This is a genomic window from Flammeovirga agarivorans, from assembly GCF_012641475.1.
Lineage (GTDB): Bacteria > Bacteroidota > Bacteroidia > Cytophagales > Flammeovirgaceae > Flammeovirga > Flammeovirga agarivorans.
Genome location: NZ_JABAIL010000004.1, coordinates 1 through 57,671, shown reverse-complemented (window position 1 = coordinate 57,671; position 57,671 = coordinate 1). Strand labels below are relative to the sequence as shown.

The window sequence follows — 57,671 nt, the reverse complement described above, 5'->3', positions numbered from 1 at the left end:
AAAATTGATTCATGACAAGTATAAAAAACAATGGATTTTTGGGAAAATTAATGAGCTTGCGATTATTATTAAAAGCATTTTTTACTCCGCTGAAGATTCATTTATTAATTCCATTTTTCAGGACAACGAAATTGAAAGTGCTTATTTGATTAAAGATAATATTGAGAAAAACCTTAAGGAGAAACCTAAATTAGAAGAGTTAGCCAAAAAATATGGTATCAATAAAAATCGACTGACTACTATCTTTAAGGACCTTTTTAATATTACCATCTATAAGTACTACAAAGAACAAAGAATACTTAAAGCCAAAGAAGAAATTCTACATACAAATAAGACATTAGGACAAATCGCTAATGAATATGGTTTCAGTGACATAGGACATTTATCAAAAAGTATTCTTGAAAAATTTGGGATCACTGCAACAGAATTGAGGAAGAAATGATTATTATCGTAAACTATTATTCATTCTCCAGTACTTATTATCAAAACATAAAATGAACAAAGATTTCAAAACAAGATTAAAAAACCATTGTAAGGAAATTGTAGTACAGAAAATTAAATCTGCCGAAGAAGCAATGAATTCTGCTCAGAATTCTGCGAATGCAGAAACAAGAAGTACAGCTGGAGACAAACATGATACTGCTAGAGCGATGGCCCATTTAGAAAAGGAAAAAATGGGTGAACAACTATCTCAAAACCTTCAACTATTACGCGTTATTGAAGAATTAAAAGAGAATGATGAAACGACTATTGGACCAGGAAGTTTAGTGATGACTAATGTAGGAATGTATTACCTTTCGATAAGTTTAGGGCAAGTCACATTCGATAACCAATTGGTATTTGTCATCTCTACTCAATCCCCTATTGGAAAATTATTTGTGGGTAAATCTCAGAATGATGAAGTGACCTTTAATGGTAGAAAATTTACTGTTAAAGAAGTGTTGTAGTTAACGTTTATTTTTTTCTTTTTTGAAAAACTGATATTCCCCTCATTCAGACATCAAACAAAAGGTAAATATTTATATCTTTGCTTGATTTTTTATAGGAAATCCTGTGAAATCAAACAATAAAGCATTTACATTTTTAGAATACAATATAAAGTATGTCTGAATTTAACCATAATTCATTTGAGCCTAAGTGGCAAAAGTATTGGCAAGATAACAACATCTACAAAACAGATGTTGATACAAATAAGCCTAAGTTTTATGCATTGGATATGTTCCCTTATCCTTCGGGAGCTGGCCTTCATGTAGGTCACCCTATGGGATATATTGCATCAGATATCGTTTCTCGTTTCAAACGATTAAAAGGATTCAATGTACTTCACCCAATGGGCTTTGACTCTTTTGGTCTTCCTGCTGAGCAATATGCCATTGAAACAGGGCAACACCCTGCAATTACTACAGAGGCAAATATCAGTACTTTCAAAGGTCAGATGAATAAAATCGGATTCAGCTTTGACTGGAACCGTGAAGTTCAGACATCATCTCCTGAATATTACCGTTGGACACAATGGATTTTCCAACAATTATTCAATGCGTGGTATGATAAAGATGCTGACAAAGCAAAAGATATTTCTGAATTAGTTGCTCATTTTAAAGCCAATGGTTCTGCAGGAATCAATGCTGAATGTGATGATGATGCAACACAATTCACTGCTGAAGAATGGAAAGGTTTCTCTGAATTAGAGCAATCTCAAATCTTATTACAATACCGTTTAACTTTCTTGTCTGAAGCAATGGTAAACTGGTGTCCAGCTTTGGGTACTGTACTTGCAAATGACGAAGTTAAAGATGGTGTTTCTGAGCGTGGTGGACACCCAGTTGAGCGTAAAAAAATGAAACAATGGATGATGCGTATTACTGCATATGCAGATCGTCTATTGAACAATTTAGAAGGCTTAAACTGGTCAGATGCTTTAAAAGAAATGCAACGTAACTGGATTGGTAAATCTATTGGTTGTGAAATCGATTTTAAAGTAGCAGATAGTGATATTACATTAACTGCATTTACTACTAGAGTTGACACTACTTTCGGTGTTACTTATGTTGTTCTTGCTCCTGAGCATGAATTAATCCCAGAATTAACTACAGCTGAACAAAAAGCTGCTGTTGATGAATATGTAGAGACTGCAAAAAATAGATCTGAAAGAGAGCGTCAATCTGATGTTAAAACTGTTTCTGGTGTATTTACAGGGTCTTACGTTATCAATCCACTTTCAGGTGAGAAAGTACCTTTATGGATTGCTGACTATGTATTAGCAGGTTATGGTACTGGTGTCGTTATGGCTGTACCATCTTCTGATGATAGAGACTTCCGTTTTGCAAACAACTTCGACTTACCTATCGTAAGAGTGATCGAAGGCACTGAAGACATGGAAGATCCTACTGAAGTGAAAAAAGGCAAAATGATCAACTCAGGTTTCCTTAACGGTTTAGAATCTGATGAAGCGATCAAAGTAGCTATCGATAAATTAGTTACTGAAGGAAAAGGTAAAGCGAAAGTGAATTTTAGAATTCGTGATGCTGTTTTCTCTCGTCAACGTTATTGGGGTGAGCCAGTTCCTGTTTATTTCGACAACGACGGTACACCTCACTTAGTTCCTGACAACCAACTTCCATTGGATTTACCAGAAGTAGAAAACTACTTACCTACTCCAGAAGGTGATCCTCCATTAGGTAATGCTAAAGATTGGAAGTTCGATAATCAATACAATTACGAATTAACTACAATGCCAGGTTGGGCAGGTTCTTCTTGGTACTTCTTACGCTATATGGATCCTCAAAATAAAGAGGCTTTCGTAAGCAAAGAAGCTGCTGAATACTGGAACCAAGTAGATTTATATGTAGGTGGTACAGAGCATGCTACTGGCCACTTATTGTACTCTAGATTCTGGAATATGTTCTTATACGATATGGGCTTCATCGGTCATGAAGAGCCATTCCAAAGAATCGTAAACCAAGGTATGATCCAAGGTCGTTCGAACTTTGTTTACAGAGTTAAAGGTACCAACCAGTTTGTATCACACGGTCTTAAGAAAGACTATGAAGTACAACCTTTATACGTTGATGTTAACATCGTTGAGAATGACGTATTAGATACAGAAAAATTCAAGCAATGGCGTAAAGATTACGAGAATGCTGAATTCATTCTAGAAGATGGAAAATACATTTGTGGACACGTTGTAGAAAAGATGTCAAAATCTAAATACAATGTAGTTAACCCAGATGTTGTGATTGAGAAATATGGTGCGGATACTCTTCGTTTATACGAAATGTTCTTAGGACCAATTGAGCAATCAAAGCCATGGTCAATGCAAGGTATTGATGGTGTTTGGAAGTTCTTACGTAAACTTTGGAGATTGTTCTACAACGATGCGGGTCAATTGGTAGTTGTTGATGAGAAAGCAACTCCTGAAGAATTGAAGATCTTGCACAAAACAATCAAAAAAGCAGGTGAAGATATGGAAAGCTTAAGCTTAAACACTACAGTTCCTGCATTTATGGTTTGTGTTAATGAATTAGCCTCTGCTAAATGCCATAAAAAAGAAGTATTAGAGAAACTATTAGTGATCTTATCTCCTTTTGCCCCACACATTGCTGAAGAGCTATGGCATGAGGCTTTAGGAAACCAAGACAGTATTATCAATGCTGAATTCCCATCATTTGATGCCTCACTATTAGTTGAAGCTTCTCATACTTACCCTGTTTCAATTAACGGTAAAATGAGAGTAAAACTTGATTTACCTGTTGACATCTCTCAAGAAGAAGCAAAAGAAGCGGTATTCGCCAATGAGATTGTACAAAAATGGGTGGATGGTAAGCCTGTGAAGAAGTTTATCTTCGTTCCAAAGAGAATTGTAAACGTTGTAGTTTAATTTACAACGACAACCAATATATAACGGATACATCTTTCGGTGTATCCGTTTTTTTATCTCTTATCTATAGCCCAAGAAAAATACTTATCGATAATTTCCTCTCTGTGCTCATTTATATGCTGAATTAAGGCTGCTGATGCAGGAAGTAAGTTCTTATTTTTATTGTAGACAAAGTTCCAATTGGTTACTATTGGTAGTCCTCTCATAGGAATCACTTTTAAAGAGCCGTTGGCCAACTCATTTTTTAATCCAATCAAAGGCATTACTGAAACACCAATCCCCGCATTTACCGTCTGTTTTACCGCCTCATTAGAAACTAATTCAATAGACTTTTCATATTTCAACTTCCTTTTTTCTAAGAACTCTTCCATTGCCAATCGAGTAGCGGACCCCTGCTCTCTAAAAATCATATTCATCTTAGAAAGTTTCTTCGTTGTAATTTTATCAGAGAGATCTGCTGAGCCTATCAAATAGAGTTTATTTTCCATTAATTGAAGTATTTCTAGTTCCAAATTATCTGGTATTACAGAAACCAAAGCAAAATCAGTAGCATTGCGTTCCAAACTTTCTACAACTTTTAATTTATTGGACACATCGATCTTCAACTCAACCTGAGGATATTTTTTCATAAAGGATTGTATGAAATAAGGAATGACATACTTTCCTGTTGACACCACCGAGATATTAATTTTACCCGTAAGCAATCCATTGTATTGGTCTGTGAGTGATTGAAATTTATCTGCCTCACCTAAAATATTTTTACAAATTTCTACGACCTCTTTTCCAAATTCTGTAAAAAACAACTGCCTACCTATGGTTTCTGTAAGTGGTATTTTAAACTGTTCTTGAAATTTTTTCAACTGTATCGACACTGCTGGCTGTGTTAGAAAAAGCTCTTCCGAAGCCTTAGTAATACTCTGTAATTCAAATACTTTCAAGAACACTCTTAACTGATGTAAAGTATAATTCATAAACTATTATTTATGTATATTATAAATTTTATAAATAAAAACTTATGATTAATTATACACATATTTGCAGCAACAAACAATTAAAATTCAATTCTAATGACTATAACATTTAACCGTAATTTTATGGAAACAGCAGCTCAAACAAGTGTACACTCACACATTAAACAAGGGATTTCTATTTCAGAAATCATTCAAAAAGTCCTATCTGAAAAAGGTGAAAAAGATGAATTTACTATTGATTGGATTTCCCCCAACGAGTTTGAGATAAAAAACATCTCTTCGCTCTCATTGCATTCTGCTCTCCTAGAACTTGAGAAGTTTGGTAAAAAGATTTCATATTCAAAAAAGACAATTATTAAAATCGATTAGTAATTGTCTTTTTTTTAGAATTCACTCTGCAAAAAACCGATGGGTAAACAAACTCATCGGTCGCAACAAATTAATTTTCATAAAGTCTAAAACTTTATCATGAACCTCTTAGAGAACATAACAAATCCTGCATTATTATTCTTCTTATTAGGCGTATTGGCTGTACAGCTAAAAAGTGACCTAAAAGTTCCAGAGAACTCTTCTAAGTTTATGTCTATTTACCTTTTAATATCAATTGGTTTTAAGGGAGGACAGGAATTGTCTCACAACGGTATCACAACTGAAATTATCTGGAGTTTACTTTCAGGAATATTATTAGCGACCATTGTCCCTATTATTTCTTTTCTGATACTTAGAAGAAAAATGAGTGCGGCCAATGCCTGTGCTATTGCAGCTTCTTATGGATCTGTTAGTGCTGTAACTTTTGTAACTGCAGCCTCTTTCTTAGATTTTGAACAAATACATTTTGGAGGACATATGATAGCTGTTATGGCAATTATGGAGGCTCCAGCTATTGTGATTGGTGTGTTACTGTATAACTACTTCAAGGAAAACAATACAACTGACAAACAAGAAAACTCTATTAAAAGTATTTTTAAACATGCTGTAACAAATGCAAGTGTGTTTTTAATTCTAGGTAGTTTATTGATTGGATTTTTTGCTACCAAAGAACAAGCTGATGGAATTAAACCTTTCACCACAGATATATTCAAAGGCTTCTTAGTTATTTTCTTACTTGATATGGGGATTACCAGTGGAAAACAACTTTCAGCCATGATCAGTAAAGGCATCTACCCTTTCTTATTTTCTACAATAATGCCTTTTATTTATGGTTTAATCGCTTTACTTATAAGTATAGAAATCACTGATAATATTGGTAATCAACTTCTTTTCTCCATTCTTGGAGCAAGTGCGTCTTACATCGCTGTACCAGCTGCAATGAAGAATGCTCTACCAGAAGCTAATCCGGGGTTATATTTACCTATGGCCTTGGGGATTACTTTTCCTGTCAATGTGTTGATAGGAATACCATTCTACTATTCGATTCTTATGGTAATTCACTAATAATAAAATAGTTGAAGTAGAGATATTTGATACACTCTCTACTTCAACTTAAAATACATATCTATAGTAAACACAAAAAGTTGGCATAAAAATTCTAGTATTCTTTACTAATCAAACTTCACTAAACTAAATCAAACATGCGACTTGTGTATACTACTCTCTCACTGATCTTATTATTGGTCAGTTGTACTCCTAAAAAAGGGAGTATTTATTACAAAAGTAATTCTGGCAAAAGCATTACGGCGGTAAAGTACAGCCCATTAAATGCAACTGAGGAAAAAGTCTCTTTAAATAAAGTTAGCGAAGCAGAATATAACTATTCCATTGATGCCACCTCGTATTTAACCATTCATGATGACAACTTTGATTTAGAGTTCTTAGTATCTCCTGGGCAAAGTATCGAAATCACAAAAGAAGATGGAGACGTAGTTTTTAAAGGAGACAATGCAGCATACAATCAATCCCTATATGAGATTCAGCGTACTTTTGATGGAGTATATGAAAATATCAATTATAAAGACCTTTCTATTCTTGATTTTAATAAAACCATCAAGGATTTAGAAAATGAAATGACATCCAAAATCAGTGAAAACCTGAAAAAACATCAGAAAGAGGTATTATTACAAATCATACAGATAGAAACTTCATTTATCCGCATCAATTATGATCTTCAAACAAGAAGAGCAAGAGAAGAGGAATATGTATTAGACGATAAAGCAGATATTAAAAACTTTGACCTTTCGATTATCGATGAATTATACCAACAAAATTTCAATTATTTATCGTATTACATTCCACATTATAGTGATGTGAAATATTTCAACAATGTTATTTACCAGAAGAGTGGTGAATTTTATTACGCTTTAAGAGCTGATGAATACAAACGCTCTAACCTACCCAATAATATTAAAGAAAAACTTATCGCTTCTGATGTGAGTAGATCTATTACTAATTATGGGTTTAATCATAATTCAGAAACTTTATTGTATCAATTTTTGCAGGACTTCCCAGAGTTTTCTCATAAGAATGACCTGATTGCATTGATTAAAAAACATTCAACGATAAAGAATGGAAACCCTGCCCCCGAAATCAAAGATACATTCACGAGTAATGGAAAGTTTTTCGACATCAACCAATATAAAGGGAAATTGGTCTATATCAACGTTTGGGCGACTTGGTGTACTAAGTGTGAAAATCAACTGATAGATATGAACTCATTACGAAACAAGTATGATCATAACAAAATCAATTTTATCACATTAAGTGTAGATAGAGACCAACAAATGTGGAAAAATTATATGGAAAACAACAATCTTGAAATTAATGATAATGTATGGACTTCAAATGTAGACAGGTTCTATTCTGGATATAAAATTTTTGGACTACCAAGGTTTATATTGATTAATCAAGAAGGTAATATTATTGATGCTTTTGCTCCTGCACCTGCTTCTACTCAATTAGAAGAACTTATTGCAGAGGCTATATAAATCAGAATAAAAAGGGCAAAAAAGGCGAGCTTATTATGTAATGAGCTCGCCTTTTTTATAGATCACTCAAAAACTTGCATTGTTTTCATTTATTAAAAAGTAATAACAAGCACAAACAAGCATAAACAAGAAAATATTAGTACTTTCAGCTCATCAAAAGATTATCAATCTTACTATATGAAAATGAAATACTTTTTTTTAAACATCTCAGTACTACTACTTTTAATGGGATGTTCAGCTAAATACCAAGGAATCGATCAACAATACCACTCGCTGCTTGATCGTGCATTAACAAAAGCAGGAGACAATAGACAAGACATTGAAGCAGCTTTAGAAGATATACCTACTGAAATGAAAAACGGTATGGCGTTTCTTATTGCCTATATGCCTGAAAGAGATCTCAGAACACTTTCGTCCGCTTATTTATTAGAAAATGTTCAATTGGCATATCAAGCTAAAAATGAATTCTTATGGGGAAAATCTATTCCCGATTCTATCTTTTACAATGATGTATTACCCTATGCATTAATGAATGAAAGAAGAGATGACTGGAGAAAAGACTTCTACCAAAGATTTGCACCGATTGTTAAAGATTGCAAATCATTAGAAGAAGCTATTCAAGTTATTAATGATACCATTATTGATATTGTAGAAGTAAAATATTCTACAGAAAGAGAAAAACCCGATCAGTCGCCTTATGAATCTATAGATCAAGGTTTGGCTTCATGTTCTGGATTATCAGTATTATTAGCAGATGCTTTTAGGGCTGTGGGAATCCCAGCAAGATTGGCTGGCACTCCTAATTGGACACTAAAAGAGGGCAACCATAACTGGAACGAAGTATGGGTAAATGGCAAGTGGTATTTTACAGAGTACTACCCTTCTGGATTAGACAAAGGGTGGTTTTTAGCTGATGCAGGTGCTGCAAATACGGAAGATCCTAAAAACTGGATCTATGCTTCTTCTTGGAAACCTGCCGAACATGCCTTCCCTCTAGTCTGGGATTATTCGATTAAATATGTTCATGCTCATAACGTCACAGATCGTTACATTAAATTATGGAAGAAGGAACAAGCTAGTCATGCTGATCAAGAAGGAAAAGTAGCAGTTCGAATTAAAATGTTTAAAGATAAAACATGTTCGCTGATAAGTAATAATAGAGTCGAATCTGAAATTACCGTTTCACTAGATAGAAAAATTATTGAAAATGGTAAAACTGCTGGACCACTGAAAGATATGAATGACATTCTTCAATTCTACCTTGAAGAAGAAAAAGATTATCAGATTACATTTATGAACGACAAAGGTATTCCGGTAACACACACCTTAGAGGTAGAAAAGGAACCTATGGAAGTTACGTTGTATCACTCAGAAAAACCTGGAAAAACTCATTTCCCTTCTAAATAGGTAAACCGAAAAATATAAAAAGCCCTTCCTCAGATCACAAAGAACTGGGAAGGGCTTTATCATTTAATTAATTATATTTTACTGTTCGTGTAGATTACTCGTATTTCTATTTCCTTCTTGCATTGTATACCAATTACGGTTACTTCCACCACCAGTAGTAGCAAAAGTTGAGAAATTGACATAGGCATTAGTAATATCTACATTCTCTTTTGGAGGATCAAAACGAATTGGAACATGTACTGCCCATGGATAATTTTCAACTGTTTTAAAACCACCTACATCTTCACCTGCTTGAATAAATGATGTATTGAATTTAGAAGTATAAGATTTACCTGGTAAATGCACCTCTCTATCCCTTTCACTATTTACGAAGATAAATGGATTATATGGTACATCTCCTAGTGATGATAATGCTACTGGACTACTTAGGCTCACTACTACATTGATAGTACTACTTGATTTCACAGGTCCTGTACCACTTAAAACATCGGATGATTTATCAAAAATGATTACTACAGGTTTTTCTGCTGGGATTCCACTTTCTAGACCTTTACTGTCTAATGAAACTACACCTCCTGTTAAAATTGAACCTGCGACACTACTGATAGAGTCAGCATGGAACGGTAACTCTATAGCAAAACCGGAATGTAAATGTGCCTGAACAGATTTTGCTTTGAATTCCATATCCATTTCCACCACATCATTATCGGCATTAGTAATCAAATTGAAATTGTATTCAATGATCAAATCGTTGAAATCAAAGTCACCTCTGTGAGGGTATAAATCTTCATATGCTACTGATGACCATGCACCTGCGGTTGGATAATTATTGTTGAATGCCTTGTTTGGATTATTCGGATAATCATCATTTGCATCAACTACACCATCATCGTCAGAATCTGCTTCTTGAGCTGTACAACGATAACCCGAGATATCTCTAACAGGGTGATCTAAAGTATCAAGTATAGTGTATGAACCATCTGAAGGATCCATTTGTAATAAAACTGCATTACCACTTGAGTTGACTGTAGCATACATATTGTTGTTTCTATCAAACGCAAGACCTGTTATGTAATAAGGGAAACTACCTGGTGTAATTTGTGTACAGGTAGCTACTGTAGTATCACTATTAAAGGTCATTGAATATAGACCAACAGTACCTGTAGCCATATACATATTACCATTATTATCAATAGCGATATCTCCACCTCCATTCGGGTTTCCACCACCAGGAACTAAACCATTTACAGTAGGATTATGAACGATGCTATTGTCTGATGCATCCATAATTAGTATTCTATGTGCATCACCAATGATCAAATAATCTGTAGCGTGATCATATTCCATACGAGCATAACTGTTATCAAATACTGAAATACCTGTATTGTTTTGACCAATTAAATTGGCTGTACCAGTAGCTAAATCAGTACTGTAAAGATTAGCTGTGTTACTTCCTGTTCTTACATCATAATACATGATATTTCTTGAACGGTCAATTGCATTGGCTTGTGATCCACCTGCAATTGCAATAGGTGTAGATTGTGCATAACTATTCTCTAGGTCGATAGTAAACTGTTCACCATCAGAATTTACCGCATATAACAAATCGTTACAATCTTGTACCCTTGAATTATTACTTCTAACCCTTTCAGATTCTTCATTGAAATTTACACTTATGTTACTTGTTGTTAGTTGAATTTTTTCAAAATGATCTCGGCCATTACTACTTCTCATTATATATAGTGCTTCTATATGATTAGAGAAGTTTGTCGAATATTCCAATCGACCTTCTGCGTCTGATAATGCTTTACCTCTTAACAATAAGTTATCACCATCTTCAATCGCATATATACTATATACTACTGGTTGCGATACATTCTCTGAAGTTATTCTCAAGTTTATTTCTTGAGTAGTTTCGTAGTTGAATCCATCAGGAACAGTGTAATCTGTTAGAGCTGTTTGGCCATCTTGTGCTCCGCTTTGTGGATCGGTAGGATCGTTTTCCTTTTGAGAACATCCGATCAAGGTTGTGATGATGAAAAGAGCAACTGGTAAGTGTCTCTTAAAAAAATGAGTCATAATTAATTAAATTAGGTGTTATTCAAGGAATATTATTAAAGGAGTATTACACTCTTCTATTAGGTTTCATTTGTAATTACACCCGTTAACAGAAAGTAGTTTTAGTATGTAAGTTTTTTTTTAATTGTTGACTATTTTATTTTTCTACTATCCAATTTTGCTATGAAATTATACTAAGACATCCTCAAATAGTTCAATTTTTTAGAAATCCACTAATATTTAATTTTTAAGGAAAAAAATCTACACATGTAGCATTCTTACAATTTTGAAATAAAAAATGGTTTCCAATCTAAGATCAGAAACCACTTATTTATATTTAATTCCATGTTTTAATAAAATCCAAATACATCAGATATTGATTATTATTCAGACTCAAATGAATATTATTATCTCTTTCTTGCTGTAGCTCTTTACATTTCTTTCTTCGTTCACTGACACCTAACTCAGAAAATTTATTTATTGAAAGGTAAAACTCTGTAAATGCATCAATAATCTTCGTTTTCTGATTTTTTGAGATGTTTTCCACCTTCGTTGATATAATTTCAGCATCTTTCTTTCCTTGTTGATAAGGATCATCTATCACAACAAAAGTATAATCCAGATGATGGTGTTCGCATTTTAAGTCGTGATAATGCTTTTTTAATTTCTTCTTGTGATGGTGGTCGTAATGTGCTTTAGTTTTTACCGGTTGATCCTGAGCGTTGCATATAAACGTCACACCGGTAACTAAAACTGTGAACAAAAATAGATACCTCATGTATAGCAGTAAGTTAAATGAATTCGTTCCGTACAAAAAAATCTAAGTATAGTAATATCAATTTATATAAATCGAGAAAAAAATCAAAATAATGGATACTTTAGGTCAATGTACCTTTTAAAAATAAAAGCTCTCCAAAAAGGAAAGCTTTTAAATTTGATTGATAATGCAGAGGTTATACTATATGTTCTTTTATGAACTGATGAAGAAGAAGATATTTTAAAGCAAAAAACTTAATCCACAACTATACACTTTAAAACTCTTCTCTTCGTTCAGCTCATACTATCTTTTACAAAAAAACTCATGAAACTTTTTCAGCTTCATGAGTTAGTCGTATGAGAAAATAAATCCTTACACTCTTTATCTTATTTTTTTAAAGAATTTATTATTTTTTCTTTCTTTTCATCTGACAATGTGATTTTTACATCTTCATTTTTTTTATAAAATAAGGACATAGAAGCATCAAAACGTAAAGTCATCTTCTCATAAAGCTTACATGTTTTACACAAGGCAGTATGTATACTTAATTTTAGATTATCCATAAAGGACAATTTCACTTCTGCCTTTTTATCTATAAGAGCTGCTGCTTTTTTACAAGTAATCATGATAATAGGTTATTTATTAAACCAGTTCAGTTGAATACAATTCCTTAGATTTAATTTGGCTCTATGGATAAGCTGCCAATAGTTAGACGTTGAAATTTCAAGATCCTTACAAATCTCATCTGCTTTTTTGTCTTCAAGGTATTTTGAAGTTATTGCGATATGAGATCTTTCCGACAGTTTCCCTAAGCATTCTTGCAAAACCTTTACAAAATCTAAGTTGTTCATCAACTGCTCATCAGTATCTCCCCATAAGGTGGGGTTGTTATCTTTTTTCCAAGTTTCATTTTCATTAAAGAAAATATCACTCTGTGGTTGTTCCCGTTTGCTCTTCTGTTTTCTAAAATGATCCAACATTTTATGTTTCAAAATAGAAATCAGCCAAGTTTTAGGAGAACTTTTCCCTTCAAATTTGTCTATTGATTGTTGAGCAGCAATAAATGTCTCTTGAATTAAATCTTCTGATACTTGAACATCTGCAGTTCTCTTAAGAACCCACCTATATAATTCGTCAGCATATTCATGTACCCATTCTTGGATATTGTGTTGATCGATCAAAATAATTCTTTTTGAGTTGAATTTATAAGACCAATATAAGCATAGAGAAGTGGATCTTACAAAAAAGCTCGCCTATTATAAAATAAGCGAGCTTTATTTTTAATGGTGGTGATGTCCACCTTCCGATTTTTTCATTTCAGCCATTAGATAATAGGCATTATTTAAAGCTACTTTTTGTCCCTGTTTCATTGGGTACAATAACTTCACTTCAATATTTCCATGATCACTATTTCCTACCTGAACCTTTTGAGGTTTAAAAGACCATTCGTCTCCCTCTCTGTCCACAGTAAAGAAGAAATAGTCTTCACCCTCTTGAACTACAGCCGCTTCGGGTAAGGCATCTACATATTTATTATTGATCAGTATCTTTCCTCTTACATAAGTACCCGGAATCAAGTCATCTTTCTGATCTACAATATCAGCATGAAGATGTATGGCTTTCGGTCCTTTTTCAAAAGATTTACCGATATTAAAAATCTTTGCTTTTCTCTTTTTTCCAGATTCTATTTCGGTAGTGAAAATCACATCTTGTCCTACCTCTACTTTAGAGATATCTTTTTCATATACCATTAAATCCACATGTATATCATCAAGAGATATTACTTCGAATAATTCTTTCTGAGGTAAAACGTATTGTCCAGTTTTAACAAGGACCTTCTGAATATATCCATTTAAAGGACTAACAACTGGAATATTTTCGTAGATATGTCCTTCTTGGATCTTTGGTAAATTGAGAAGCAACATTTTCAATTGAGCTTCTAATCCTTTCACCTCACCATTTAAACTAAAGTAGGATGCAGATGCTTTCTGATATTCTCTCCCAGAACCTACCTTCTCATCATACAGTTTTTTCTGACGATTGTATTCTTCTTTTGCAAAAGATAATTGATGAAACTTTTGTTGATACTCGGTCTGCAGACTAATCAGATCAGGGTGACTGATATAAGCTAATACTTGCCCTTTTTTCACCTTCTCTCCCTCAATCACTTTTATCTTAATGACATTCGCTCCAATAATTGTGGTCACAGCTGCATCATGTTGAGGAGGTACTTCGAGATCTCCATTGGTCATCACATATTCACCGATATTCATCTTTTGAAGTTCTCCAATTTCCATATCTATACTTTTAAACTGTAAAGCATTGATATGAACTTCTTCACCATGTTCACCTTCTTCATGCCCTTCTTTGTGTTCATGTTTCTCTTCTTCGCTATGCTCATGGTTTTCACCAATAGAAGAAGAACAAGAGTAAGTCCCTACTATTAGGAACAGGGTCAGTATATATATATTTAATTTTTTCATCTTATTATCGTAATTCAGTTTGTCAGTTATTCATTAATAAGGTATTCCAATTGAATAGTAATCATATTGTAATTATTCAATGTATTCAGATATGCATATTTTATCTCCAAACTCTGGTTTACATTCTGGAAATATTCAACATAATTGATGGCTCCATTTTCAAAGCTTTTCTGTGCATTGTCAATAATTCTATCCACTTGGGGTAATGCCTTATTTTCATAATACTCCAAGCTACCATTCAACTGATTTAGTTGCTGGATAAGACGTTTGTACTGTCCTTCCAATCTAATTTGTTGCTGATCTGCTGAAATCTGAGCGATTTGTCTTTGCAATTTTGCTGCATTCACTTTTGCTTTTTGTGAGCCAAAAAACAAAGGAACACCTAATCCCACACTAAATCCTTGAAAACGGTCTGATGAGGAAGCAAAACTACCATCACTTAGTACTGATCCATCCATTGAGTTATTGAAATACCCTAATTGAATATCAGGCAACATCTCTGCAGAAGCTACTTTTTGTTCTGCATTGGCAATTTCTATTTGTTGTTGAGCAAACTGTAATAATGGATTACTATTTACTTTCTCTTGATCAAGCACCGTTTCAGCTCCTCTCTTATTTAAAGGTGCAGGCTTAAATACATAACCTAAAGTATCTTGAAGTAAAACTCTTAAGGTATTTTCTTGAATTAAGATATCTGCTTCTAGAAGATAAATCTCATTTTCAATTTGCATCACTTGAGTTTCTGCTGATGCCTTTTCCAAATAATTGGCCGCTTCGGTCTCGTATCTAATTGTTGACGCTCTTAAAAACTCTTGATAAAGACTATCTTGAAAATACATTAGTTTCTGCCTTTCAACCAGATAAGATAATTGATACCAAGCACTTCTAATTTCACTGACCACTTGATTTTGGGTCATCTGTAACTTTATGTTACTACCCGAAATATTTTCCTCAGCTAACTTTTTTTGTTTAGAATATACCGTCGGAAAGTCGAAATTCTGCGATATACTTATTCCTAAATCATTACGATAACTGTTGTACTGTCCATATTCTGCAGTAACTTTTGTCTTATTGATATCTATCGCCTGACGTTTCTGTTCCTCAGTTAGTTGTACATCTGTCTCTGCAATTTTTACGCTACCATTTTGTTGTAAACCAATTGCTATGGCCTGATCTAAAGTTTCAATGACTCCTGTTTGAGCTTTTACATGTTTAGGAAGTAGAAGCATACAAAAGCCAATAAAAGCTACGGAAACTAACTTTGCATTGGGTTTGACAATCACTCTTCTTGATTCTATCATTTTATACATGATAGGAAGTACAATTAACGTCAGAAGTGTAGAAGTGATCATCCCTCCAATAACAACAGTTGCTAGAGGACGTTGCACCTCTGCCCCTGCCGATGCTGAAATAGCCATTGGTAAGAATCCTAAAATATCCGTTAAAGCAGTTAACAATATTGGTCGGATACGTCTTTTTGTTCCTAAACGAATACGCTCATCTAAATCATCCACACCATTCTCTTTAAGTTCATTCCAACCTTCAATCAATACCAAACCGTTCAATACAGCTACACCAAATAGCACTACAAATCCTACTCCTGCTGAAATACTAAATGGTAATCCTCTAAAGTATAAGGCTAAAATTCCACCGATAGTAGCAAATGGTATCGCCATATTGATCATAATAGTTTGCCTCCAAGAACGCAGTGCTAAAAACAACAAGAAAAATATGGATAATAAGGCTACTGGAACAACAATCTGTAATTTTCTATTGGCTCTTTCTAGATTTTCAAATTGACCTCCATAACGGATAAAATACCCTGGAGGCAGTTCTAATTCTTCATCCAATATTTGTTTGATATCTTCAACCACAGACTGAATATCTCTACCTCTTACATTGATACCAACATACGTTCTTCTCTGTGTGTTATCTCTACTGATTTGCATTGGTCCCAATTCGTAATCAATATCAGCCACCAAATATAAAGGCACTTGTGATCCATCCCGAAGAGGTACTAAAATCTCTCTTAATTGATCTATGTTATCTCTTTCAGTTTTGTCAAAACGTACTACCAAATCGAATCGCTTTTCGCCTTCGAAGATCAATCCTGCAGATTTCCCTGCAAATGCGGTCTGTACTAAGGTATTTAAGTCTGAAATATTTAAGCCATATTGTGCTACTTTCTCTCTATTGTACTGGATGGAAATTTGTGGCAAACCTGCCGTAGCTTCTACACGCATATCCCCAATTCCCTCTACCTTGCTCACTAATTTTGAAATTTCCTGAGCTTTGTTTGCAAGAATATCCAAATCTTCCCCAAAGAGTTTCACTGCTATATCTTCTCTTACCCCTGAAATCAATTCATTGAATCGCATCTCAATAGGTTGAGTAAATTCATAGTTCACCCCAGGTAATATTGATAATTTTTCTTTAAACTTCTCGATCAATTCTTCTTTTGAAGATGCTGAAGTCCACTCACTTTTAGGTTTTAGGATCACTAGACAATCTGCCAAATCGAAAGGCATGGGATCTGTAGGAACATCTGCTACACCTATTCTACTCATTACCTGCTCCACCTCAGGGAAATTATCTTTCATGATCTTTTCCACCTTAGTCGTTGCTTCGATTGTCTCTTCTAAAGAAGAACCCGGTTTCATCATAACATGGTAGGCAATATCTCCTTCATCAAGTTGAGTCATAAATTCTCCACCCATTGTTGTGAAAATGTAGATACTACCCACTAATACTACAAATGATGAAAGTAGAATCACCTTTCCCCTTTTTAATGAGACTAATAAAATGGGTTCATAGAAGTTCTCAATACCTCTTATAAGTTTATCACCAAAACCAACTGAAGAACCTTGGTGTACATTAATAAATAAAGAAGAAACCATCGGTACGTAGGTTAAGCAAAGAATCATTACTCCGATCATGGCAAACATAAAGGTCAACGCCATAGGAATAAACATTTTTCCTTCTACACCTTCTAATGTCAAGATGGGAGCAAATACAATAAGTATAATAAGTTGTCCAAAGAAAGCAGAGTTCATCATCTTACTAGATGATTGATATGTTGCCTGATCCTTTTCGTCTTGCGTAAGCTGAATAGCTCCCTTTATTTTACTGTGCATTGCAAACACTGTAGCTTCAACAATGATCACCGCACCATCGACAATTATACCAAAATCAATAGCTCCAAGACTCATTAAATTGGCCCATACATCGAATTGATACATCATCATAAAGGCAAATAATAATGATAATGGAATTGTAGATGCTACTACTAAACCACCTCTCCAGTTTCCTAATAATAGAACAAGTACAAAAATTACAATCAATGCCCCTTCTACTAAGTTTTGAGATACCGTTGAAGTTGTCTTATCAATTAACTTATTTCTTGCCAGAAACTCTTTGATGCTTATCCCTTCGGGTAAAGACTTTTGAATTAGCTCTACTCTTTCTTGAACAGCATGAATCACTTCCTTAGAATTGGCTCCTTTCAACATTAATATCATTCCCCCAACGGCTTCGCCTTCACCTTCTTTAGTAAGTGCTCCATACCTTACAGCATGACCATATTGTACCTTACCAATATCTCTAATTTTAATTGGGAGTCCTCCCTGATGTGCAACTACAATATTTTCAATATCAGAAAGACTTCTTGCCAAACCTTCTCCTCTAATAAAATTGGCTTTATGGTTTTTGACAATATAAGCAGCTCCAGAGTTCTGATTATTTTTTTCCAATGCTTCAAATACCTCCGACAAAGTAATGTCCATTGATCTCAACACATCGGGTTTTACGGCTACTTCATATTGTTTGATATAACCTCCAAAAGCATTGACCTCAACCACACCGGGAACCATGGCCATTTGTCTTTTGATGATCCAATCTTGTACAGACCTTAGTTCAGATAAAGAGTATTTGTCTTTAAATGCTTCATCAACTTCTAAGGTATATTGATAAATTTCACCAAGACCAGTAGTAATTGGTCCAATAAATGGCTCTGCAAAGCCTGCAGGTATATTTTCTTTAATTTCAGGAAGCTTTTCAGCAACTAATTGTCTAGGTAAAAATGTACCCATTTGATCTTTGAAGACAATAGTTACCAATGATAGTCCTGATCTACTTACCGAACGAATCTCCACAACATCTGGTAAATTAGATAACGCTAACTCTACAGGGTATGTGATAAATTGTTCTACTTCTTCAGTTCCTAAACTAGGAGCTTGTGTGATTACTTGTACTTGATTATTGGTTATATCAGGTACAGCATCAACAGGCACTTTTGATAAGCTCCAGATTCCTCCGACTAACCAAAAGAGTATAAAGATCCCTATCAATAATTTGTTCTTTATTGAGAAGGAAATGATTTTATTAATCATTCTAAGAAATTATTTTTTGTTTGTTATGTATTTAGAACTCCACAAAGAATGTATCAATCTGTGGATTAGACATAATTGTCCATGGGTTAAAGAAGTGAGGGTGGGCCTCGTTTTCCAAATACAAAATGGGGTATGAGTGATGTTAGGATGTGGTTTATGCTTACAGAATTCACCTTCTGTTCAACATAAATAGGTTGTAAAACCACCATCAAAAAAGCTGTTACTTCTCTGATCTCCTTGGGTACTTTTAGTAGAACTTCTTCTCTACTTTCCTCAAGTAAATTTACAGATTCAGCATGTTGAATTTGCCCAAGAATACAAGACAGGAAGTCATACAGATTAGGATCGCAGTGTCCTTTATGTTCGAAATGGGCATTTTTCTCAATACCACATTCGTCTACATTAATTGATGGGGTATGGCAAAAATTTGCCTCATCGCTGCTATCATGATTATGGCCAATAAAGGTGTGTACTACTCCCAAAGAGTAGGACAACAAAACCATAAATGATATGTATAACTTCAATTTTTCCATCAATGCAAATTTAGGAAAAAATGAGTTGCAACAATAAGGCAAAAAAGATTTTTTGATAAAGAGCGTGTATTATAAAAATCAAAATGAATTTAATACGCTATCAGAAAATAGAAATTTGTTCCATTTCATTTCCATACCACACTCGGTCACCATCTTTCTTTCCTTTAAAGATTCTATACAATGGTGAATCTGTAGTTAGGCCAACAACCCTTTTACCTTTAATTTTCATATCAGGTAATTGCGTACCTACTACAAATATTGAACTTTTGGTTTCAAACACTACTCCTTTCGAGATCTCATCAAATGGTTTTAGGCGCATAATGTATTGTATACGCTGCTTGATTTTCTCTTTTCTTTGGGGTGTTCTTGCACTTAATTCAACAGCTTCTAATAGACGTCTGTAGAATTTCACTTTCTTAGAATACATATGACGATAAAGTTAATTTATATTGTATAGGAATATAACCATTAAGAGATACAATATCAACAACTTAATTATCAAATATGTTCAGTATGACAAAAAACTATTTCTTCACCCAAATTTCTATATTCTCTGGGCTTCTCCAGATAAAATTCAATGGCTTACTAGCCGAAGACTTTTCAGGGTCATTATAAAAAAAGATGCCAACATTTGGAACCGCCATTCCCCATTTTGAAGACATTTTAGTTTCCCCTCTTCTAATCATGGCTAATTGAATAAAACCCTTAAACGGGTAAGCTATGACTACTACTTCTCCTTTGTTTGCCAATTCTTGTGCCTCTGTTAAAGTGGTAGCATTAGCTTCACCAATCATTTTCCATTGGCTATCCGCAGAGATTTTATCATAAGCTTCTGTCATCGTTAGAAAAGAACCTCCTACATAGGGATCTTTGAAATCATCGATATTATAAATTTCTGTAATAGCTTTTGCTGTTGTTTGTCGACATTTCAGAGGGTCAATACTTTTGGCATAACAAGTAGTAAATTCTTTAATATAGCTATTTAATACCTGATCAATCTCTTCATCAGAAAGCGTTGACTTTTTACTATTCTCTTCCACAGGTTCAGATAATAAATCTGTATCACTTTCCGCTGACTCATCTAACTTTGATAATAAGAACGTACCAAGGTCTACATTTTCCTTATTGAAGTACTCTCCTTTAAACATGTATTGGGCAATCACTTTACCTTCAAACCTTTCACCGTTAGGCTGTATTAGTTTGATCTTACCATCACTTCCTTTTTCTCCAACTAATTTCACTTTTTCATTAGTGGATTTATAAATGCAAAAACCTTCTGCTTTATTATCATCACCAATACTAAATCGTACTCTTACTTCTAATTCAGAATTAATTAACCCTTCAAAAGCTAAGTCCGTTTGTGAGAATGCATTACCAGTAGAATATAAAAGTATGAATGTCAGTACTATGTTTTTTAACATGATGTATAAGTTAGATAACAAAAAACCGCAGTAACTATAAATATATTCTTGAGATATACTTTATAGATGCTAATTTTAAAAGTGTAGATTCGTTTTTCTTATCGCGAAATTAAACGTTTTTTTAGTATAACAAGACTTTCACTTATGAAAGAAGCTCAACTTTTAGAAAAAATCATTACATCAGATCTGCTCCCTTCTAAAGAGAAAGTTTTTAAAAGAGGTGAACTATTACAAGAAGTAAATTCTATTGCAAATGAAGTCTTCGTGATAATAGAAGGTGCAGTTCAAGTGATATTTCATGATAAAGAAGAATATATTATCCGTTTGGGATATAAAAATTCTATTATCGCTGCAATTCCTGCTTTCTTTTATGAAACTCCTACTAACCTAAGTATTGAAGCAATTCGAACTTGTAGAGCAAAAGTGATTAAAAAGAAAGATTTTGATCAAATTATTGAGACACACCCTGAATTTCAAAAAGGTTTACAATATCTTCTTGTTGATCTTATTCGCCAACAAAGTGAGCGAGAAATAGATTTACTGATCAATTCCCCTAAAGAAAGAATACGAAGAGTCATGGAACGCAGCCCTCAACTTTTCCAAGAGGTCCCGTTAAAATATATAGCTACCTACCTACGCATGTCTCCTGAAACTTTAAGTAGAATTCTAAAATCTTGATCTCAATCAAGATTCTTTGTCGATATTCTATTGAATTTTGGGTAACACTAAATCTCAATACTATGAAAGTCAACCAAGAACAATTTTTACAACAACTAATTGAAAACGTTGAAGACAACCTAACTTCTGTAAATGAGTACATGGAGTTATCTGATGAGGAACTGAATACTAAATACGATGAAAAAAGTTGGAGTATACTTGAATGTATGGAACATCTAAATAGATATGGAGATTATTATATCCCATATTTAAAGAAAGCGATGAACACATCACCTCAAAAAACAAAAGATATTTATAAAGGAGGATGGCTTGGAAATTATTTTGCCAATATGATGCAACCAAAAGGCGGAAGTATCTCCAATAAAATGTCAGCCCCTTCAGATAAAAATCCAATTGGAACAACTCTAGATCGAGTAGTACTTAGTGTTAGAAAAAAACAATGTACACAACTACTTGAGATTTTAGGGCACTCTTTTGATAAAAATATAAATAAACCAAGAATACCTATAAGTATAAGTAGAGTAATCAGACTAAAATATGGTGACACCTTACACTTCTTAATTGCACATGATAATAGACATACCCTACAAGCAGATAGAATAATGTATTCTATTTCCAACAAAAACACCATTTAAAATAGGTGATTTCTATTATTTCATACAATAAATTGCAGTATTAGATGAAAACACTGAATTGAATAAAGAATATCAATGTAAACAGATACATGCATTTACAATTTTTTGTACTTTTATAATGAACCAAAAGTTTATAGACCCATTATTAAAGACATTAATATACCCAAATACTAACTATGATTACACAATTACTGTGAAGCCTGTTCAAAAAGAACAGGCTTATTTTTTTCCTATTTTTCACAAAAAATCTATGCTAGTCTAGTTCTCACTATATTCCGTAAAAAATTAATCTAAAATTAGTCGAAAAAGAAGTTTTTTTTCAATACCGAAAAGTATCAAATTATTGAAATAAAATTGGTAGCTTTAATTAACACTGTCGGATTTTACAATCAAATTTCAATTCCCAACCAACATGTCTAAAAAGAAGGTTTCAATCAGTAAAGTCTTTAAAGAAATAGTATGGCCAAGAAGAAAGTTGCTATTAATAGGACTACTTCTAATTATAATTAACCGTTTGTGCGGGCTTGTTCTACCGGGAGCAAGTAAATATTTAATGGATGATGTGATCACCAATCAAGATTATGAAATGCTCAAAAAGTTAGTCATGGTGGTTGTCCTTGCCATATTTTTCCAAGCATCCACAGGTTTTTTACTTACCCGACTTCTTTCGGTTGAAGCACAACGACTAATTGCCCATTTAAGAGCTAATGTACAACGACATGTTATCTCTTTACCAATTAGTTATTTTGATAATACTAAATCTGGAGTTCTGGTTTCTAGAATAATGAGTGATGTTGAAGGTGTCCGTAACTTAGTCGGAACAGGATTGGTACAACTTATTGGAGGAACGATTACAGCTATTATTTCTTTGGTATTACTAATAAAAATCAGTTGGTCCATGACTGTATTTGTTCTCGTTCCTGTTTCCATTTTTGGGATGATTTCGATGAAAGCCTTTCAATTTATACGACCGATTTTCAGAAAACGTGGCAAGATAAAGGCGGAAGTAACAGGTAGACTCACTGAGTCTTTAAATGGTGTCAGGATTATTAAGGGTTTTAATGCTGAAGAAGAAGAAAATAGGATTTTTGAAGAAGGTGTAGATAAGCTATTTAAAAACGTCAAGAAAAGTCTGACAAGTACGGCAATTATGACAAGTTCGTCTACCTTTTTACTGGGTATAGCATCAACAGGTATTATGGGTATTGGTGGATATAAAATTATGCAGGGAGAGTTAACCATTGGTGATTTCCTAGCCTTCACTTTATACTTAGGTTTTATGATTGCCCCTATCGTTCAGATGAGTAACATCGGAAGCCAATTAACAGAAGCATTTGCTGGTCTAGATAGAACAGAGGAAATAATGAATGAAGCAAGTGAAACAGATGACCCTTTAAGGACAGAAGAAGTTAGTGACCAAATTAAAGGAGATATTGAACTTAATAATATTGAATTTGCTTATGAAGACAATAAAAATGTTCTTCACAATATTTCATTTAAAGCTAATGCTGGATCTATTACTGCCTTGGTGGGTTCATCGGGTTCTGGTAAAACAACCATTGCAAGCTTAATTGCTACATTCCTTAACCCTACTTCTGGTACTATTACATTAGATGGACAAGATTTAAGAAAAGTACACCTACCTAGTTTCAGAAAGCACTTAGGTGTTGTTTTACAAGATGATTTCCTATTTGAGGGAACTATTGAAGAAAACATCAAATTCTCCAACCCTGACGCCACCAATGATGCACTATTAAAAGCTGTAAAAGCGGCTTATGTAGACGAATTTACGGATCGATTTGAAGAAGGCTTGCAAACCGTTATAGGAGAAAGAGGTGTAAAACTATCTGGAGGGCAACGTCAAAGAATTGCTATCGCCAGAGCCATTATTGCTGATCCAAAAATCATTATTCTAGATGAAGCCACTTCTAGCCTTGATACTGAAAGCGAAGCTCTCATTCAAAAGTCCCTTAATGTTCTAATGAAAGGTAGAACTACCATCGTTATTGCACATAGACTAAGTACTATTCAAAAGGCTGATCAGATCCTTGTTATGAATCAAGGAGAAATTATTGAAAGAGGTACACACCAAGAACTTATCGATAAAAAAGGGCGCTACCATGAATTGTATAAATACCAAGCTAGAATTTGATTTCACATCAAACATTAAAAACACAAAAGAATCATAACATTAATAATTTCAGATACTATTCAATAAAATAATAATTTATGTTTAATATTAAACTTATTAAGTTAAGAGACTAAAAATAGAAAAAAGGTCATTGTGATGGTTAATAATAGACTCTTTATTTGTAGTGAATTACATACAATTTACTTATTTAATTATTTGTCTATTATTAACTACTACAATGAAAACCAATACTTTATTTAGTAACATCAACAAAGACTTTCCTGCAAGTATAGTGGTGTTTCTAGTCGCCCTACCACTATGTCTTGGAATTGCTCTAGCATCTGGGGCTCCATTATTATCGGGTATCATCTCTGGAATAGTTGGAGGTGTTGTTGTCGCATCCTTTAGTGGGTCTGCAATTGGTGTAAGTGGCCCTGCCGCTGGTCTTGCGGTTATTGTTTTCCATGCCATTGATGACCTTCATTCGTTCGAGGCCTTCTTATGTACTGTTGTATTAGCTGGTGCTATTCAGATTGTACTTGGCTTTTTAAAAGCAGGGGTAATTGGATACTACTTCCCTACATCTGTCATTAAGGGTATGCTCACTGGTATTGGGGTAAACATCCTAATACAACAAGTTCCTAATGCTTTAGGGTATATCGGTCCAGAACATGAACTGACCTTATCCTTATCAAACATTACATTTGGTGCTATCCTTGTTTGTGCAGCTTCTTTGTTTATTCTTATTATTTGGGACAAACCCTTTATGAAAAGAAACAAAATTGTTGCTCAGATTCCTGCTCCATTAATTGTAGTTGGTTTTGGTATTGGGTATTACCTGCTTACTCAAGGTAACCAAGAATGGGGATTAATGACTGACCAACTTGTTCAGATTCCAGTGATTCATAATTGGGATGAATTTGTCGCTACGTTCCACTTCCCCGATTTTTCTGCAGTATCTAATCCTAAAGTATATACAATTGCATTTACGATGGCTATTGTTGCTTCTTTAGAAACTTTGCTATCGGTAGAAGCGGCAGATAAATTAGATCCACAGAAAAGAAATACACCAACTAACCGAGAGTTAATTGCACAAGGAACAGGTAATATCATTTCTGGTATGATTGGAGGATTACCAATTACACAAGTAATTGTGAGATCATCTGTGAATGTCAACTCTGGAGGAACATCTAAGTTATCGGCAATTTCGCATGGTATTTTACTATTTATCTGTGTTCTTGCGATCCCAGAAATATTAGATTTTATTCCATTAGCTTGTTTAGCTGCGATTTTGCTTCAAGTAGGTTACAAATTAGCAAAGCCTGAAAACTTCAAGATGATGTATTCAAAAGGCTGGACTACTTTCTTACCTTTTATTATAACTGTAGTCGGTGTAGTATTTACCGATTTATTGGAAGGTATCGCTTTGGGCTTAATTGTCTCGGTAATTGAAATTGTCTATAATTCTATACAGAAGCCTGTGGCCGTAGATTTTCAAGCCAATACTATCGATCAAGGACCGATTAATATTGAACTATCACAACAAGTATCCTTTTTAAATAAGGCTAAAATCAAAAAAATACTAGATGAGCTACCAGAAAATTCTGAAGTGATCATCAACACATCTAAAAGTGAAAGTCTTCATACTGATGTGAGTGACATTATTGACCAATTTATAACTGAAGGGTCATTAAAGAAAAATATAAAAGCTTCTTTAGTGAGTAGTCCTCAACAACAATTGGCATAAATAAAAAAAGTCATCCTATCTGAATCGAATAGGATGACTTTTCTTTTTTATATCGAATAGAAAGACCAACTAAAACCTAACCTTACCTGAGACGGTAAATCTAAATCATACTCACTCTCAAATTGAGGTGAATAGGTCTCTCGATAATATCTTCTAGTTTGAAAAATATCTTGAGCACTTACCCATATTTTACCTTTTCGTTTTGCAACATATCGGGATACATTGACATCAACACCACTGGCCGGTACTAAATTACCATTGTACTCAATTTTCTGAGAAACATAATACCCTACAATTCTAAATCGATAATGTGTAAAGAATTTAGCTTTATAAGTCATTTTTGCATTATAAACCCAAGCCGATAACGGTAATCTTTCATCTACTCTTTGGTTATAAATGTCTTGGTATAGGTTTCCAGAAAGAATGATAGATTGATTTTTTGCAACATGCCAATGTATATACATACTTGTTCCAATGGTATGCTTATCAACGACATTATCAAAGGTGGAAATAATAGTATCCCCTTTTGTCTGATAAACCCTTTCAACCCCATCCATAATATTTCGATAAAACAGCCCTAACCTTGTCGACACCTTATCTTGCTGATTGGTAACATTCAACGACAATTTCTGAAACTTCTCCAACCCCAAATTAGGGTTACCAAAACTTATAAATAAAGGGTTATTATCATTTACTAGAGGGTTCATCTTGTATTCAGAAGGGGTGTTCATTCTAAATGAGTAAGAGATATTTCCCATCCAATTCTCATTGAACTTCTTATTCAAACTTGCATTTGGATTGATCACTAAAAATGAATTATTCGTATCAAAAAGTGTATCAGGTGCGGCCACTTCTGAAGTAACGATAGAATTTTCAACAACCGCTCCTACATTGAAAGATACATCATTGTAAAACTTATAATTCCAAGAAGCATACCCTGAGAACTTTTGATTTAGGTAGTCGGTATTCTGAGAACCTCTACCTCTCTCTTCCTGATCGCCTTCTGATGTGATATTGTAATACTTTTCATTCGTTTTTTGAACTTTGGTATAGTTTCTAAAACCTGTTGTTAAAGTACTTCGTTCATTAAAAGGGTGGATATATTTTAAAGATGCAAAGTAGTTTTGTGCAGGTCTTTCTCTTTCTGTAATTCTCGTATCATTATAGCTCCACGAATCCTTATCTACATTGTAAGTATTCGTTCCATTACTATTGTATTGATCGAAAGAGTCCATAGACCACCTTGCTCTAAAAAGAAGTTTTCTACCTTCCTGCATAAAGTGCTTATCATAATTTAGCTGTGCTTGCAGCTTATGAGTAGTTCTATCGTTATAAATAGACCTATAGTTGATCCTAGGGTTAAGATTATCTACGTCTGTATTTTCTAAATATTCTACTTCATCTCCTTGTAATTCATGTTCTCTTTGCTGCCAAGTAAGAAGTAATTTCAGCTTATCATTTGCAGAAAGAGCATAAGAAGTAATCCAATTGACGTTATAGTTTGTTTGCTTTGTTACGTCATCTCGAACTGCTTCTCTATAATTTTTATCGTAATTTAAACGACTACTTTCTCTGGATGTTGGTGTTTCTATGTTCTGGTAGCTTAGGTTTAGTGTTGTTGCCCAACGATCATTAGACCTCGATACATTAACATTACCTTTGTATTGTTCTGGTATACCACCTTGAATTTGTACTCTTGCATGGTTACCCAACTTTACATTTTCTTTCAAAATAATATTGATAGCAGAACTTGCAGAAGTATATTCAGCTGGTGGATTATTTAGCAATTCCACCCTATCGATCATTTGCATGGGGATCTCCTCCAATGGATTCTCCAAATCCGATTCTTCACCATTGACTAGAATAACGACGGTTTCGCCATTTGATGTTACTTCTCCATTTTCATCAATCGTTACAGAAGGCATACCTGAAATAATATCCTCCATATCTGTTCCACCGTCATCATCAACATTAAAACTCATGCCGTTGGCTGTCATGTTTACGTTTTCTCGTTCGGCGGTTACGGTAACCCCTTCTAGTTCCGTAATATTCGATTCTAATAAGACTTTACCCAATGAAATGTCCAATTCATCAGTAACAGATATTATCCTTTGGTAAGGCTTATAGCCTGTAAAGACAAACCTTAAAGTATATTCATCGTAGCCTTTTGCAGACATTGAAAATTTACCATCAAAATCGGTAGTAGTCACTGCATATATGCTATCTCCTTTTACCCATGCGATATTTACAAAAGGCAGTAGTTCGTTTGATTCTGCATCTAACACAATACCGGATATATTTTGTCCAAATCCTGGTAATGTATAAAAGATGATGCAAAATAAAGTAGTCAAAATTCTTCTCATCTCAAGAAAAAGTTGGTTGTTGTTCACAATTAATATTAAATGCTTCGGTATTCTTACAAATTTACTTATTGAAAATTATCATACTCATCTGCATCCTTATTATTTGTTAAATTGAATTATAACATACAACAAATAGATTTTCAGAAACAATTTTGTATCAATATCTTATGGAAATGGTCAAAATAGGTTTTGTGTTTGTTCAAAATAGTTCAGTTTTCATTCAAAAAATGACTTTTAAAACCATTTAATACAATAAAATCTTATTTAAGTTAAATTTATTGAATTTCTCTACTTATCTTTGTGACAACTAAATATAAATCCTGCAACCTATTCACTATAACTATAAATGATCAATCAAGGTATTAAATATATCATTTCACTTTTTCTTTTCTTCACCATAAATACGCTATTACAAGCACAAAGTAATTTTATGGTAAGCTATACCAATACAAAAGCTGTTGGTGATGAACAAGTGCTTGACCTCAATGGGGTTAATATTGAATGGAGAACTTTTATCAAGAAATCCAATTTCTCTGCAAGTATCAGTGCTGGATTTCAAATGTCTGCTCGTTCAGATTTTAATAGAGAGATAGATTCTGGCATTATTAGTAGTGATGTGAAAAACTTAAGAATTGTGCCTACGACATTCGGTATCAATTATCATTTTAGAAAAGGAAAGTTTTTCGAACCATATATTGGGATCAGTGGAGCCTCTTACTATATGACTAGAGATTTATACTTCTCCCTCCTCAGACAGACTCAAGATAATAGACAGACTGCTACTTTAGAAGAATGGAATTTTGGTATTTCTCCTGAAGTTGGCGTCATTACAAAAATATTTGATAAGGTAAATGTATTCGCTAATATCGAATATCACCATGTATTTGGAGATAAGCCACCATTTAACTTTCAATTTATGAGTTTTAATGTTGGTCTTATTTTCTAATAAAAAAGCCATCACAAACTAAATTGTGATGGCTTTTTTGATATACTATTTTTTACTACATAGCATACTCGTTGATAGGCTTGATAAACTTCAACTTATTGTTTTTGAATTTCAATAAATCTTTTCTACCTCTACCTAACGCAATACCTTCGTAGTCTGCAATAATCAATTTCTTTTTCCCGGCATCTTTAACCGTTAAAGTGATAAACTTAAAAGGAGAATCTTCGGGAGTAATAATAATTGTTTCTTTACCCGACTTAATTTTTTCTTTGATATAGTCAATGTATGGGTAAAGATAATCGCTCTCGTCTAGGCGCTTTTTCTTCATGTATTCTCTGGTCTTAATTACAATACCAGTAGTTAATGCTGCACCTGCCGCGATTGCTGTTACTAATGTAGTTGCCTGTTTTCTTTTCATAATCCTCTAAATAGTTTTCGATAATATTAAGATACGATGAATTTGGAGAATTGTTTAATGATTTTCATTTATTATAGAATAATTTTTTCCATGATATCAATATATTGAAACAAAACCTTTACAATCCATTGATTTACAACATCATGAAAAAATTATTATCTATAATCCTTCTCCTTTTCTCTCAATTTTCCTTTGGGCAATCCTTTGTCCCTGCACTTTCTGTATCAGGAATGGTCTCCGCAAAGTCTGCCTATGTCATAAAAAATGATGGTACTAAAATAGAGGGTAAAGTAACTTCTGCATCACTGACAAATAATATCTTAAAAACGGTAACGATGAAAACAAGTGATGGAGAAAAGATGAAATTCAAGGCGGAAGACATTAAACAGTTTGCTGTCGTTCCAAAAGATCTATTTAAGTTTGAGCAATCTATGACTGCTGGCTCAATCAAAGAATTAGCAGGTAGAGATTTTGCTGATGTAGTCGACCAAAGCCATGTATATTATGAACAAGCTATACTACCTGGGAAGAAAAATAAGTTTGCTCTTATGCAATTACTAAATCCAGGTTTTGATCATGTTGTGAAGGTTTACAAAGATCCCAATGCAAAACAAACAGGAGGTATTGGAGTTGCCGGAGTTAAAGTAACTGGCGGTATTGATAAATCATATTTGGTTTGTGATACAGGATCTAATAGAGCGGTCTTAATGGAAAAGAAAAAGTATAAAAAAGAAGCCCAGAAGGTGATATTTGATAAATGTCCTGAAGTCTTCAATAAATATTATGCTGGCGAAAAATTTCAGTGGAAAGATTTTGCAGAGCATGTTTACGTTTATGATCAGCTATGTGCAGATAAATAACAAAAGGGTCGCTTCATAATATTTGAAGCGACCCTTTTTTCTATATTTAGAATGAACTATGCTTTAATAGCTTCTGTGCCCACTCTGTTTACTAATTCTTCTCCATTTTCATAGGCAGTTAAGTTACCTAATGTTACTCTTGCAATTTGAGTTAACGCTGTATCTGTAAAGAAAGCTTGGTGACCTGTTACCAATACGTTAGGGAATGCCATTAGATTCATCATTTTCTCATCTCTGATTAATGTCTCTGACAAGTCTCTGAAGAATAGTTTTTCTTCTTGCTCATAAACATCAATGCCAAGGTAACCTAAATGACCTTTTGATAATGCTCTAATTGCTGCTTCTGTATCAATCAGTCTACCTCTTGAAGTATTGATCAACATCGCTCCTTTCTTCATTCTCCAAATCGTGTGATCATTAATGATATGGTGTGTTTGAGGAGTTAATGGACAATGTAATGAAATAATATCCGATTGATCAAGTAACTCATTTAATGAAACATATTTTAGTGTTCCATTCTTTTCTAATTCTTTGTTAGGATATAAATCGAAGCCTACCACCTTACAACCTAAACCTGTCATGATATTTGCGAAAATCTGCCCAATTTTACCGGTACCAATAATACCTACAGTTTTTCCATGAATATCGAAGCCAGTTAAACGGTCTAATGAGAAGTTACCCTCTCTTACTCTGTTGTATGCTTTATGTGTCTTTCTATTTAAAGTAAGAATTAATGCTAAAGTGTGCTCCGCAACCGCATATGGTGAATAAGCAGGTACTCTTAGGATCACAATACCATGCTTTTCTGCTTCTTCTAAATCTACATTGTTAAAACCCGCACAACGAAGAGCAATAACTTTTACACCAAAATCAGCAATAATTTTAATAGTTTCTGCATCAACTACGTCATTCACAAAAACACAAACAGCATCAAACCCTTTGGCTAATGGAGCAGTTTTAACTCTTAATCTAGATTCAAAAAATACTAACTCGTGATTAGTGCTAACTCCTTCTAGCTTAAAAAATTCTTTATCGTATGATTTCGTACCAAAAATAGCGACTTTCATAATAATATCTTATTTGTAAAACAGTAAATTTTATATAGTAAAAATAAGAGAATATTTTAATATACAATGATGATTTTCATTGACTTAAATATCATTTTTTACACTTAATTACACCGCTTTTTTATAACAACATTAAAGAACAGTAATTATTTATTTAGTTTTCAAGTGTTTATAAAAATGTTAAAATATCACTTATTGATCCAATAATCATCAAAATAATAGTGATGAAGGGAAAAATAATTTTGAACCCTTAAACTGTTAATTCAAATTGAGATGAAATTACTTTCCCTGCCGATGCTGAAGGGATATTAAGTACTATTCCACACATATAAGCATGAGCATATATTTGATTACTTAATAGATCGGGTTGTGTCGCTAATCTATTTTGCAAAAATTTCTTCTGAAAGCCTTTAACTACTTCTCCTGTATAAGAGTCTCTAGTAGGTACTGGACATCTTTCACAAGGTTTATAGCCATTGAGCTGTACATTATTAATAAAGAAAGGTTTGGGGTGTTGCTTATCAACTCCCATCAGTTCGTCCTCTTGGAAAGCATATTCACTGTTTATAATAAAGTTCATACGCATTCTCCTATTTACTTCTTCGGGGTCTAAATCAAACCACTCACCTACTAATTGGAAAGTTTGATTTGATACGAGACTCGCTCCAACATTTCCTCCATTGTGGTCAGGGAAACCAGTTGAAGTGTTTTCTAAAACATGAACTTCCTCCTTAAAATATTCAGATAAAAATGCATTTAACTGTGTATAATCTCCTTCTAATAGAAAGTTTTCTTTTGAAGCATCACCAATACCAAGGGCAACTGTTTTATTATTTAGGTCAAACTCAGACCTTAATTGATGTACAGCTGGATATTTTTTTCCATTGACTGTTCTACCATCACTTTTTCGATGAATTGCCCACCTTCTATCATTTTCTAATGTTAAACCATCAGTGATTTTAACTTCATCCAAAACTACTGGATCTAAGGATTTGATAGGGAAAATTTGAATTCTTTCTAGTTTCATGGTAAAAATCTTTGTTGAAAATGGAAAATCGTGACAAAAGAACAGAATTATTAGAATTTTAACAAAATAAATGAATCTATTCAAATTGTATTACGTTTAAATCATTAACCATATACATCACTAAATAGTAAAACCATGAAGCATTTAATTCTAAAGAACGAAATCCACCTTGGCTGTCTATCAGTAGTACCTGAAGCAACCAAAATGCCTATTTCCCTCGGAGACATTATGGCTTACATGAACTTCCCCAACAATGAAATCGCAAAAAATGTTGTGGAAAGAGTATTCAATGAAAACTCGGGAAGCGTAGAAAATGAAGTGATGGTCAGAGAGTATTTCAATCAAAAATTCAATGTTGATGAAATTTTGAAATCTGCTCATTACAAATTTAATCATCAACCAAATACAAAAGAGGAAGCCGATGCTTATCTAGCTGAAGTGAACCTTGCTTGGGATGATTTTCTAGTAAAAGTAAATAACGGTTTAATGCAGGTGAGGTATTCATTACTTGATAGAATGTATACTTCTAGTGCAAATAGCCTATACCAATAATTATCATATATGCTGTTTTATAAAAAGGCTAACTTCTTTTTTGAAGTTAGCCTTTTTTTAGTGCCATGCGCCTATAATCGCACCTTGTATGGTGAGGAAGGTAATCTGATACCCTGCATCAATTAACCATAATTTTATACTTCTTCGTTGATATAAATAGTTAATACCCATTGACATTCCAACGAACATAATTCCAATTAGAAAGCCATGCATTGCTCCTTGTGTAACGTCGATAGTTGCCCCTGCATGACTGATTAGCATGGATATGCCAAAAGACATAATTAGCATGAGAACAAAGCTAGTCCCAAAAATGACAGCCATATTTGCTTCCTGTAAATATTCATCAGTAAAGCCTAATTCTTTTTGCCAAGCTTTTCCAAAAATGGCTGAATACCAAATTGCTCCTAGAATAAAAGAAGCAACTGCTGCTACTAATACAGCTAAAAAATTAATCTGAGAGAAGTCCATAGTTTTTGATTGAAGTAGAATAATATCAATCTATAATATACACTTCTTCAAAGTATTACCCAAAAATATTCTTTTTCTTCTCTGCTTTTAATGCTTCAATATCTTTTGCAAGTTGTCTCATATCCAGCTTTATGGTGCCATTGTAGATTCCTCTTATTCGTTTATCAGCATCTACTAAAATAACATGTTCGGTATGAAGAAAATCTGTAGAATCTTTTGTAAAACCTAGATCCTCTTCAGCAAAATAGGATTGTCTCGCCAGTTGATAAATTTCACTTTTATCTCCCGTTAGAAAATGCCAATTTTTAGATTGGATCTGTTGCTTCTCAGTATACTCTTGTAATACTTCAACATTATCTATCCAAGGTGTAACACTATACGACAAAATAGCTACCTCTTGATCATCACTAAATTCCTGATCTATTATTTTCATATGATTGGTCATCACAGGACAAATACTTCCACAGCTTGTAAAAATGAAATTTGCCACATGAATTTTCCCTTCTATATCTTTTTGGGTGATTTGTTGATTGTGCTGATCAAGGAATGAAAAATCGTTGATTTCATGAGTGATCTTGCGATCAATATCTTTTTCGTTATTTAGAAAAATAGGTGTAAAATCAGGTGTATTATAAAATGGCAATTCTTTTTCCTGTGATTGACATGAGAATAATACTATCGTAAATAATATCGTGATGAATCTATATTGCATTGTCGGATACGTTTATACAGTTCTTGGTCCCAAGTAGTCCATACCTCCTTCCGTCTTTTATTACATAGTTGGCTTTTATCTTGCCGTTGTCATACCAAACTTTTTGAGATCCTTCTTCTTGACCTAAATGATAATTTTGATCTCTTATTAAAATACCGTCCATTGTCCATGCTTTAGAATTTCCTTCATAAACATCATTGGACAATTCATAATGAAATTTTAAAGATCCATTCTGGTAGAAACCTTTATGATTTCCTTCTTTCTTTCCTAAATGGAAAAAACGTTTTTCTTTCATAACATGGTCAGGATAATATCTTGACCATTGCCCTTCTTTTTTTCCTTTATAATACCTTTTTACTCTTAGTGTATCACCGTTGGAGTAACTCCAATAAATTGCACCAGAAAAAGGTTGTTGATTTACATAAAAAATTCCTCCCTTTGCTTGATGGCTGACACTATCAACATGCACAGTTGGCAGATATTTGAAATCAACTATGTTCTCCTCCTTCTTGCCTTTTTGACAAGAGGAGAAGAAAATAATTAGGAAAAATAAGGTGATATATTTATTGAGTACTAGTGCCTGGTGTTCCATAATATCCATTTCCATTGATGTAAGGATCTTCCGCAGTAATATGGTAGTGATAAATACCATCAGGGTAATCTTCTGTTTCATGTGAGTGACCATGATAATCATCTAGATCATCATTAGTTACTGCTACATTATTCTCCATTGGGCCGTATACAGGGAAACCATCTAATAAGAAACCTAATAAACCATCTTGTCCTATCGATTCTTGTTCCGTTAAGTAATTAGGCTCAAGGTGATAATGGTATACTCCTGAACTCTGTGGGTGACCATTGTATTGATCAAAAGAATAAATCTCATTGGTCAACGGTTGATTATTCGGGCCCGCATACTGGTTAAAGAAAGCCACTCCATTTAAAGCAACTCCCATAGTTCCTAAAGCAGTCGCTTGATGATCTGTAGCCTCTGTTGGATATAATGGTATTCTTACTGTTCTATCTACAGATTGAATTACGTTAGGGTTTTGATTGAATGATCTTTCATCATTTTCTTCATAACGGTCTTGCCATTCAGATCCATCATAATAAGGACTGCCATGATCTGGAATACCTTCCATTTCGATCACTACATAGTCTCCATCTTTGTAGATATCTGTAGCTCCATAAATTTTTCTATATACTGCTAATTCATCGTCAGTGTCTATTTCTGAATCTGTATCTTCATCGGTATCAGAGTCAGTTTCTTCTTCTGTTTCAGAATCATCAGCATCAGAAGCTTCCTCTTCACTGTCTGTATCTGTCTGAGAAGTTGGATCCATAGTGTCATCAGCATCGGTAGATGAGCAGCTAGAAAAAGTAAATCCAATTAAAAAAAGTAGTATAATCAGTTTGTACCTCATAGTAAATTAAGTTTAAGTAATCTTTGTGTTCTTTTCAGTAAAAGAATAAGAATTGGTAGTTGTACTCATTTTAGTTGAAAAAATTTACGAAAAAATCATGCTAAAATAAAAAGGCCCTACCAAATGGCAGGGCCCACACTATATCACATGTTGTCTAATGATCTGAATATTATCTCTTTATAATTCTTTCAACAATCTGCTGATCGCCTACATTAATTTTAACTAGATATACTCCTGAAGGTAATTTTCCACCATCTAACTGAATAGTAGTACTACCCTTTTCAACATCTTGTGTAAATGATTCCATTAATCCTCCTTGTACATTGAATACCTGAAGATTTAATACTCCACTTTTCTGTGCTGTAATATTTACTTTAGTGAAGTTCGAGAATGGATTTGGATAACTTACTGCTTCTAATAGCTCTTTCGAAAGGCTATTGTCAGTAGTTATTCTTCTTACATTACTCGATAAAGCAGAATTCATTGCTGAAAGTAGACTTAATGAAGGATCTTCTACATCAAAAGTAAGTTCCCAAATAATAGTACCTTGTAAACCATTGTTTTGTGCATAAGACACCTTAGCAGCAGCACCTTTTGGTGTTTCAAAATAGATCTTTCTACCATCTTCAGCACCAACAAAACCACTTAATTGATTTGGATCTTGAGGATCATAAGAAGTTGCTGCATCTGGATATAAATCTAAAATTTCGTTGTATCCAATGAAGTAGAACCCGTTAGCACCTTGACCGGCATCTTTCTTCGTTAATGATAAATCATATCCGTAGAAAGGTACACCAATTGTCAATTTACCTTTGTTCACTCCATGACCAGAACCTTGCCATGTAGACCACTCTCCACTCCAATATTTCAATGAAGTTTCTACTGAGTAGATTGGATTATCAGCCGAGGCTTTAGTGTAATTGCTGTTATCCACTTCATATAAAGATGAGTGAGGACCAATAGGAGAATCATCCCATGAGCCTGTAAAGTCATATGTCATTAGACCTAACCAATCTAAATAACCTACTAGACCTGCATCATAGTTATTACCATACCAAGGTGTTGCAAAAACTGCACTTGACAATAGTAGAGATGGACGTTTAGCTCTTAATTTTTTAGCTAATAAAGTAAGGCCATAAGATGCAGGATGAGCACCTTGTTCTACTTCTCCACCCCACTTGTCTGTTCCTCTTGTTCTACCACCTTGCTCAGCAGTACCTGGAATTGCAGGATCTGCCCACCAGCACTCAAGGTCTAAATCAATACCGTCAAGATTATATTTATCTACAAAAGCTAATAATTTATCTGCAGTAACATCAATAATTGCAGGATTAGACTTGTATTGTTCCATTACTTTCAAGAAACCATAATCTATGGCTCCACCTACAGCAATTGAGATCGTTGCTCCTTGAGCATGTGCTTTAGGTACGATAATAGGAAGTAATGAATCTAAAACATGTTGAGATTCAGCAGAGAAATCACCGCTTGCAAAGTCACTAGCTGTATAAGCAGTACCCTCTTTCATATCAAACTCAAGGAAAGCAACATTTACATGCGTTACTTTTGAGTAATCAAGATCTCCTGGTGATCCTTTCCATGTAGGAACATAGCCAATAATTCTTTGAGCACCCGTTGGAGCTGGAGCAAATGGACCTGTTAGGTTAATAGAACCGTCTGCGTTAATATCATTCACTGATGATTGTGTAAACGATACTACTTTAGTTGCAGTTGTATTATTTCCTTGAGCATCTGTTGCAGAAGCTGTAATCACATAGTTACCAAATGAAGAAGGAGTAAATGTTGTTGACTTACCTTGAGTAGTTGCTCCATCAACAGTTAATGAAACATCTGTTACTTCTCCATTTTCATCTTGTGCATCCACCTCAATATCAATAGTAGTTAAAGCTGTGTATGTATCACCCGCTGGATGAACAAAAGTGATTGTAGGAACAACATCTCCTAAACCTCCATTTCCACAAACTTCACCAGTCGCTTGCCAAGGGTCACCATTGCCTGGCTCATTCCCTTGTGTCCACCATTTTGCACTATAGATGTTTCCGTTGAAAACTACCTGATCACCACCTGTATAAATTGTTTCACTATCCCATTCTGGATGAGGACATTCTACAACGAATGGTACTTCTTTTACATTTACTGACGAAGCAGCAGAAGCAGTTAATCCATCATTATCTGTTACTGTTACCTCTACCGAGTAGATACCGTAAGCATTTACTTCGTAGTTACCTTCGTTTACAACAATTCCATTCACTGTATATTCTACAGAAGCAATTGTTCCATCTTCATCTGATGACGTTGAAGATAAAACCAAGTTATATGGTAAAACCGTTTCAACTGTACCTGAAGCAGGGCTATCTAAGCTCACTACTGGAGCTAATGGTTGTGGCTCCGTCAATACAATTGTTGCTGAAACAGAAGATGATTGATTATCATTATCTGTCACCGTTGCTACAATAACGTATTCACCGTAAACAGAAGCATCAAATGAATTACCAGATACTTCTGTTCCATTTACTGTAACAACTACAGAAGTAACACTACCATCCTCATCAGAAGAGTTCGTTGATAAATCAATAGCATATGGTAAAGCATCCACCATTTTTGTCTCTGATTGAAGAGAAACAAAAGATACTGTAGGAGCTACAGGTTGTGGTGCCACCAATGTAACTTTTACTAGATCTGATGCTGTTTGACCATCGTTATCTGTAGCTGTCACAGTGAAATTATACTCACCTAAAGCAGTGATATCAAATGTTCCTTCTGAAATTGATGACCCATTTACTGCATATTCAACTGAAGTGATTGTACCGTCTTCATCTGTAGCATCCGCTACAACATTTACTGAGTAAGGGAATGAAGTTACTTCAACAGTTCCTGCATTTGGTGTTACAAAAGATACCTGAGGAGCAATTGGGCCTACTGAACATGGACCAATAGTTTTCCACCAGTGTTCAGCCGTACCTGGAGTTACGTTGTAAAGATTTCCAACAACTGCCTCATAGATTACTCCTTCATAACTTACTTGATCTCCCGAGTTGTAGATCATAGGGTAACCTTCATATTCTGCTACATCTCCACAGTTTCCACCACCTGTAGAAGTTTCTTCTTCAACCGTAATTGTTGATGATGCTGTAGCTGATGCTCCTTCATTATCTGTAACCGTTACGTTGATTGTATATGATCCAAAAGCCGAAGGAGTCCATGAAGCAGGAGAAGCAGTAAATGTTTGTCCATCTACTTCAATACTAGTTGAAGCAATTGTACCGTCTTCATCATTTGCGTCTACTACAATTTCAATTGCTTCTAAAGTAGCTACCGTTAATGTTGAAGCATCTGCAGGTGCAGTAATAGCTACTGTAGGTGCTACATTTGGCGTTGATGGATCTACCACCACTACTTTAGCTACTTTTGTTGTTGATTTCCCTTGATCATCTGTTGCCACAACTGATATAGTTTGCTCACCATATGCTGCAGGAACAAATGAAGCAGAATAAACTCCTTGATCTAAAGTAGCCGTTACTTCAACATCGTTTACTTTAACAACTACAGATGTAACAGACATATCATCCGATGCTGTAAATGTAAAGTCGATCGATGCTAAATCAGTTTGCTCAACTGATTCTGGTGCTGAGATAGCAACAACTGGAGCTGGATTTACAGGACCTGCGTTTTCAGCAAATACCTTGTTCACCACATGAACTAATTCAGGAACAGTACCTGGGCATGATGGATATCCACCAATTTTTCCTGTTTCTGGTCCTACTTTCCAGTCTGTATACACTTCCCAGATAATCACACCACCAATATTGTTATCAGTGATATATTCCGATTTTAAAGTGATTGACTCTTCATCATCATAAGAAGTAAAGTAGTTATTACCACCAGACGATTTTGTCATATATGGCACTTTTGCCACATCATCCCAATGTCTTGTCCATTCACCCGAAGCCAATGCTTCTTGGATTTGGAAGAAATATGGCGAACCTTCTGTTGCCCCCCAGTTATTTAAATCTGAAGCAGAACTTACAGGTCCATCAACAGAGAAAGTAACATCTTTTTTGATCGTAGGAACATTTACACCTGCGGCTCCATCAGTAACAACTCCTCTACCATAGAAAGCCATACCCATGTTTACTTTCGCAGGATTTACACCTAATGAATCTCTTAAATACGTAAACGTTAAATCCCATGAGAAATCACCCCACTCTTCTCCAGGGTAAGGATATAATGGAGAGTTATGACCTGCAATACCAGACCATCCACCATGAAAATCATAAGACATCATGTTGTAATAATCCATCACTTTATCCAACTCTTCCCACTCTAAATTCTTTAATTTAGCTGGAGCAGCAGAGAATGCAGCAGTAACCAAACGATCAGGGCCAACTAACGCTCTGATATCTTGCATAAGTACAGTGAAGTTATGATAATCATCTTCTGTACCTGTAAAGTTCATCCCTGCGAATGGGCCTGGATATTCCCAGTCGATATCGATACCATCAAAACCGTATTCATCAATAAGGATTTTACAATCGTCAAGGAATCTTTGTTTTTTAACTGGATCAGCAGCCATTTCTGGAAAGTGCTTACACATAGACCATCCACCAATAGATGCCATTACTCTGATACCATTATCATGAGCAATTTTAATCATACCTGGTGTTGGATATTCTGTAAGTGGCCATTCTCCTTGCTCACCTGTTTCAGTTCTTATCCAACCATTGTATGCACCACTTGGTTTAGGTTCATACCCTAATTCATAAAGAACATCATCCCATCCCCAAAATTCTTGAGGAGAACCCAAAACCATTGCTTGGTCATGAGACGAATACTTATCTGGATGTAGTAGATCTGCTGGCTGTTGAATCGTTCCTTCTTTATAGATCTGTTTGTTTCTTAAGTCTCCACTATGTAGAGAACCGTCAACCGCAACACCGAAGAAAGAGAAATTTAAAATAGTATACTGAGAGTAATCAATATTATAGTGATTTAATGATCCTTTCGGAATATTAAAGTCTTGGCCTTTCCATGCATCCCAGTTGGGAACATAACCAATAACTTCTTTTTCATGATCGTTGATAGAGTACGGAGAGCCTGAGTCTATTTGAGACCATACTCCTGCAATTGGCAACATTATCATGAGCCAAGTAAGAATTCCCATTCGGAATTTCTTGTGGATGTTGTTCATCTTTTTGATAGTTAGATTTAAAATGTAGTAGCTAATTAGTTTCTGATATTTACCTAGGATTCATCTAGAAGATAATGTGGACAGCTCTGAAGGGGACTGTCCGCTACGATTCATTTCAAAACTAAAACACAAATCAAAGCAAATAAAAAATGTATGTAGTACAATTAAGGATACATATACATTTCTCAATCACAAAAAAAAGGGTACAAAGAAAATCTAGCTATAGGGTACACAAAAGTCGAAAAACATCATTTTTGATATAAAAAACAAAGGTTCTAGGGGAGACACATATTACATATAAAAAATAAAAAAAGGTAAATCACTTAAAGATTTTTCTTTAGCGATTTACCAGGTGTTTGCGTGGGGTAGTTTAAATTAAGAGATACTTTTTCTTGTTATCTTTTGATGTGTAACTCATCAGAAAAGTAATTTTTTGAAAAAGTATAAGGAGTATCTTTCACCATTTCTTGTTGGTTTTTGTCTTTCGTTTCAGGTACATCATGATCAATAAATACTGCCATAACATACATTAAATAAAAAGGAACTAAGTAGAAAAAAGAGAGTAATGTCTTCGCTTTCATAAAATAGATTTTTACTGGCTTCTATTTAGTAAAAGATAAACGAAGTGAGATGTACTTACATTCATTAAAATATTTATGTATTTTCTTCTTTCTGTATAAAAAACAAAAATCATCCTCAGAAAATTCCAAGGATGATTGATTTTATTGTGATTTCTTGAAAAATTAATTCCAACCACCACCTAATGCATTATATAGTTTTATATACTCTGTGATCTTAATTAACTCATTATCGACAAGTACTAGTTCTGCCTGTAATAGGTTTTGCCTCGCTGTAATTACCTCCAGATAATTTGCAGATCCTGACGATAATAAATCTTGTGAGTAATCAACAGCAAAGCGGTAAGCATCGCACACTTCTAATTGGTTCTCAATTATTAAGTTTTGCTTATTGATGACTAATACAGAATTAGAAACTTCTTGACCAGCAAATAATATCTGTTGCTGAAAGTTTAAAAGTGCCTTTCTTTCTTCAGCTTGAGTGATCTCATAATCTGTTTTGATCTGTCTTTTATTCCAGATGGGTTGTGTCATTTGTCCTAAAATATTGAACATAAATGACTGAGGATTAAACCAATCCTGTATTTCAACACTTTGTAAACCGCCATTTAGAGATATAGACACAGAAGGATAAAAATTAGATTTTGAAATATTTACCCTCTCAAAAGCAGATATTAAATTGTATTCTGCTGCTTTTACATCTGGTCGGTTTTCTAATAATTGTAGTGGTACCCCCACATCCAGTTTAAAATCAAATCGATCATGAAAAGTAGTATCTCTTTGTACTTCCTGACCTGGAATACCCATGAGGAAAGAGATAACATTTTCAGAAAGTTGTGCTTGTTTTTCGGCTTCTACTAATAGCAATTTAGAATTGGCTAATAAGGCTTCCGATTGTTTCACTGCGACCAAAGTCAATTCACCAGAACCATACAGTGCTTTCGTTGTCTCTAAACTTTCTTCTCTTGAAGTAATCGTTTTCAGTAAGATCTCTTTTTGCTTGTCAAAGCCAATTAATCTATAATAATTAAAAGCAATTTGACTAACTAAGTTTGAAATCACCGCTTTCTTTACTTCTTGTTGCTGAAGGTAATTATTCTTCGACAATTCTGTTGTCGCTTTCAACTTACCCCAAATATCAGCTTCCCAAGTAATGTTTGCCGTTACATCATAATTCCATTGATCTGGGAAAACACTACCAAATGCTGAGTTTGGAGAGTTTTTCTGATACGATGCTCCAAGATTACCATTTATGGTCGGCATTTGAGCCATTTTTCCTTGCTTAAATAATGATTCTGCAATTTTTACATTTTCTAAAGCAATTCGAACATCAAAATTATTTGTAATGCCTTGCTGAATATAATTTCTCAACAAAGAATCCTGGAAATATTCTGACCATGCAATATTTGCAAAATTCGCGACAGTATCTACTTCATCTTGAATTCGGTACAATTGATCATTATCAATTTCTACAGTTCTTGTATAATCTTTTCGAATTAGACAAGATGTTGTAAGTGATCCTATCAAGACACTTACAAACAATATTTTAATTAGACGCATTTTCTAAATCTTTATCTGCTGTTGGTGTTTCAATAGACTTTTTACCTAATCCGAAGAAATGTTCTTGAATAGATTGGAAAATCATAAATAATACTGGAATAAAAACTAAACCCAATACAGTACCTACAAATAAACCTGCTACTGCACCTGTACCAATTGACCTGTTACCTGCTGCTCCAACTCCAGATGCTAAAACTAGAGGCATTAACCCTAAGATAAAGGCAAATGATGTCATTAAAATTGGACGAATACGTTCTCTTGCCCCTTCAATTGCTGAATCATAAATACTTAATCCTTCATGTCTTCGCTGTAAGGCAAACTCGATAATCAGAATGGCATTTTTGGCAAGTAATCCCACCAACATAATCATGGCTACCTGGAAGTAAATATTGTTTTCTAAGCCCGCCATATATGTAAATCCATATGCTCCCACGATACCAAAAGGCAATGAGAATAATACAGCGAAAGGCAAGATATAACTCTCATATTGTGCAGCTAAGAACAAATAGGTAAACAAAATACTTAGCATAAAAATATAGAAAGATTGTCCTGATGAATTAATCTCTTCTCTTGTTAAACCAGAAAAGGCAATTTCATAATTCAATGGTAATTCTTCTTCAGCTATTCTTTTTATGGCTTCAATGGCTTCTCCAGATGAATGTCCGGGAGCAAGGCCACCTGAGATAGATACAGCATTATATAAGTTGAATCGTTTTATTGACTGAGGACCATAAGTTCTATTAAGTTTGACAAACTCTGACACTTGAACCATGGTACCATTTGAATTTCTAACAAAAATATTATCCAAGCTAGATTCATCTTTTCTATCACTTGGTTTTGCCTGCATATTTACTCTTAACTGTTTACCAAATCGAGTAAAGTCTGCTACATAATAACCACCAATAAAACCTTGTAAGGACCTAAAAATATCCCCAACATTAACACCTGATTCTTTAGCCTTGGCTACGTTAATGTCCATTTCTAATTGAGGTACATTGACATTAAATGAGTTGGAAGCAAAACCTACTGATTCATCCTGCATAATAGCATTAGTGAAATTTTTAGCTACCTCATCCAATCCTTTTAACGAACCAGAGGCTTTATCTAAAATTTGGAATTCGAAACCATCTGCACTACCAAAACCTGGGATACTTGGAGGTACAAAGAATATTACTTGTGCAGAGTTGATATGTGCAGTTCTCTTTTTCAATTCCGCCATAATACCATCAAGACTAGTTTCCGGTGTCGTTCTTTCATCATATCCTTTCAAGAGTACAAAACCTAAAGCATAAGAACTACCAGCACCAGAAAAGAAGTTGGAACCAGATCTCATGGAAGCAGAATGCACTCCAGGAATATCTTTTATGTTTCCGAGGATTTCTTCTGAAACAGAAAAAGTTCTATCCATTGATGAACCGATTGGCAACTCAATATTCACAAACACTACTCCTCTATCTTCTTTAGGAACAAACCCTGATGGAGTCACTAAATTAAAATAGTAAGCACCACCAACTGAAAACATTAAGGCTACAAAAGTCAACCATTTGTAACGTAGAAATACCTGTAATGTCCTTGTATACTTTCTTACCCCAATATCAAATGCCAAATTGAAGGCATCATAGAATTTATCTATCAAAGATTTCTTTTGATGTTCATGCCCTCCTTTTAAGAAGATCACACATAAAGCAGGTGAAAGTGTAAGTGCATTGACGGCTGATATCAAAATAGCTATGATCAACGTTACTCCAAATTGCTCATAGAATACACCAGAAGGGCCATTCACAAAAGTAATTGGAATAAATACCGCTGCCATTACTAAGGTGATTGAGATAATAGCTCCTCCAATTTCACTCATCGCTTTACTTGTCGCTTTGTAAGCATCCGTCATTCCTCCGTCCATTTTAGCATGTACAGCCTCAACAACAACAATAGCATCATCTACCACAATACCAATGGCTAAAACCATGGCAAACAAAGTCAATAGGTTAACGGAATATCCAAATAGACCTAAAAAGAAGAAAGTACCGATGATCGCTACAGGTACTGCAATAGCTGGAATTAATGTAGACTTAAAATCTTGTAAGAAGATTAATACTACCAGGAATACCAGAATAAAAGCCTCAAATAATGTATGTTGAACTTTTTCCATAGATGCCGTTAAAAAGCGGTTAGTATCGTAGTTAATCACATACTTTACACCATCAGGAAAATTCTTTTCTAATCTTTGTAATTCTTTATGTAGGTTTTCAATTACCTCTTGAGCATTTGAGCCTGGTGTTTGGAAAATACCAAAACTAACACTTGGATAGCCTAAAGTTATACTTTTGGTATCATAAGAAAAGGCATCTAGTTCTATATCTGCTACGTCTTTCAGTCGTAAGAATTTACCATTTCCTTCTGAACGGATAATAATATCTTCATACTCCTTTTTATTCTTATACCTACCTTTGTATTTGATCACATATTCAAAAGGTTCACCCGCATTTTGACCTAATGCACCAGCCGCAGCCTCTAAACTTTGTTCTTTAACTGCATCCTGTATATCGGTAGTCGTCAACTTATAGTTGGCCATTTTTGCTGGGTCCAACCAAATCCTCATTGAGTAATCTCTTGCCCCAAATACATTCACTGAAGCCACACCCTTTACCCTTTGTAATTCTGGTTTTAATTGAATGTTAAGGTAATTGGATACAAAAGTCTCATCATAATCTTTATTTTCTGAATAAACAGCAGCATAAAGAAGAGCTGAATTTTGTTGCTTTTGGGTAATCACACCTGAACGAATCACTTCGGCAGGAAGTTTTGCATTCGCTCTTGCCACTCTGTTTTGAACGTTTACAGCAGCAACATCAGGATCAATTCCTTGCTCGAAGAAGACAGTAATAGAAGCATCTCCGTTATTACTCGCTGAAGAAGTCATGTAGGTCATTCCTTCCACTCCATTAATTTGCTCTTCGATAGGCACAACAACACTCTCTAATATTGTTTCTGCACTCGCTCCAGGATAGGTTGCTGACACAGAAACTGTTGGAGGTGCTATATCAGGATATTGAGAAACAGGTAGGTTCATATAGCCTAGAATACCCAATAAAGTAATCACAACAGAGATCACTGTGGATAAAACAGGTCTATCTATAAATTTTTGTAACATGATTGGTTTATCTGAATTGTGTAGAATAGGTATTAAGCACATCCTCTACAGATGTAGCATCAGCAATAATTTTTTGACCGGACCTAACAATGTTCACACCTTCTGCTAGAATTTGATCTCCTTTCTTTATTCCACCTTCTACAACTAGTAATTTCCCCGTTTTTATAGAGCTTTCTATCTTCTTTGTATATAAAGAATCTGTCTCAGAAACTCTATAGACTAACGTTTGTCCTTGTTGTTCGAATGTTGATTGGAATGGAATAACCAATGCATCTTCCATTTCATTTTTAAGAATCACTCTCCCTGAAGACCCATCTCTTAATATACCTTCAGGGTTAGGGAATTTTGCTCTAAATGACACTGATCCCGTATTTTGATCTATTGAACCAGAAATAGTTACGATTTTACCTTGATGTGTATAATCACTGCCATCTGCTAACTGAAGTGTCACTGCTTCCATATTTTGAATACGATCTTCCATTGTATTCCCTTTGACATTCTTAGTGAAAGCTAGAAAATCCTTCTCATTCATAGAGAAATAAGCAAATACATTCTTAATGTCTGAAACTTCCGTTAAAGATGGCGTACTCGGTCCAACCAGAGTACCTTGTCTAAAATTAATTGACCCTACAACTCCATTTACAGGGCTTGTAATTGTTGCGTAACCGATCTGTGCGTATATAGTGTTAAGGTTACTTTTAGTTTGTGCCAATTTAGCTTCTGCAGTTTTCAGTTGAATTTCACTGATCACTTTCTTCTCCACCAAAGGCTTTAACCTTTCCACTTCAACTTGTGCCGCATCTACCTGTGCTTTAGCAGTTTGCGCTTCTTCACTTAATGAAGCAGTTTCAATATGAAAGAGTTTTTGTCCCTTTTTAACTTCCTGACCTTCATCTACATATACAGCATCAATGTAGCCACTTATTTTTGCTCGCACTTCACTACTTACTTCTCCTCTAATGCTTGTAGGATAGGATTTTGTATAAGATATGTCACGTTGTTCTACAGCTACCACTTTATATTTTTTGGGAGCTTTAGTTTGCATCTTTTGTTCTTTTTTACCGCATGAGAAGAAGATCATTAAAGGCAAAATGAACTTGATAAATTGATTCATTAAAGTTAGGTTAAAAATAAAATTAGTGAGTTTAGTCGTTCACACAAATGTCAGATGAAATTTCGAATTATTTATGTTTGCTAGTTCTTATTTAATAATTTTTAATATAAATCAAGACTTATACGATATTATCTAAGGTTTAATATCCAAAATCGGTACAAAATCCTCAAAATCCATTAGATATTGTATGACCTCTTCAGCTGTTTTCTCGGCTGTTTTTCCTACACCATGTATTGTTGCTGAGGCAAATCCAGTCCAATTACCATAACCAACGGCCCATAGTCCTTCTTTTTGCAACACTCTTGTACCCTCTGTTTCTATTTTATGGTTTTGAACGATATCTAAAGAGTTCAGAAAAGAGAAATTGGGTTTAAACCCTGTACACCATATCACCGCATCAAACACTTGATGCTCGTTGTTTTCATGCCAAATAACACCGTCCTCAACGAAAGAAAAATTTGACTTTCTTGCCGTTAAGTCACCTCTCTTTTTTGCTTCTTTTACACTTTCCAACATCACAATATCACTAAGAATACGGTCTTTATGATCTTGAAAATGTTCATTTTTATCTTGTTCAGTTTGAGAAGCCGAATCAAATAAATACCTACCATCAACTTCATCAGGAAGAAACCTTGGTGGAATACGAGTAGCCCATTGAACATCATGGGTTCTAGACACCTCAGAAACGATTTGAGCACCACTATTACCTCCACCAATAATTAGGATTTTATTTCCTTTTAATTGATCAGGATTTCGATAATAATAGGAATGTAATAATTGCCCTTTAAAGTCTCTCATTCCTTCATATTTTGGAATGTAGGGAGTACTTGTTGCACCGGTACAAGAAATAACAACTTTTGTCTCTATTTCCCCTTTTGTAGTCTCTACAGTATAATATTTACAGTTTTCTTTGACACTTTGAACCGTGACAGGTCTTTCGATTGGAAAGCCATAACGTTGCTCATATTTATCAAGGTAATCTATAAATTCCTCTCTTGAAGGATATTTTATTTCTTTCGGTGGTGGTAACATCCAGCCAGATAATGATGAATAAATTCCAGGTGAAAAAAGTTGTAAAGAATCCCAACCTTTTGACCATGACCCTCCAGCCTTTTCATTTTCATCTAAGATCAAAAAGTTAATCTTATATCTATGTAAAAAGTATGCTACGGATAACCCTGTCTGACCTCCACCTATAATGACGACATCATATTTTCGATCCATCTTTCTGTGAGTTATGTTTAATAAAGAATCAGAAGACTAGGTAACTACTGATATTAAAAAAATCTAGAAAATTTGTTGTAACTGATTGCAATATAGTTAAAAATATATAATAAAGGAGTATTAAAATAGTCCTATTTAATTGCGTATAATTGGAAATGATCAGAACTATAAGCAAGTGGTTTATTATCGTTAAAATAAAAATCCAGTCTACCTACTTTAATACCTGCATAACCTACCTGTGTTACTAATACATCTTTATCTTCAGCATTCTTCATTACAGTAGGTTCATCCAAGAAGGTATGAGAGTGCCCACCAATGATAACATCAATGTACTTAGTCTTCTTAGCTAACTGATGATCATCTTCGTCACCTTTGTTAAATGCTGTATAACCTAAATGAGATAAACATATTACTAAATCACAATTTTCTTCAAACTTCAAAAGTTTACTAAATTGTTGTGCTGCATCTATTCCACTACTATATTTTGTTTCTTGATAGCAAGATTTTGACACCAATCCATCTAGTTTTATTCCTATACCAAATACTCCTATTTTAATCCCATCTTTATGAAAAATCTTATACGGTTTAGTTTTTCCATCCATAGAAGTATTTGAGAAATCATAGTTAGTTATTAACATGTCAAAATCAGCATGAGGCATCACATTTGACAACCCATCTACTTTATTATCGAAGTCATGATTCCCGATTGTCGCTGCATCATACCCCATTTTAGACATACTTTTCATTTCAATTTCACCTTTGAAAAAATTGAAATAAGGAGTACCCTGAAATATATCTCCAGCATCTAGTAAAAGTACATTTTCTTGTTCAGCTCTTACCTGATCAATAAATTGCTTTCTTTTTGCCACCCCTGCCATATTAGGGTAGTGTTTGTGAGAAGATGGAAATGGATCAATCTGACTATGTGTATCGTTGGTATGTAAGATGGTGATTTGCTTTAATTTATTGGTAGCAAATAAAGTTGAAGGCACCAAAAAACCTAATGTTCCTAATGCAGTACCTTTAGATAAAAGCTTCACAAATTCTCTTCTCGACTGGTTCATATCCTTCTTATTTGACATCGTATAATCTTTTCCCATGATTCACCTTAACTTCTTTTACATCTACACAGTAATCAATAATTGCATCGCGAAGAAGAATATCTGTCATTGATGAGTTTTTTGATTTTTTGAAAAACGCCATATTATCTCCTCCTTCAAAAAGATAGTCTGTCGTTAGAACAGCATATTGCTTATTAGGATCTACTTTTTCACCGCCAACTAAAGGTTCATAAGGCTTCCCTTCTTTTATTCCTAATTGTATGCCTGAAACCGGTGCTTTATATTCAGCAACATACTCAAATAAATCTTCCAGGTCACTCCCTTTTAAACGAGCAATAACCAACTGATTATCAAAGGGCATTAATTTAAAAGCATGACGTTTCGAGATATCTCCTTTAAAAATTGAGGCTCTAAAACCACCATTATTCATAATACATAAATCTATTGTATTACCCGTCTCTTTTTCAACAACATATACACTGAGATCACATACAAAATTGCCTAATTTATTATTGGGATAATCAATAGTTAAATCTTCATTGACTCTTGCTATCACTTGATCCATCTGAGCATCCAATTCTTTTTTATATGGAAGGATAAAATTGGTCATGCTCGTATCCGCTTGAATTTGCTCATTCATCGCATTACTTACAAAGTCTATTTTCGAAAGATCATCTTTAGATTTTTTACAGCTGACACTACTAAATAATAACAGCACTAGGTAAAAAGTAAACGTCTTAATTTTAACGTATCTTATCATTTAAAATATCAAGTTAATTTATCGGTGCAATATGGCAAACTGTACCGCAACAGTCAATTTATTTCACCTGATTACAGAAATAGTACAATTAAAACATTTAATAATTTATTGATAATCAAGAGTTATATTTTTGTCATTTTTATAAAAAAAGTACATCAAGAACACTATTTGATAAAGAATTTGATATAAAAAATATGATAGTAGAAAGATTAGAAGTAATTTCGTAACTTATATTTAATAATATTCGTTAACACGATAAACTAAGTTTTTTAATTTCACTCAACAAAATCTAATGACTAACATGACGAAACTATACATTAAGTCATTTGCTGTTTTTCTTTCTACTTTATCTTTCTTTCTAATTTCATCAGCTGTCTTTTCACAAAATATTGAAGAAACACACGTAATTGAAGAAGGTAACGGAACGGGTAATACTTTCGGTTCACATATTACAATATCCCCAGATGGTAAATCGATTATTACTCATGGTGATGACGGCACAACAAACTTTTATGATTACGATAATAATGAAGTACAACTAGTACATACTGAACAATCGGAATATAAAAAGCGAACTATTAACGTTGATGGTGAAAACCATGTATTTTATCTATTACCATATAATGGATACATAGAAAATGATGGAGCTTTTCCCAGAGGCGATTACAAAACATCTGCAGATGATAACCACAAAATTTGGGTAAGTCCGCAATCTGAGGGGACTCATTATTTCTACATTCACGTATACAACTTCAACATGGGCAGTCCATTATCAGATGGATTTGAAGTTGTTGAAATTGATCAAAAATTAGGAGCTTCTGATATTTCAATATTTAGCGAAGGTTACTTTGGTTATTTCCCTACCATAAGTGTTGGCGCTGAAGAAGACGATAATAATGTAAAAGGTCAAAAAGTGATCTTTAAATCAGATTGGGAACTTTATATCAGCGACCCTCAATATGATGGTTATACTGGTCGAGTTATCAAATATGAAATTGAAGGAGGATTCTGGAAATACAGAGAAGCTAAATCTTTATATGATGCGGGTATCGATTATGGGAATGCTTTCGGTTCTCATTTCGAGCTTACAAGAAATAGCTCAGATGGTGTTGCATTTTTCGTTCATGGCAATGGTGAAGTTTCAATTACTGATTTTAATAATCCAACATCAAAAGGGATTACAAAAAACATTAGTTCATATGGTAATCTAACTGGTACTTACTCTTCTTTCGAAAATGTAAATTTAAGTATTCAATTTACTGAGATCCTTAAATTTGAAAATGCAGGAAAGGAACATCTTGAGTTCTTCAAGTTAGATCAGGTCGATAAAGTTGATGAAGGTATCAGAATCAACTCTACTGATTATGATAAGATATATGATGTATTTGTTTATAGTGATAAAATAATTGTTGCTGGTTTAAGAGGTAGTGACGAAGTTATTGAAGAATACATTCCCGGTACTTTCTTCGATTCATTTACTCTAGCGAACTCTATTAAGATTGGTACTGGTTCTGTAGCCTCTTCTCAACTTCATATTATGGAAGATGATGAGAGTTTTTCAGTTTTCTCTAGAACGGAACAAGAAATCAGAGTTTTCGATAAAAGCGACATTACTGCTACAGCTACAAAACTTAGTTTTAAAGATGTAACTTCTTGGACAGGCTTTGGTAGCGGCATGGGAATGATATATAACAATGTTATTGTTGGTGATAACTATCAAAACAACTTCTCAATTCAGGCCATTCCTTATGTCACAGTAGATGATGGTAATTGGTGGGAAAGTAAGGCTTGGTCAGGTGGGAAATCTCCAGATAGTCAAGATAAAAATGCTCATGTATATATAGACCACAACCTTAGCTTAAATTATAATGAGTCATATCATTCAATGACTGTCAATTCCATTGGTCACTTAACATTATTAAGTGCTGGAGAAGGGTCTTCTGCTGAGTTAACAGTACCCAATTTCAAAAATGATGGTACGATTACTATACAAAAATTCGGAGGTCTAATTTGTGAGAACATTCAAAATACTGGTATCATCACCTTTGCGGATGATTATTCTACTTTTGAATCTAAAAACTTAGTGAGTGACGGTACAGTTACTATTGGATCAGGTAATAATACCACCCTTGGAGGTAAAATCAATGGTGTTCTTAATACTTATAGTGATTTAAATATTGGATATAATTTTGAGGTAAATGGACTAATCAATTTTGGTACTGATGATGTCGGTATTGTAATGAGTCCTATTGATGCTGATATTACCTTCCAATCAAATAATACATATATTTCAACGTACGTTAAAGTCTTAAATAAGAATAGTAACTCATTCAAAGCAAGCATTAAAAATAACCTTTGGTTAAAAGACAAATTATTAATCAATTCAGACAATTTTGACTTTAAACAATTAAGCTTAAGAATTGGTAATAACAATACAGATGAAGCTTTAATAGATTCAAGAGTAAATATACCTATTGAAGTTAAAGCTCTTGAAGTTTCATATAAGACAACCCTATTAAATAAAGATGGTTCTGATGGAGATGAGTTTATCATCGAAGACAATATTAAATTGGATGGTGACTTGTACTTACAAGGCATAAACTTGGTGGTCCCATACAGAAACTCCAATACTGTATTTGATGGTGACGCAAACATCTATTATTCTTCTAGTTATGATGAATATGTACTTGTTGAGTTTAGAAATAGTGTAACTACACCCTTCTCTATTGATCTACCATTCTACTCTGAAGAAACTGACGATGGATCAACAGGAATCTATTACGATGCTTCATTAACTCTTAATGTTACTAAGCTTAATACTACATCAGGTCGCGTTGGCATACTGTTCTTTACTAATAAATTTGACTCTTATGACGATTTAATCTTTGAACAAGATGGAGAGTTTTATGGTCTTATGCCGGGTAAAAGCTGGTATATTGAGGGCGGTGAAGGTGTTTCATCTATTGCAGGTAGTATTACTACAGCAATAACTAATACATATGACTGGAATATTACGGAGGCCTCAGAGTTGGTTTTAGAGAAAGATGATAGTGGGACAAAAAACATTATTACTGCTACTGGAGATCTTTCAAATGTTGCTTTCGGTGCTTTCAACCCAGATGAACAAAGTGTACATAACGTACGTGTACTAACGACTTCAATTGGCGGTACATTTACAACGGTTGCTAATAATGCTTGGGAAACATACTTAACATGGGACAAAGATAGAACCCCTAGATATCCTCAAGACAATGCCATTGTTGAACATACTATAGACATGCGTCTACCTCCAGAAGACTTTATTATTAATTCATTAGTTATTGATAATACTGCTTCTGAAAATAGTGCTGAAGTGAATCTAGTTTCAACATCAGATGGAACAAATTACGCTTTGGAACCTTATTATTTCTTCACTCAAAACTTAAACCTCTATAGTGGTGGTGTTTTTGAATTGGACTATGTGAATCTTGAGGTTTTAAATGATATTACACTTGATGGTGTTATTGTAAACACTTTTGATAAAGCAAAAGTAGTTGATACCTCCGCTCCTCATTTTAGTTTCTATGGTGAAAAAATCTCTTCTACAGACCCAGATAATTCTCAGATTTTTATATCCAACTTTAATGTAGAAGATGGAGAAGCTACAAGAACAATTCAAATCGATGTACCTTTAACTGTCGATGAAGGTTTATTTCATGTTTATGGTAATAATGAAACAATAATTACCAATCAATTAAACCTTATTAATGGTGCAAGATTCACAAGAGGTCATGATTTCACTATTAATAATAGTGGCTCCACTGCCAATGATTATAATTTCACATTTCACACAGAAGAAAGTCATCACTTTAACAACCTAACATTAATTGATGTCAATTCTTTTACTTTTGAGTCTAATGCTGTTATTAGAAACTCTCTTGTTGCCTCACAAACACAAGCAATTTATATAGCTGGTGCTTCACAATTAGACGTACTCGGTGATGAGCTTGATGGATCATATATCCCAAATAGTACCCCATTTAAATTAGAGGTTCCTTTATTTGCAGGAGCTGATGGGGCTTACCCTTCTGATCTTAATATTGATATCGAGGACGATCAAGAAAGAGCTTATGTAATTGGTGGTAGAGTCGAGAATATTAATTCAATTGGAGATACATTATATGTTATTGACCCTAATTGGATGACTTATGATGACACTAACAATTCATCAGGTGCTATCAAGTTTTTATTAAATAGCCCTGAATTTAATGCGAATTTACAAGCTGATAGTGAGTATGGTGGAACCTATCCATTTACCTTACTAAATAGTGAAGATGACAGTTTAGTAATTACTTACAGTATCTATGATCCGTTTACATACAAAAACAGACACAAAGATATTGATGAAGAGATAGTTATTGAGTACAATGGAGGTGAAATCACAAACTTTGCATTGAAAGACACATTACTTAATGATGGTTATGAAGATATCAAATTCAACCTGATTAAAGTACCTCTAACAGCAATTACAGACTTAGATAACTCTACCCATTTCAACATCGAGATTGACGTAAGAATGCGTCATAAAAAATATACAGATGTAACAACGAATTGGTCTACTATTATATTTGAGTACGTTCCTGAAGGTTATTTAGATACTAATGATATTGATGCTGTAGCAGACTTATTTACTTCTCTTACATTTAGAGACGGTGATTTTGCTTCAAACTTTGGTGTATCTTGGACTCCTACAGACCTTTACACATGGGATGGTGAAATGGCAGCAATGCCAGGCTTAGAAAACTATATCGATTTTGACGAATATGGTTTTCTTACATATATCGACATATCGAATAAAAACGTTGAATCATGGAGTATCTCACACTTTGCCGGAGTCATTGAAGGCGGAGAAGGTGGGTTCCTAGAAGAGACTGGAGGCTTCAAAGGTGAGGTCCAAGTCAATGAAGGAGAATTAGAAATTCCGATTGGAGGTCCAGTCATCGGTTACTACAGTCATGTTACTATTAATGCTGATGGAAACTACCTCTACTTTGACCAGTTTGATGATTACTATGAAGGTACATCACCAACTATTCAATATACACCAGCTTCTCCATTTGAAGTGTATAATGAAACTTACACATTAGGAGATGATGATAAGTTCTCACTGAATGACAACTATCTATTTGGAGACACTTATGAGTGGTTAAAGAAAAACGAAGACTCTGGAGTATTCGAAGCAATTACTAATACGGATGAAAACCTTGGCATCACAGCTTTAGCTGACAACGGTACTTACCAAGCAAAACTTTACCCTCCTAATGAATGGGTATTTGATTTCCATTTAACTATTGAAATTAATATCAATGTTGAAAGAGGTCAAAAAGATAGAGATAACATGATTACTCTACTTGCTGAACTTGGACTAGGTAGCGATTATAATCCAGTTGATCCAATATGGGAATGGAATGACTCTATTAGAGTAGATGATTATGGATACGTTCGTAAGGTTAGTCTTGATGAAATGGACTTAACAGAAGCTCCAGCTTCATTAAGTAATTTCGCATATATCGATACATTATCATTGGAGAAGAACACCATTTCTTCATTAAATAATATCCCATCATTATCTGTCACTGAAGAATTAAATATCAACGATAACCAATTCTATTTTGATGATATTGATGACGTCAATAATAATGTAAACTTCACATTTGGTGCTGGTATTGACTTTGTTATTGGAAATCAAAATTATGCATCTGTAGAAGAAATTGAAGCAACAGTAAAAGGTGGTGAATCATATTCTGCCACTATTACACCTGCTCCTACTTACAGTAATCTTGTATACACTTGGGAACAGGACAATAGCTTCTTTAAAAATGATATTGAGTTTGACATTCCAATTATGGATAAAGTAGACGAAGGTAATTACATGTTATATGTATCATCTTCTGATATTCCTGATTTAAATATTAAAATCGCAGACATTGATATCACTTTTGCCCTTGGAGATCAAGATTCATCATATGTACATGATCTACTTACTGAACTTGGTATCACTTTCGAAGAAACTGATCCTTTCAGAAACTGGAACGACAATGGCATCATCACTAATATTGATGACCATGGATTAGTAACTAGTATTGACTTAAGCGGTTCAAGCTTAGACCATGTTCCTGATGCGTTAAGTAGTTTTGCTTCTCTGGATGAGTTATATATTAATGATAATAACATTTACTTTGATGAATTAGATGAACTATTAAGTTTACCAACAAGTGTCCTTGACTATGGAGAGCAAAATGTCACTCCTACTGTTATTAATGCTGTTGTAAAACATGGTGACAACTATACCTCATCAATCACCCAAGAATATAGTGATATCTCTTATGATTGGAAAAAAGGAATAACATCTGTATTCTCTACAAAAGATATTTCATTCTCTGATTTCCAACCTGGCGATGCTGGCACATATGATTTATCAGTTACATCGATGAGTCATAATGCAATAACATATGATCTATACCAAATCAACCTAACATATACTCTAGGTGATTATGATTCCGCTTACATCAGACAGTTTATTGTTGATTTAGGGAAAACAATCGATAACCCTTCTGATGGATTCAGAGACTGGACTGTAGATGGTGTGAGTTATACAGTAGACGCATATGGTGCTGTAACTACATTAAACATAAGTGGAAATGACCTTACTTCTATTCCGAGAAGTTTAGATAACTTAGGAAATCTTGAAACGTTAGATGTAACAAATAACCAGTTATATTTTGATGAATTGGATTATCTAAGCAGTATCGAACTAGTCAACTTTTATTATGGTAATCAGACCATTGATCCAGTTCAACAAGTAGATACAATTGTAAAAGGTGGCGAAGGATATACTTCTGCTTTATCTGCTGCTCCTACTTACTCTGATTTAACTTACGAATGGGTTTTTGACAATGCTGGTTATTCTAATGTTCTAGACCTTGATATCTCTAATATGACTAGAGAAGATGAAGGTAACTATCAGTTATTTATCTCTTCGTCTAATCATGATGGACTAGAAATTAAGTTTGCTGACATTAATATTACTTTCGCACTTGGTGATCAAGACTCAACAAAAGTCCATGATTTACTCACTGAACTTGGTATCACTTTTAATGAAGATGATCCGTTCAGAACATGGAATTCAGAAGG

At 34.2% G+C, this 57,671-nt stretch carries 41 protein-coding genes (1 of these 41 running past the window's edge); 15 read left to right on the top strand and 26 right to left on the bottom strand.

Features of this window, described 5'->3' with window-relative positions; all coding sequences use genetic code 11:
* From HGP29_RS13245 to leuS, 3 genes are all read left to right on the top strand, one after another.
* Positions 1 to 442, top strand: the 3' end of a protein-coding gene (locus HGP29_RS13245) for a helix-turn-helix transcriptional regulator (RefSeq protein WP_168882907.1). Its footprint begins 509 nt before the window's first position; only the last 442 of its 951 coding nucleotides appear in the window; its start codon lies off the left edge, out of view; the stop codon is at positions 440 to 442.
* A gap of 52 nt (positions 443 to 494) precedes the next feature.
* Entirely contained in the window at positions 495 to 947 is a 453-nt protein-coding gene (locus tag HGP29_RS13240) for a GreA/GreB family elongation factor (RefSeq protein WP_168882906.1), read from the top strand.
* 155 nt (positions 948 to 1,102) lie between these two features.
* The gene (gene leuS, locus HGP29_RS13235; protein ID WP_168882905.1) at positions 1,103 to 3,877 is read left to right on the top strand and encodes a leucine--tRNA ligase; all 2,775 of its coding nucleotides are present in this window, start codon (positions 1,103 to 1,105) and stop codon (positions 3,875 to 3,877) included.
* Positions 3,878 to 3,930: 53 nt separating this feature from the next.
* On the opposite strand, the gene HGP29_RS13230 is transcribed toward leuS, so the two are convergent.
* Positions 3,931 to 4,848: a LysR family transcriptional regulator gene (locus HGP29_RS13230; protein ID WP_168882904.1), complete on the bottom strand. Its 918-nt coding sequence runs from the start codon at positions 4,846 to 4,848 to the stop codon at positions 3,931 to 3,933.
* A gap of 96 nt (positions 4,849 to 4,944) precedes the next feature.
* Here HGP29_RS13230 and HGP29_RS13225 point away from each other — a divergent pair, with 96 nt between their 5' ends.
* The 4 genes from HGP29_RS13225 to HGP29_RS13210 all read left to right on the top strand — a co-directional run bounded on the left by HGP29_RS13225 (position 4,945) and on the right by HGP29_RS13210 (position 9,176).
* Positions 4,945 to 5,217: a hypothetical protein gene (locus tag HGP29_RS13225; protein WP_168882903.1), complete on the top strand. Its 273-nt coding sequence runs from the start codon at positions 4,945 to 4,947 to the stop codon at positions 5,215 to 5,217.
* 99 nt (positions 5,218 to 5,316) lie between these two features.
* Positions 5,317 to 6,282, top strand: a complete 966-nt coding sequence (locus HGP29_RS13220; RefSeq protein ID WP_168882902.1) for a sodium-dependent bicarbonate transport family permease — start codon at positions 5,317 to 5,319, stop codon at positions 6,280 to 6,282.
* A 137-nt stretch (positions 6,283 to 6,419) separates the two neighbouring features.
* Positions 6,420 to 7,769 (top strand): TlpA family protein disulfide reductase, encoded by a 1,350-nt coding sequence (locus tag HGP29_RS13215; RefSeq protein ID WP_168882901.1) that lies wholly within the window; start codon positions 6,420 to 6,422, stop codon positions 7,767 to 7,769.
* A gap of 183 nt (positions 7,770 to 7,952) precedes the next feature.
* Positions 7,953 to 9,176, top strand: coding sequence for a transglutaminase-like domain-containing protein (locus tag HGP29_RS13210; protein WP_168882900.1), 1,224 nt, complete (start codon positions 7,953 to 7,955; stop codon positions 9,174 to 9,176).
* Positions 9,177 to 9,254: 78 nt separating this feature from the next.
* Here HGP29_RS13210 and HGP29_RS13205 read toward each other — a convergent pair whose 3' ends face one another.
* The 9 genes from HGP29_RS13205 to HGP29_RS13165 form a co-directional block, all read right to left on the bottom strand.
* On the bottom strand, positions 9,255 to 11,255 hold the full coding sequence (locus HGP29_RS13205) for an LruC domain-containing protein (RefSeq protein ID WP_168882899.1): 2,001 nt from the start codon (positions 11,253 to 11,255) through the stop codon (positions 9,255 to 9,257).
* A gap of 316 nt (positions 11,256 to 11,571) precedes the next feature.
* Positions 11,572 to 12,012 (bottom strand): hypothetical protein, encoded by a 441-nt coding sequence (locus tag HGP29_RS13200; protein WP_168882898.1) that lies wholly within the window; start codon positions 12,010 to 12,012, stop codon positions 11,572 to 11,574.
* Positions 12,013 to 12,377: 365 nt separating this feature from the next.
* Entirely contained in the window at positions 12,378 to 12,617 is a 240-nt protein-coding gene (locus HGP29_RS13195; protein ID WP_168882897.1) for a hypothetical protein, read from the bottom strand.
* 9 nt (positions 12,618 to 12,626) lie between these two features.
* A complete protein-coding gene (locus HGP29_RS13190) occupies positions 12,627 to 13,172 on the bottom strand; it encodes a sigma-70 family RNA polymerase sigma factor (RefSeq protein ID WP_168882896.1) in 546 nt (181 codons plus the stop codon).
* A gap of 99 nt (positions 13,173 to 13,271) precedes the next feature.
* On the bottom strand, positions 13,272 to 14,474 hold the full coding sequence (locus HGP29_RS13185) for an efflux RND transporter periplasmic adaptor subunit (RefSeq protein WP_168882895.1): 1,203 nt from the start codon (positions 14,472 to 14,474) through the stop codon (positions 13,272 to 13,274).
* Positions 14,475 to 14,500: 26 nt separating this feature from the next.
* Positions 14,501 to 18,862 (bottom strand): CusA/CzcA family heavy metal efflux RND transporter, encoded by a 4,362-nt coding sequence (locus tag HGP29_RS13180; protein WP_168882894.1) that lies wholly within the window; start codon positions 18,860 to 18,862, stop codon positions 14,501 to 14,503.
* A gap of 86 nt (positions 18,863 to 18,948) precedes the next feature.
* Entirely contained in the window at positions 18,949 to 19,395 is a 447-nt protein-coding gene (locus tag HGP29_RS13175) for a hypothetical protein (protein ID WP_168882893.1), read from the bottom strand.
* A 100-nt stretch (positions 19,396 to 19,495) separates the two neighbouring features.
* The gene (locus HGP29_RS13170) at positions 19,496 to 19,822 is read right to left on the bottom strand and encodes a hypothetical protein (protein WP_168882892.1); all 327 of its coding nucleotides are present in this window, start codon (positions 19,820 to 19,822) and stop codon (positions 19,496 to 19,498) included.
* A gap of 97 nt (positions 19,823 to 19,919) precedes the next feature.
* Positions 19,920 to 20,816 (bottom strand): hypothetical protein, encoded by an 897-nt coding sequence (locus tag HGP29_RS13165; protein ID WP_168882891.1) that lies wholly within the window; start codon positions 20,814 to 20,816, stop codon positions 19,920 to 19,922.
* 144 nt (positions 20,817 to 20,960) lie between these two features.
* Between HGP29_RS13165 and HGP29_RS13160 the strand changes: the two genes are divergently transcribed.
* The 4 genes from HGP29_RS13160 to HGP29_RS13145 all read left to right on the top strand — a co-directional run bounded on the left by HGP29_RS13160 (position 20,961) and on the right by HGP29_RS13145 (position 26,007).
* Positions 20,961 to 21,494: a Crp/Fnr family transcriptional regulator gene (locus HGP29_RS13160; RefSeq protein WP_168882890.1), complete on the top strand. Its 534-nt coding sequence runs from the start codon at positions 20,961 to 20,963 to the stop codon at positions 21,492 to 21,494.
* A gap of 62 nt (positions 21,495 to 21,556) precedes the next feature.
* Positions 21,557 to 22,129 (top strand): DinB family protein, encoded by a 573-nt coding sequence (locus HGP29_RS13155; RefSeq protein WP_168882889.1) that lies wholly within the window; start codon positions 21,557 to 21,559, stop codon positions 22,127 to 22,129.
* A gap of 412 nt (positions 22,130 to 22,541) precedes the next feature.
* Positions 22,542 to 24,281 (top strand): ABC transporter ATP-binding protein, encoded by a 1,740-nt coding sequence (locus HGP29_RS13150; protein ID WP_168882888.1) that lies wholly within the window; start codon positions 22,542 to 22,544, stop codon positions 24,279 to 24,281.
* Positions 24,282 to 24,498: 217 nt separating this feature from the next.
* Positions 24,499 to 26,007 (top strand): SulP family inorganic anion transporter, encoded by a 1,509-nt coding sequence (locus tag HGP29_RS13145; RefSeq protein WP_168882887.1) that lies wholly within the window; start codon positions 24,499 to 24,501, stop codon positions 26,005 to 26,007.
* A gap of 47 nt (positions 26,008 to 26,054) precedes the next feature.
* On the opposite strand, the gene HGP29_RS13140 is transcribed toward HGP29_RS13145, so the two are convergent.
* Positions 26,055 to 28,370, bottom strand: coding sequence for an outer membrane beta-barrel protein (locus HGP29_RS13140; RefSeq protein WP_168882886.1), 2,316 nt, complete (start codon positions 28,368 to 28,370; stop codon positions 26,055 to 26,057).
* Positions 28,371 to 28,716: 346 nt separating this feature from the next.
* On the opposite strand from HGP29_RS13140, the gene HGP29_RS13135 reads away from it, so the two are divergent.
* On the top strand, positions 28,717 to 29,316 hold the full coding sequence (locus tag HGP29_RS13135) for an outer membrane beta-barrel protein (protein ID WP_168882885.1): 600 nt from the start codon (positions 28,717 to 28,719) through the stop codon (positions 29,314 to 29,316).
* A 55-nt stretch (positions 29,317 to 29,371) separates the two neighbouring features.
* On the opposite strand, the gene HGP29_RS13130 is transcribed toward HGP29_RS13135, so the two are convergent.
* Entirely contained in the window at positions 29,372 to 29,734 is a 363-nt protein-coding gene (locus HGP29_RS13130) for a hypothetical protein (RefSeq protein WP_168882884.1), read from the bottom strand.
* A gap of 143 nt (positions 29,735 to 29,877) precedes the next feature.
* Here HGP29_RS13130 and HGP29_RS13125 point away from each other — a divergent pair, with 143 nt between their 5' ends.
* The gene (locus HGP29_RS13125; RefSeq protein WP_168882883.1) at positions 29,878 to 30,594 is read left to right on the top strand and encodes a hypothetical protein; all 717 of its coding nucleotides are present in this window, start codon (positions 29,878 to 29,880) and stop codon (positions 30,592 to 30,594) included.
* Positions 30,595 to 30,650: 56 nt separating this feature from the next.
* On the opposite strand, the gene HGP29_RS13120 is transcribed toward HGP29_RS13125, so the two are convergent.
* Both HGP29_RS13120 and HGP29_RS13115 read right to left on the bottom strand, forming a co-directional pair.
* Positions 30,651 to 31,661: a 2-hydroxyacid dehydrogenase gene (locus HGP29_RS13120; protein WP_168882882.1), complete on the bottom strand. Its 1,011-nt coding sequence runs from the start codon at positions 31,659 to 31,661 to the stop codon at positions 30,651 to 30,653.
* A gap of 250 nt (positions 31,662 to 31,911) precedes the next feature.
* Positions 31,912 to 32,688, bottom strand: coding sequence for an MOSC N-terminal beta barrel domain-containing protein (locus HGP29_RS13115; protein WP_168882881.1), 777 nt, complete (start codon positions 32,686 to 32,688; stop codon positions 31,912 to 31,914).
* A gap of 135 nt (positions 32,689 to 32,823) precedes the next feature.
* On the opposite strand from HGP29_RS13115, the gene HGP29_RS13110 reads away from it, so the two are divergent.
* Positions 32,824 to 33,240, top strand: coding sequence for a hypothetical protein (locus HGP29_RS13110; protein ID WP_168882880.1), 417 nt, complete (start codon positions 32,824 to 32,826; stop codon positions 33,238 to 33,240).
* 57 nt (positions 33,241 to 33,297) lie between these two features.
* Here HGP29_RS13110 and HGP29_RS13105 read toward each other — a convergent pair whose 3' ends face one another.
* The 12 genes from HGP29_RS13105 to HGP29_RS13050 form a co-directional block, all read right to left on the bottom strand.
* The gene (locus HGP29_RS13105; RefSeq protein WP_168882879.1) at positions 33,298 to 33,708 is read right to left on the bottom strand and encodes a DUF1761 domain-containing protein; all 411 of its coding nucleotides are present in this window, start codon (positions 33,706 to 33,708) and stop codon (positions 33,298 to 33,300) included.
* Positions 33,709 to 33,763: 55 nt separating this feature from the next.
* A complete protein-coding gene (locus tag HGP29_RS13100; RefSeq protein ID WP_168882878.1) occupies positions 33,764 to 34,420 on the bottom strand; it encodes an SCO family protein in 657 nt (218 codons plus the stop codon).
* Positions 34,410 to 35,012 (bottom strand): toxin-antitoxin system YwqK family antitoxin, encoded by a 603-nt coding sequence (locus HGP29_RS13095; protein ID WP_168882877.1) that lies wholly within the window; start codon positions 35,010 to 35,012, stop codon positions 34,410 to 34,412. Before HGP29_RS13095 ends, HGP29_RS13100 begins: the two co-directional genes overlap by 11 nt.
* Positions 34,984 to 35,844 (bottom strand): YHYH protein, encoded by an 861-nt coding sequence (locus tag HGP29_RS13090; RefSeq protein WP_235958300.1) that lies wholly within the window; start codon positions 35,842 to 35,844, stop codon positions 34,984 to 34,986. The genes HGP29_RS13095 and HGP29_RS13090 overlap by 29 nt, the downstream gene beginning before the upstream one ends.
* 169 nt (positions 35,845 to 36,013) lie before the next feature.
* Positions 36,014 to 41,050: a glycosyl hydrolase family 18 protein gene (locus tag HGP29_RS29070; RefSeq protein ID WP_168882876.1), complete on the bottom strand. Its 5,037-nt coding sequence runs from the start codon at positions 41,048 to 41,050 to the stop codon at positions 36,014 to 36,016.
* Positions 41,051 to 41,445: 395 nt separating this feature from the next.
* Entirely contained in the window at positions 41,446 to 41,631 is a 186-nt protein-coding gene (locus HGP29_RS13080; RefSeq protein ID WP_168882875.1) for a hypothetical protein, read from the bottom strand.
* 162 nt (positions 41,632 to 41,793) lie between these two features.
* The gene (locus HGP29_RS13075) at positions 41,794 to 43,188 is read right to left on the bottom strand and encodes a TolC family protein (RefSeq protein ID WP_168882874.1); all 1,395 of its coding nucleotides are present in this window, start codon (positions 43,186 to 43,188) and stop codon (positions 41,794 to 41,796) included.
* Positions 43,175 to 46,339 carry an efflux RND transporter permease subunit gene (locus HGP29_RS13070; protein WP_168882873.1) on the bottom strand — a complete coding sequence of 1,055 codons (3,165 nt, stop codon included), beginning with the start codon at positions 46,337 to 46,339 and terminating at the stop codon, positions 43,175 to 43,177. The genes HGP29_RS13075 and HGP29_RS13070 overlap by 14 nt, the downstream gene beginning before the upstream one ends.
* 7 nt (positions 46,340 to 46,346) lie before the next feature.
* On the bottom strand, positions 46,347 to 47,453 hold the full coding sequence (locus tag HGP29_RS13065; protein ID WP_168882872.1) for an efflux RND transporter periplasmic adaptor subunit: 1,107 nt from the start codon (positions 47,451 to 47,453) through the stop codon (positions 46,347 to 46,349).
* Between the two features lie 132 nt (positions 47,454 to 47,585).
* Complete coding sequence (locus tag HGP29_RS13060; protein WP_168882871.1) at positions 47,586 to 48,677, bottom strand: ArsO family NAD(P)H-dependent flavin-containing monooxygenase; 1,092 nt, start codon at positions 48,675 to 48,677, stop codon at positions 47,586 to 47,588.
* A gap of 131 nt (positions 48,678 to 48,808) precedes the next feature.
* Entirely contained in the window at positions 48,809 to 49,777 is a 969-nt protein-coding gene (locus HGP29_RS13055; RefSeq protein ID WP_235958299.1) for a bifunctional metallophosphatase/5'-nucleotidase, read from the bottom strand.
* Complete coding sequence (locus HGP29_RS13050) at positions 49,749 to 50,498, bottom strand: 5'-nucleotidase C-terminal domain-containing protein (RefSeq protein ID WP_168882870.1); 750 nt, start codon at positions 50,496 to 50,498, stop codon at positions 49,749 to 49,751. Before HGP29_RS13050 ends, HGP29_RS13055 begins: the two co-directional genes overlap by 29 nt.
* A gap of 301 nt (positions 50,499 to 50,799) precedes the next feature.
* Here HGP29_RS13050 and HGP29_RS13045 point away from each other — a divergent pair.
* Positions 50,800 to 57,671: hypothetical protein (locus HGP29_RS13045; protein ID WP_211093288.1), on the top strand; the 6,872-nt coding region annotated here is incomplete at its 3' end.

Coding starts and splice junctions, on each gene's coding strand:
- HGP29_RS13095 (WP_168882877.1), bottom strand. CDS start 35,012: ATGGAACACCAGGCACTAGTACTCAATAAATATATCACCTTATTTTTC.
- HGP29_RS13110 (WP_168882880.1), top strand. CDS start 32,824: ATGAAGCATTTAATTCTAAAGAACGAAATCCACCTTGGCTGTCTATCA.
- HGP29_RS13090 (WP_235958300.1), bottom strand. CDS start 35,844: ATGAGGTACAAACTGATTATACTACTTTTTTTAATTGGATTTACTTTT.
- HGP29_RS13205 (WP_168882899.1), bottom strand. CDS start 11,255: ATGACTCATTTTTTTAAGAGACACTTACCAGTTGCTCTTTTCATCATC.
- HGP29_RS13080 (WP_168882875.1), bottom strand. CDS start 41,631: ATGAAAGCGAAGACATTACTCTCTTTTTTCTACTTAGTTCCTTTTTAT.
- leuS (WP_168882905.1), top strand. CDS start 1,103: ATGTCTGAATTTAACCATAATTCATTTGAGCCTAAGTGGCAAAAGTAT.
- HGP29_RS13155 (WP_168882889.1), top strand. CDS start 21,557: ATGAAAGTCAACCAAGAACAATTTTTACAACAACTAATTGAAAACGTT.
- HGP29_RS13070 (WP_168882873.1), bottom strand. CDS start 46,339: ATGTTACAAAAATTTATAGATAGACCTGTTTTATCCACAGTGATCTCT.
- HGP29_RS13120 (WP_168882882.1), bottom strand. CDS start 31,661: ATGAAAGTCGCTATTTTTGGTACGAAATCATACGATAAAGAATTTTTT.
- HGP29_RS13050 (WP_168882870.1), bottom strand. CDS start 50,498: ATGATAAGATACGTTAAAATTAAGACGTTTACTTTTTACCTAGTGCTG.
- HGP29_RS13065 (WP_168882872.1), bottom strand. CDS start 47,453: ATGAATCAATTTATCAAGTTCATTTTGCCTTTAATGATCTTCTTCTCA.
- HGP29_RS13165 (WP_168882891.1), bottom strand. CDS start 20,816: ATGTTAAAAAACATAGTACTGACATTCATACTTTTATATTCTACTGGT.
- HGP29_RS13225 (WP_168882903.1), top strand. CDS start 4,945: ATGACTATAACATTTAACCGTAATTTTATGGAAACAGCAGCTCAAACA.
- HGP29_RS13055 (WP_235958299.1), bottom strand. CDS start 49,777: ATGGGAAAAGATTATACGATGTCAAATAAGAAGGATATGAACCAGTCG.
- HGP29_RS13220 (WP_168882902.1), top strand. CDS start 5,317: ATGAACCTCTTAGAGAACATAACAAATCCTGCATTATTATTCTTCTTA.
- HGP29_RS29070 (WP_168882876.1), bottom strand. CDS start 41,050: ATGAACAACATCCACAAGAAATTCCGAATGGGAATTCTTACTTGGCTC.
- HGP29_RS13185 (WP_168882895.1), bottom strand. CDS start 14,474: ATGAAAAAATTAAATATATATATACTGACCCTGTTCCTAATAGTAGGG.
- HGP29_RS13140 (WP_168882886.1), bottom strand. CDS start 28,370: ATGAGAAGAATTTTGACTACTTTATTTTGCATCATCTTTTATACATTA.
- HGP29_RS13175 (WP_168882893.1), bottom strand. CDS start 19,395: ATGGAAAAATTGAAGTTATACATATCATTTATGGTTTTGTTGTCCTAC.
- HGP29_RS13215 (WP_168882901.1), top strand. CDS start 6,420: ATGCGACTTGTGTATACTACTCTCTCACTGATCTTATTATTGGTCAGT.
- HGP29_RS13125 (WP_168882883.1), top strand. CDS start 29,878: ATGAAAAAATTATTATCTATAATCCTTCTCCTTTTCTCTCAATTTTCC.
- HGP29_RS13075 (WP_168882874.1), bottom strand. CDS start 43,188: ATGCGTCTAATTAAAATATTGTTTGTAAGTGTCTTGATAGGATCACTT.
- HGP29_RS13200 (WP_168882898.1), bottom strand. CDS start 12,012: ATGAGGTATCTATTTTTGTTCACAGTTTTAGTTACCGGTGTGACGTTT.
- HGP29_RS13210 (WP_168882900.1), top strand. CDS start 7,953: ATGAAATACTTTTTTTTAAACATCTCAGTACTACTACTTTTAATGGGA.
- HGP29_RS13060 (WP_168882871.1), bottom strand. CDS start 48,677: ATGGATCGAAAATATGATGTCGTCATTATAGGTGGAGGTCAGACAGGG.
- HGP29_RS13180 (WP_168882894.1), bottom strand. CDS start 18,862: ATGATTAATAAAATCATTTCCTTCTCAATAAAGAACAAATTATTGATA.
- HGP29_RS13150 (WP_168882888.1), top strand. CDS start 22,542: ATGTCTAAAAAGAAGGTTTCAATCAGTAAAGTCTTTAAAGAAATAGTA.
- HGP29_RS13145 (WP_168882887.1), top strand. CDS start 24,499: ATGAAAACCAATACTTTATTTAGTAACATCAACAAAGACTTTCCTGCA.
- HGP29_RS13195 (WP_168882897.1), bottom strand. CDS start 12,617: ATGATTACTTGTAAAAAAGCAGCAGCTCTTATAGATAAAAAGGCAGAA.
- HGP29_RS13135 (WP_168882885.1), top strand. CDS start 28,717: ATGATCAATCAAGGTATTAAATATATCATTTCACTTTTTCTTTTCTTC.
- HGP29_RS13100 (WP_168882878.1), bottom strand. CDS start 34,420: ATGCAATATAGATTCATCACGATATTATTTACGATAGTATTATTCTCA.
- HGP29_RS13240 (WP_168882906.1), top strand. CDS start 495: ATGAACAAAGATTTCAAAACAAGATTAAAAAACCATTGTAAGGAAATT.
- HGP29_RS13130 (WP_168882884.1), bottom strand. CDS start 29,734: ATGAAAAGAAAACAGGCAACTACATTAGTAACAGCAATCGCGGCAGGT.
- HGP29_RS13115 (WP_168882881.1), bottom strand. CDS start 32,688: ATGAAACTAGAAAGAATTCAAATTTTCCCTATCAAATCCTTAGATCCA.
- HGP29_RS13230 (WP_168882904.1), bottom strand. CDS start 4,848: ATGAATTATACTTTACATCAGTTAAGAGTGTTCTTGAAAGTATTTGAA.
- HGP29_RS13160 (WP_168882890.1), top strand. CDS start 20,961: ATGAAAGAAGCTCAACTTTTAGAAAAAATCATTACATCAGATCTGCTC.
- HGP29_RS13105 (WP_168882879.1), bottom strand. CDS start 33,708: ATGGACTTCTCTCAGATTAATTTTTTAGCTGTATTAGTAGCAGCAGTT.
- HGP29_RS13170 (WP_168882892.1), bottom strand. CDS start 19,822: ATGTATTCTAAGAAAGTGAAATTCTACAGACGTCTATTAGAAGCTGTT.